This window comes from Burkholderia cenocepacia, assembly GCF_900446215.1.
GTDB classification, from domain to species: domain Bacteria; phylum Pseudomonadota; class Gammaproteobacteria; order Burkholderiales; family Burkholderiaceae; genus Burkholderia; species Burkholderia cenocepacia.
Genome location: NZ_UAQZ01000003.1, coordinates 112,323 through 169,105, shown reverse-complemented (window position 1 = coordinate 169,105; position 56,783 = coordinate 112,323). Strand labels below are relative to the sequence as shown.

The window sequence follows — 56,783 nt, the reverse complement described above, 5'->3', positions numbered from 1 at the left end:
GCGTTCGCCGCATAGATGATCACCGTGCTGATCGAGCCGGGGCCCGTGAGCAGCGGAATCGCCAGCGGCACGACCGCGATGTTGTCCTTCAGCTCGGCTTCGTGGCGCTCCTCCGGCGTCGATCGGGTGTTGCCGATCTGCGCGTTCAGCATGTTGATCGCCATCAGCAGCATGATGATCCCGCCGCCCACTTCGAGCGATCCGACCGAAATGCCGAAGAAGTTGATGATCTGCTGCCCGAGCAGCGCGGTCACCGTCATCACGCAGAACACCGACACCGATGCGATCCGGATCGTGCGCCGCCGCTCGTCGTCCGTCTGCTGCGCCGTCAGGCTCAGGAAGAACGGCACCGCGCCCACCGGATTGATCAGCGCGAGCAGCGAAATGAACGATTTGAGCAGATCCATCGCAAGCCGGCGCCGCGCGCCGAAGCCGTGAGGTTGTCCCGAGCGCAGTCCGTCCGGACGTTCAGAGGCTGCCTTTCGTCGACGGAATCTGCCCCGCCGCCCGCTCGTCGAGCTCCACCGCCGCGCGCAGCGCCCGGCCGAAGGCCTTGAACACCGTCTCGAGCTGGTGGTGCGCGTTGATCCCGCGCAGGTTGTCGATGTGCAGCGTGACGCCCGCGTGGTTCACGAAACCGCGGAAGAACTCGATCGACAGGTCGACGTCGAACGTGCCGATCCGCGCGCGCGTGAACGGCACGTGGAATTCGAGGCCCGGCCGGCCCGAGAAGTCGATCACGACGCGCGACAGCGCCTCGTCGAGCGGCACGTACGAATGGCCGTAGCGACGGATGCCCTTGCGGTCGCCGATCGCCTTCGCGACGGCCTGACCGAGCGTGATGCCGACATCCTCGACCGTGTGGTGATCGTCGATATGCGTGTCGCCATGCGCTTCGACCTCGAGATCGACCAGACCGTGTCGCGCGATCTGGTCGAGCATATGGTCGAGAAACGGCACGCCGGTGGCCAGCTTCTGCTGGCCGGTGCCGTCGAGATCGAGCTTCACACGGATCTGCGTTTCGCTGGTATTGCGAACGACTTCCGCCACACGCATGGCAATTCCTTGATTGAGTCTGATGTAAATGGGGATTGATCGTCGCGCGCCGCCGCGCCCTGGGCTCAACCGGGCAGCGCGAGTTTCAAGGCGGCCAGCAGGCGGGCGTTTTCGTCGGGAGAACCGACGGTCAGCCGCACGCATTCGGCCAGTAATGGATGCATTTTACTCACGTTTTTGACCAGCACCCGCTCGGTGAGCAGCGCATCGAACACGGCAGCCGCGTCCGGCACCCGCACCAGCAGGAAATTGCCGGCGCTCGGGAACACCGTCGCTCCGGGCAGCGCGGCCACCGCCTGCGCGAGGCGCGCGCGCTCCGCACGCAATTCGGCCGCCTGCGCGTCGAGCACGTCGAGGTGATCGAGCAGAAAATCGGCGGTCGCCTGGGTCAGCACGTTGATGTTGTACGGCGGGCGCACCTTGTCGAACTCGTTCAGCCACGCGGGCAAGCCGACGAGATAGCCGAGGCGGATGCCCGCGAGGCCGAGCTTCGACACCGTGCGCATCACGACGACGTTGTCGAACTCGGCGGCGCGCGGCAGCCACGAACGCTCGGCGAACGGCTGGTACGCCTCGTCGATCACGATCAGGCTGTGGCGCGCGGCCGCGACGATCCGTTCGACGTCGGCATCGTCGTACAGCGTGCCGGTCGGGTTGTTCGGGTACGCGAGATAGACGATCGCCGGCCGGTGCTCGGCGATCGCCGCGAGCATCGCGTCGACGTCGAGCGTCAGGTCGGCCTGCAGCGGCACGCCGACGAATTCGAGCTGCGCGAACTTCGCCGACAGTTCGTACATCACGAAGCCCGGCACCGGTGCGAGCACCTTCGCGCCCGGCTGCGCGCACGCGACCGAGATCATGCTGATGATTTCGTCGGAACCGTTGCCGAGCAGCACGTCGCAGCCGGCCGGCACACGCATCGCGTGGCGCAGCTTGTCGAGCAGCGCGGCCGGGCGCGGCGCCGGGTAGCGGTTCAGCGCGACCTGCGCGAGCCGCTCGCCGAGCGCCGCGGCGAGCGGCGCCGGCAGCGGATACGGGTTCTCCATCGCGTCGAGCTTCACGAACCCGCTCGCGTCCGGCACCGGATAGCTGGTCATCGCGAGCACGTCGCGGCGGATGATGTCTTGTGGCGTCGTCATGGTCTCAAGCCGGCGTGCGTCGCGCCGGCGTCAAAGGGTCGGCAGGGCGGCGGCTGCCGCCCTGCACTCGTCTCCTGCCCCGCTCCAAAAATGCGCGGTCAGCCCTTCATCCGGAACTCGGCGCTCCTTGCGTGCGCCTGCAGTCCTTCGCCGTAAGCGAGCTCGGACGCGATCTCGCCGAGCGTCTGCGCGCCTTCCGCGCTGACCTCGATCAGGCTCGAGCGCTTGATGAAGTCGTACACGCCGAGCGGCGACGAGAAGCGCGCGGTGCGCGATGTCGGCAGCACGTGGTTCGGGCCCGCGCAGTAGTCGCCGAGGCTCTCGCTCGTGTAGCGGCCGAGGAAGATCGCGCCCGCGTGGCGGATCTGCTGGCCCCATTGCTGCGGCTCCAGCGCCGAAATTTCGAGGTGTTCCGGCGCGATGTCGTTGGCGATCCGGCACGCCTCGGCCATGTCGCGCACCTTGATCAGCGCGCCGCGGCCCTCGAGCGACGCGCGGATCACGTCCTGGCGCGGCATCGTCGGCAGCAGCTCGTCGATCGCCTTTTCGACGCGATCGAGGAACGCACCGTCCGGGCACAGCAGGATCGACTGCGCGAGTTCGTCGTGCTCGGCCTGCGAGAACAGGTCCATCGCGACCCAGTTCGGATCGGTCGTGCCGTCGCACAGCACGAGGATTTCCGACGGCCCGGCGATCATGTCGATGCCGACCGTGCCGAACACGCGGCGCTTCGCCGACGCGACGTACGCGTTGCCGGGGCCGCAGATCTTGTCGACGGCCGGCACCGTCTCGGTGCCGTATGCGAGCGCGCCGACCGCCTGCGCGCCGCCGATCGTGAACACGCGATCGACGCCGCCGAGCAGCGCTGCGGCCAGCACGAGGTCGTTCTTCACGCCGTCCGGCGTCGGCACGACCATCACGATCTCGCCGACCCCCGCGACGCGCGCGGGAATCGCGTTCATCAGCACCGACGACGGATACGCGGCCTTGCCGCCCGGCACGTACAGGCCGACGCGGTCGAGCGGCGTGACCTTCTGGCCGAGCACCGTGCCGTCGCTTTCCGTGTACTGCCAGCTATGCGTGCCGCACTCGATCTTCTGCTTCTCGTGGTACGCGCGCACCCGCGCCGCGGCCGCTTCCAGCGCCGCGCGCGCCTTCGGCGCGAGGCCGTCGAGCGCCGTCTGCAGCGCGTCCTGCGGCAATTCGAGCGCGGCGACGCTGTTCGCGCTCAGCCGGTCGAAGCGGTTCGTGTACTCGAGCACCGCGGCGTCGCCGCGCGACTTCACGTCGGCGAGGATCTGCGCGACCGATTGCTCGATCGCTTCGTCTTCGCTCGCCTCGAACGCGAGCACGGCGCGCAGCGCGGCGCCGAAGCCTTCGTTCGTCGAATCGAGCTTGCGGATGGTGATGGACATGGGAGTTCCGTTACGGTGATGCGCTCAACCGCCATTCTGCGACGCGCGTTCGAACGCGTCGAGGATCGGCTTGAGCGCCGCGCGCTTCAGCTTCAGCGCGGCCTGGTTCACGACGAGGCGCGACGAGATCGCCATGATCTCCTCGACCTCGACCAGATTGTTCGCCTTCAGCGTGCCGCCCGAGCTGACGAGGTCGACGATCGCGTCGGCCAGCCCGACCAGCGGCGCGAGCTCCATCGAGCCGTACAGCTTGATCAGGTCGACGTGCACGCCCTTCGCGGCAAAGTGTTCGCGCGCCGTTTCGACGTACTTGGTCGCGACCCGCAGGCGCGCGCCCTGGCGCACTGCGTTCGCGTAGTCGAAACCGGCCGGCACGGCCACCGACATCCGGCAGCGCGCAATGTTCAGATCGATCGGCTGGTACAGGCCCGAGCCGCCGTGCTCGACCAGCACGTCCTTGCCGGCCACGCCGAAATCGGCCGCGCCGTATTCGACGTAGGTCGGCACGTCGCTCGCGCGCACGATGATCACGCGCAGGTTCGGATCGGTCGTCGGCAGGATCAGCTTGCGCGACGTTTCCGGGTCCTCGGCCACCTGCACGCCGGCGGCGGCCAGCAGCGGCAGGGTTTCCTCGAAAATCCGGCCCTTCGACAGGGCGAGGGTCAGCGGCGCGGTCATGCTTGGCTCCCGGAGAGGCGGCGCACGTTCGCGCCGACGGCGGTCAGTTTGGCTTCCATGCGGTCGTAGCCGCGGTCCAGGTGATAGATGCGGTCGACGAGCGTTTCGCCGTCGGCGCGCAGCCCGGCGATCACGAGGCTCGCCGACGCACGCAGGTCGGTCGCCATCACGTTCGCGCCCGACAGCTTGTCGACGCCCGTCACGAGCGCCGTGTTGCCGTCGATCGTGATGTTCGCGCCGAGCCGGTTCAGCTCCTGCACATGCATGAAGCGGTTCTCGAAAATGGTCTCGACGACCTGCGCGGTGCCCGTCGCGACCGTATTGAGGGCCATGAACTGCGCCTGCATGTCGGTCGGGAACGCCGGGTATTCCGACGTGCGGATCGTCACCGCCGACGGGCGGCGATCCATCTTCACGCGCAGCCAGCTGTCGCCTTCCTCGATCGACACGCCGGCTTCGCGCAGCTTGTCGATCACCGCGTCGAGGATGTGCGGGCGCACGCCCGTCAGCATCACGTCGCCGCCGGCCGCCGCGACCGCGCACAGGAACGTGCCGGCCTCGATCCGGTCGGGGATCACCGCATGACGCGCGCCGTGCAGCCGCTCGACGCCCTGGATCACGAGGCGATCGGTGCCGATGCCGTCGATTTTCGCGCCCATCGCGACCAGCAAGTGTGCGAGATCGCTCACTTCCGGCTCGCGCGCGGCGTTTTCGATCACCGTCTCGCCGTCGGCGAGCGTCGCGGCCATCAGCAGGTTTTCCGTGCCCGTCACCGTGATCATGTCGGTCACGATGCGCGCGCCCTTCAGGCGCTTCGCGCGCGCCTCGATGAAGCCGTGCTCGATGCTGATCTCGGCGCCCATCGCCTGCAGGCCCTTGATGTGCTGGTCGACCGGTCGCGCGCCGATCGCGCAGCCGCCCGGCAGCGACACCTTCGCCTCGCCGAAACGCGCGAGCAGCGGTCCGAGCACGAGGATCGACGCGCGCATCGTCTTCACGAGCTCGTACGGCGCGACGAGGTTGTCGACGCGCGACGCGTCGAGCTGCACGCGGCAGCCGTCGGTCTCGCTCTTCACGCCCATCTGGTTCAGCACCTTCAGCGTCGTGCGCACGTCCTTCAGGTTCGGCACGTTGTCGAGATCGACCGGGTCGGCGGTGAGCAGACCCGCGCACAGGATCGGCAGCGCGGCGTTCTTCGCGCCCGACACGACGATCTCGCCGGACAGGCGGCGACCGCCTTCGATCGCGAGTTTGTCCATCCCCTGTCCCTGCGATTCCCCGTTGGCGGCCGGGTGTGCCGTGGCGACGCTCTGGACGGCGTCGCGCTCGTTGACGGTGACTTGCACTCAGTGATTTCCGTTTATGCGTTCTGCCATTCGGCGGGCGTCAGCGTCTTCATGCTGAGCGCGTGAATTTCCTGCTTCATGCGATCGCCGAGCGCCGCATAGACGAGCTGGTGCCGCTGGATCGGCCGCTTGCCTTCGAAGGCCGCCGACACGATCGTCGCGAAGAAATGCTGGCCGTCGCCTTCGACTTCCAGATGCGTGCAGGCGAGACCGCCGGCGATGTATTGCTTGACCTGTTCGGGAGTCGGCAACATGGTGTATGGCTCCTGTGGCGCGCGCCGCCCTGGGCGGCCGCGGCCTGACGATATCAATGACGCAGTTTGTAGCCGGTCGCGAGCAGCCGCATCGCGATCAGCGCGAGCAGCACGAAGAAACCGGTGACGATCGCGAGGCTCGCGAACGGGTTGATGTCGGACGCGCCGAAGAACCCGAAACGGAAGCCGTCGATCATGTAGAAAAACGGGTTGAGACGCGACACTTCGCGCCATACGGGCGGCAGCGAGTGCGTCGAATAGAACACGCCGGACAGGAACGTCAGCGGCATGATCAGGAAGTTCTGGAACGCGGCGAGCTGGTCGAACTTCTCGGCCCAGATCCCGGCGATCAGGCCGAGCGTGCCGAGGATCGCCGAGCCGAGCAGCGCGAACGCGATGATGAACAGCGGCGCCGCGAAGTGCATCGGGATAAACCAGATCGTCACGACGAACACGCCGGTGCCGACCGCGAGCCCGCGCACCACGGACGCGAGCACGTACGCGCCGAAGATGTCGCGGTACGACAGCGGCGGCAGCAGCATGAACACGAGGTTGCCGGTGATCTTCGACTGGATCAGCGACGACGAGCTGTTCGCGAACGCGTTCTGCAGCACGCTCATCATCACGAGGCCCGGCACGAGAAAGCTCACGTACTCGACGCCCGGATAGACCTCGACGCGGCCCGACAGCGCGTGGCCGAAGATCGTCAGATACAGCAGCGCAGTGACGATCGGCGCGAGCACCGTCTGGAACGACACCTTCCAGAAACGCAGCAGTTCCTTGTAGAACAGCGTGCGAAACCCGCTGCCCGGCACGCGCCGGGCCGTCCCCTCGGACGTCAGCGAACGCAGTTCGCGTGGGGAGTGTTGATTCATGCCAGCCCCTCGATCACCTCGGCCCCGTTCATCACCTGGACGAACACATCCTCGAGGTCGGCCTTGCGGACCTCGATCTCGTCGAACGTGCAGCCGGCCGCGCGGCATTGCGCGAGGATGCGTTCGACCTCGTCGTAGCTCCCGAGACGCAGCAGGTGCTCGCCCGGCGCGCGCGCGGCCGGATCGGTCTCCAGCCCGCGCAGCTCGGCCGGCAGCGCACCGGTCGCGAACCGCAGATACAGTTGCAGGCCCGCGAACCGGCGCAGCAGCGCGTCGGTGCGGTCGAGCGCGACGACTTCGCCCCGGCGCAGCATCGCGATGCGGTCGCACAGCGACTCGGCTTCCTCGAGGTAATGGGTGGTCAGCACGATCGTGTGACCCTCGCGGTTCAGGCGCGAGATGAATTTCCACAGCGTCTGGCGCAATTCGACGTCGACGCCGGCGGTCGGCTCGTCGAGCACGATCACCGGCGGCCGGTGCACGAGCGCCTGCGCGACGAGCACGCGGCGCTTCATCCCGCCCGACAGCGCGCGCATGTTCGCGTCGGCTTTCTCGGTGAGATCGAGATTGGCCATCACTTCATCGATCCAGTCGTCGTTGCGGCGCAGCCCGAAGTAGCCGGACTGGATCCGCAGCGTCTCGCGGACGGTGAAGAACGGGTCGAAAACGAGTTCCTGCGGCACGACGCCGAGCGCGCGGCGCGCATTGCGGAAGTCCTGGACGACGTCGTGACCGCGCACCGAGATACTGCCTTCGTCGGCCCGGGCGAGCCCGGCGAGGATACTGATGAGCGTGGTCTTGCCTGCGCCGTTGGGGCCGAGCAGACCGAAAAACTCGCCTTCCTCGACCGACAGGCTGACGCCCTTGAGCGCCTGAAGCGACTTGTAGCGCTTCTTGACGTGACGGATTTCTATGGCTGACATGACTGTGCGCGACGCCAGGGCCGCGACGCCTATTCTGTGCTTGCTGCGAAAGAAAATGGGGGCCGGACGCCGATTGGCTGCCCCGCAAAACGCTTGATTATAGGGCAAACCGGCTGGGGGAGCCGGCGCCGAGGGCGCGCGGCCTGAAGCATGCGCGCGCCGGCTGGCGCGGCAGGCTTCGGTCGGACAGGATCAATGTCGCCCGGTGCCTTCGATGAGCGCGTCGACGCCGTAGGCGTGCGCGAGGCTGGCGAGCTTCGGAGGGAGATTGAGGATGTCGAGGGTCGCGCCGCGCGCTTTGGCGGCACGTTGCCATGCGAGCAGCACGGCGAGCGCGGACGAGTCGAACTGCGTCAGCGCCGCGCAATCGACGGCGGTTGCGCCCGCACCGATGCGCGCAAGACCGGCCGCGAGCGCGGACTTCGCGCTCGCGACGGTCAGCGAGGAGCCGGCTTCGAAGCCGCTCACGACGCTTGCTTGCCGGCGGCAAGTTGCTGGTTGCGCTGCGTCAGGAACTGGATCAGCCCTTCCACGCCGCTTTGCTGGATCTTCTCGTTGAACTGCTGCTGGTAGGTCTGGATCAGCCATGCGCCGAGCACGTTCAGGTCATACACCTTCCAGCCGTTCGCCGTCTTGTACAGGCGGTAATCGATCTGGACCGGCTGGCCGTTGTTCATCGCGACCGTCTTGACCACGACGTCGGTATCGGCCGGATCCGCACGGAACGGCGGGTACTGGATCTGCTGGTCCGGCTTCAGCTGCGCGAGCGCGCCCGAATACGTGCGGATCAGCAGCAGCTTGAACTGCTCCTGAACCTGCTGTTGCTGCTCGGCCGTCGCCGTGCGCCAGTTGCGGCCCATCGCGAGCTGCGTGGTGCGGCGGAAATCGGTGTACGGCAGGATGTCCTTGTTGACGATCGAGATGATGCGGTTGGTGTCGCCCTGCTTGATCGTCTGCTGCTTGACTTCGTCGAGCACCTGCTGCGTCGCCGTCTTGATCAGCGCCTGCGGGTTCGACTGGTCGACTTGCGCGTGAGCTGCGCTGCCGAACGAGAACAGCGCCGCGAAAACGGGGATCAGGAACAGTTTTTTCATCATAGTGGCCTGCATGAATGAGTCGATGCGAAGGTTGGAGCAGGTAGCTTACGCGCAAGTTCGCGTACGCTACCGACTGAATCGTTTCCGGCTGTAACGAATGTAAGTCCGTCAGTGCAGCCGGATGCTCGGGAACCGGAACCCGCCCGGCGACGGCGGCGCCACCTGCATCGCCGGCACGTTCGTCTCGCTGGCCGGGTTCGGCGATTCGGCCGTGCCCGACGCCGGCGCAGCAACCGCCGCGCCCGATGCGCCCGCCGGCGCCGCACCGCCCACCGCCGCCGCACCCGCGGTACCGGCCGCGCCGGCTGCCGCCGGTGCCGCGCCGTCTTCCGGCAGGTCGTACTTCGGCAGCGCGTCGTTGTTCGACGTTACGGCGGCCTCGCCGCGGGCGTTGCTGATCAGCGCCTGACGGCGCTGCAGGTACGCGTTGCGCACGAACGAATACTTGTCGAGCGCCGCGGCGTCCAGCACGTCGCCCGCGCCGAGCAGGTTCGCACGCGTGTTGACGAGGTTCACGCCGAACAGGCCCCAGCTCAGGCCATCCGGCTTCACGTAGGTAAGCGGGTTGCCGACGTAGTCGACGCCGAGGCCGGCCGTGTCACGCAGCGTGCTCGGGCCGAGCAGCGGCAGCACGAGATACGGGCCCGACGGCATGCCGTAGCGGCCCATCGTGATCCCGAAGTCGGCCGTGTGCTTCGGCAGCTTCGCGATCGTCGCGACGTCGAACAGACCGCCGACGCCGAACACCGTGTTGATCACGACGCGCATGATGTCGCCGACGCCGTCCGCGATGCGCAGCTGCACGATGTTGTTCGCCGCGATGTAGACGTCGCCGATGTTCGAGAAGAAGTTCGTCACGCTGTCGCGCACCGGCTGCGGCACCACGTACTGGTAGCCCTTCGCGACCGGTTTCAGCGCGTACGTGTCGACCGTGTCGTTGAACTTGTACATCGTCCGGTTGAAGCCTTCGAGCGGATCGCCCTTGGTCGGCGTCTGCACGGTCGCGCAGCCGCTCAACGCGGCGACTGCCGCTACCGCCAGCGCGGCGTGCCTGATGCGGATCGTGTGCATGGTCATTACCCTCTTGTTTTCTCTCGTGTGGTTATTGGCCGGCTGAACCGGACACCGCCGACGCCGGCACCGCCACCGGCGCAGGCGCGGCCGGCGCGGCCGATGCGCCGGCTGCCGGCTTCGCACCGCCCGCATCGGCGGCCTTGCTGTACAGGAACTGGCCGATCAGGTTCTCGAGCACGATCGCCGATTGCGTCATCGTGATCGTATCGCCCGCCTTCAGCATTTCGGTGTCGCCGCCCGGATCGAGGCCGATATATTGCTCGCCGAGCAGGCCCGACGTCAGGATCTTCGCCGACGAATCCTTCGGGAATTGGTACTGGCCGTCGACGTCGATCGTGACGAGCGCCTGGTACGTGTTCGTGTCGAAGCCGATCGACTTCACGCGGCCGACCACGACGCCGGCGCTCTTCACGGCCGCGCGCGGCTTCAGCCCGCCGATATTGTCGAATTTCATTCTCACCGAGTAGGTCGGCTGAAACGACAGCGAGCTCATGTTGCCGACCTTCAGCGCCAGGAACAGCACCGCAAGGAAGCCCACCACCACGAACAGGCCGACCCAGAAGTCGAGAGCAGTCTTTTTCATCGTCATCCCAAAATTTGGCTTGGCTGAGGCTTAGCTGAACATCAGCGCGGTCAGCAGGAAATCGAGGCCGAGTACGGCGAGCGACGCAAACACGACCGTCTTGGTGGTCGCGCGCGACACGCCCTCGGGCGTGGGCTTCGCTTCATACCCCTGGTACAGCGCAATGAAGGTCACGGCGAAGCCGAACACGATGCTCTTGATCACGCCGTTGCCGACGTCGGCCCAGACCTGGACCCCGCCCTGCATCTGCGACCAGAACGCGCCCGGATCGACGCCGATCAGCACGACGCCGACGAAATAACCGCCGAGCACGCCGACCGCGTTGAAGATCGCGGCCAGCAGCGGCATCGCGATGATGCCCGCCCACATGCGCGGCGCGATCACGTTCTTGATCGGGTCGACCGCCATCATTTCGAGCGCGGTGAGCTGCTCGCCGGCCTTCATCAGGCCGATCTCGGCCGTGAGCGACGTGCCCGCGCGGCCCGCGAACAGCAGCGCGGTGACGACCGGCCCGAGCTCGCGCACGAGCGACAGCGCGACCAGCAGGCCGAGCGCCTGCTCGGAACCGTAGCGGTTCAGCGTGTAATAGCCCTGCAGCCCGAGCACGAAGCCGACGAACAGCCCCGACACGGCGATGATCACGAACGAATAGTTGCCGAGGAAGTGGATCTGCTTCGTGACCAGCCGCGGCCGGCGCAGCAGCGGGAAGAATTCCAGCACGAGGCGCACGAACAGGCGCGTGCCGTAGCCCGCGCGCTCGAGGCCGCCGATGACGTAACGTCCGATCGCGCTGATCATGCGCGCCCTCCGCCGAGCCCGAAATCCGCCGCGAGCGGCGGGCTCGTGTAATGAAATTTGAACGGGCCGTCCGGCGCGCCGTCGATGAATTGCCGCACGCTCGGATCGGTCGACGCGCGCAGCTCGTCGGGCGTACCCTGCGCGAGCACGCCGCCATTGGCCAGAAAATACACGTAATCGGCGATCGCGAACGATTCCGGCACGTCGTGCGTGACGAGGATCGACGTCGCGCCGAGCGCCTGGTTCAGCGTGCGGATCAGGTTCGCGGTGATGCCGAGCGAGATCGGATCGAGGCCCGCGAACGGCTCGTCGTACATGATGAGCTGCGGATCGAGCGCGATCGCGCGTGCCAGCGCGATGCGGCGCGCCATCCCGCCCGACACCTCGGACGGCATCAGGTCGCGCGCGCCGCGCAGCCCGACCGCGTTGAGCTTCATCAGCACGAGGTCGCGGATCAGGTCTTCGGGCAGATCGGTATGTTCGCGCAGCGCGAACGCGACGTTCTCGAACACCGACATGTCGGTAAACAACGCGCCGAACTGGAACAGCATGCCCATCTTGCGGCGCAACGCATACAGCCCGTCGCGCGTTTGCGCGCCGACATCGGCGCCGTCGAACAGCACCTGGCCGCGGCGTGCGCGCACGAGGCCGCCGATCAGGCGCAGCACGGTGGTCTTGCCGCAACCCGAGCCGCCCATGACCGCGACGACCTGCCCGCGCCCGAAGCGCAGGTTCAGGTTGGACAGGACGAGGCGGTCGCCGTAGCCAAAGTCGACGTCGCGAAGTTCCAGCAGGGTCTCGGTAGGAGTGGGGCTCACGGAGCTGACAGTCCTTTTACGCAGAACGCCGAATTATAGGGCCTGCATTGGAATGATGTCGTGACGCCGTTCCGGGCCCTCCGGTCAACGATTGTCAAATTGTCCGGCAAAGCACTGCTGCAGTGCAATAAGCGCTGTCCGATAGTCGGCCGCGCCCGTGACCGCGCTGACCACCGCGACGCTGCCGACGCCCGTCGCCAGCACGGCCGGCAGCGCGTCGAGCCCCACCCCGCCGATCGCGACCAGCGGCGCCCGCGCGCCGGCGAAGCGCGCGTAGCGGGCAATCCGCGCCAAACCCTGCGGCGGCGCGGCGACGGCCTTGGTCGCGGTCGCGTACACGGGGCCGAGCGCGAGGTAGCTCGGCCGTTCGTGCAGCGCCCGCAACATCTCGTAATAACCGTGGCTCGACAGTCCGAGCCGCAGGCCCGCGCGCGCGATCGCGGCCAGATCGGCCGTTTCGAGGTCCTCCTGACCGAGATGTACCCCGTACGCCCCCTCTTCTGCGGCGATCTGCCAGTGATCGTTGATGAACACGCGCGCATCGGGATAGCGGCGCCCGGCCGCGACCGCGCGCGCGATTTCTTGACGGAGTGTGTCCGGCGTCGCATCTTTCACGCGCAATTGCACGGTTCGCGCGCCGCCATCGAGCACGCGTTCGACCCATTCGGCGCTCGGCACGACCGGATAGAGGCCGAGTTGCGCGGGGCACGGCGGGAACGCCGGCTCCGGCGCGGGCGGCAGCCCGGCGACGCACGGGAATCGCTCGGCATCGACCGGCCATGCGTCGGCGGCGTGCGTCTCGTCGCCGTCGCGCCACGCCAGCGCGAGAACCAGCGCGTCGACCGGTGCGAAGCCGCAATCGAGGAATGCGGCAAGCGCCGCGATCCAGTCGTCCGCGAGCGGATGCGCGGCGTCCAGCGCGTAGCGCACGCCCGCCGCATGCAGCACGGCGCTGCGCTCGTCGAATTCGATCGCCACCGCATCGGGCGACGCTGGCCGCGACACGGCCGACGCACGCGCCTGCGCGGCGCGATCGCCGGCCGACACGATCAGCACGTCGCCGTCGGCCGGCACGTCGGGCGCCGCCACGCAGAGCCGCCACGGCGCCACGCCGTCCGGCCAGTCGCCGAGCCGCGCGCGAATCCGCTCGGCCGCTTCGGCCAGCTCGTCGGCCGGCGGCCAGAACGCATCGGCGAAGCGCGCGCTCATGCGCCGCCTCCGTCCTGGTGCCAGAACGGCATCCCGACGACCGGCGTGCTCGCGTGCGCGGTTTCGCGCGCATCCATCGGGCCGGCGAGATACGCGGCACGGCCGGCCTCGACGCCCTGCGCAAACGCGCGCGCCATGATCTCCGGGTGCGTCGCCTGCGACACGGCCGTATTCAGCAGCACGCCGTCGAAACCCCACTCCATCACCTGGCACGCGTGCGACGGCACGCCGAGCCCCGCGTCGACGATCAGCGGCACGTCCGGCAGCCGTTCGCGCAGCACGCGCAGGCCGTACGGATTCACGACGCCCTTGCCGGTGCCGATCGGCGCGCCCCACGGCATTAGCGCCTCACAGCCGACGTCGAGCAGGCGCCGGCCGATCACGAGATCCTCGGTGCAGTACGGCAGCACCTTGAACCCGTCCTTGACCAGTTGCGCGGCGGCATCGATCAGCCCGACCGGGTCGGGCTGCAGCGTGTAGTCGTCGCCGATCAGCTCGAGCTTGATCCAGTCGGTGCCGAAGACCTCGCGCGCCATGTGCGCGGTGGTCACGGCTTCGGCGACGGTCTGGCAGCCGGCCGTGTTCGGCAGCAGCGGCACCGCGTGGCGCTTGAGCAGGTCGAAGAAGCCGGCTTCGGCCGTGCCGCCCGTCATCTGGCGGCGCAGCGCGACCGTCACCATCCCGGGGCGCGACGCGGCGATCGAATCGGACAGCGACTGCAGCGACGGATAGCGCGACGTGCCGAGCAGCACGCGGCTTGCGAAGGTTTCGCCGTACAGCGTCAGCGTGTCGGCGGAGGTGGGGGACGTCATGTCGTTTTCCTGGAAGAGCGGGGACGAACCGGCGGCGCTCAGCCGCCCGCGACGGGGTGCACGACGTCGAGCCGGTCGCCCGCCGCGAGCGCGCGCGCCGCATGCTGCGTACGCGCGACGAAATTGCCGTTCAGCGCCACCGCGTACGGCGGACGCGCGCCGTACGCGGCGAGCGCGTCGGCCACCGTCGCGCCGTCGGGCAACGTCAGGGTCTGTTGATTGATCTGGATATCCATGAGGCTGGGTCGAATTCGGTCGGCGGCGCGCGTCAGGCCGGCTGGTGCGCGTCGTTGCGGTGATGGAGAAGCGTCGGCCAGCGCGCGGTGGCGCGCCATGCGGCAAATGCGTCGGGATCGCCGAGCGTGCCGCCGAGCGCGGCCTGCGCGCACGCGACGGCCGCCTGCGCGACTTCCGGCGCGATCATGAAGCCGTGCCGGTACAGGCCGTTGACGGCGAGCGTCGACGCGCCGTCCCAGATCACCGCCGGACGATGATCGGGCAGCGTCGGCCGGCACTGCGCGTTGAGTTCGAGGATGCGCGCCTCGCCGAACGCCGGATGCACGGAGAACGCCGCGCTCAGCAGTTCGAGCGCGGAACGCACGCTCACGGGCGACATGTCCTCGCCCTCCACCTCGGTCGCGCCGATCACATAGAGATCGTCCTGCTTCGGTGCGATGTACAGCGGGTAGCGCGGATGCAGCAGCCGCACGGGCCGCGTGAGCCCGATGCCGGGCGCGTGCACGCGCGCGACTTCGCCGCGGATGCCGCGCAACGCGGGCAGCGCGGGTTTCGCGCCGAGCCCGCGACAATCGATCGTGACATGCGCGGCGGGCAGGTTCGCGTCGTCGACCGCCGCGTGCCAGTGCAGCGCGACGCCGCGTTCGGCGAGGCCCGCGGCGAGCGCGCGCAGCGCCTGGCGGTTGTCGAGCTGGCCTTCGCGCGGCAGCATCAGCCCGCGCGCGAAGCGGCCCGCGAGCGCGGGTTCGGCCGCGTCGACCTGCGCACCGGCCAGCGTCACGAAACCGCCGTCGAACAACTCGGCCGGCGCGTTCGCGCGCACGCGCCGCTCGAACAGCGGCGCCTCCGCGCGGTCCGCGTGATGCCAGACGACGAGCGTGCCGCGATGCTGGAAGAAGACGGGTTCGGGCAGTTCCGCGAGCCACTGCGGCCAGCGCGCGAGCGACGCGGCGCCGAGCTCGGTGATCAGCAGCTCCGCGCTCGCCGCTTCCGCGAGCGGCGCGAGCATCGCGGCCGCGATCCACGCGGCCGACTGCTCGCCGTCCGGCCCGCCGCGCTCGTAGAGCGCGACGCGATGCCCGTCACCCGCGAGCCGCCACGCGATCAGGCGGCCGACGAGGCCGCCGCCGAGTACCGCGAAATCGGGTCGTGCATCCCGGACGTTCATCGCGCGCCCTCCGCGCGGTCACGCGCGACGAGCGTCGACGTGCACGCGCCACCGCATGCGAACGCACGCGACATCGGGCCGGGAGCCATGCAAAAGACTGAAGATTGTGCGGTCATCATTCCTTCCGTAACGCGCAATGCGCGTACCCAAAAGGACGAAACCGGCAGCAAAGGCCGGCCGGGCGGGACTCGGGCGCTGACCATATGGGATGGCGGCCAGCGCGGCCCGGCGGGATCAGAAACTTCCCTCGCCGGTATTACCCGGATCGGGTGCGAAGGGTCTTTCTCAGCCTCGCCGCGCTGCCCGGAACATCTGCCGGCCGCGCCACGAAGCACCCCTGTTTCGTCGTCGGCCATTAGACCATAAAAGCGGAAAGCGCCGCAAACTGTCCCCCTTGCGGCAAATTCGCCGGCGCGCCGCGCCGCTCTGGCACAATGCCCGCAGGCCGGCCGCGCGAGCGGCCGGTTGCCGCGTCACCGCCGGTTTTTAAGTGCCGTTTAAGACGCACGGGCGACCATCCGGACGCCCGCCGTCCGTCGGCGCCGCGCCCCGGCATGCCGTATCGCGGCGCGCGCCCGGTTTCGCCCGGCCCGCGCGCCGGCTCATCATCAGGAAGCACATGACCCAATCGATCGATCCCGTCCGCTCCGCCTCCGACGCGCCGCAGGACGAGCGCCCGGTATCCGCATGGAGCCTCATCAAGCCCTACTGGGTATCGTCCGAATGGAAAATCGCGTGGGGGTTGCTGGTCACGATCATCGCGATCAACCTCTGCGTGGTCTGGATCAACGTCAAGCTGAACAAGTGGAACGCGCAGTTCTACAACGCGCTGCAGTCGAAGGACGTCCACGACTTCCCGAACCTGCTGATGCAGTTCTCCGCGCTCGCGTTCGGCTTCATCATCCTCGCCGTCTACGGCCGCTACCTGCGCCAGATGCTCGGCTTCCGCTGGCGCCAGTGGCTCACCGACCGCTTTCTCGGCCAGTGGCTCGGCGATCGCGCGTTCTACCGGATCGAGCGTGACCGCCTCGCCGACAACCCCGACCAGCGGATCACCGACGACCTCCAGTCGTTCGCGACCACGACGCTCGCGCTGTCGCTCGACCTGCTGTCGACGGTCGTCACGCTCGTGTCGTTCATCACGATCCTGTGGTCGCTCGCCGGCGCGCTGACGTTCACGCTCGGCGCGACGCCGATCGCGATTCCCGGCTACATGGTGTGGGCGGCCGCGCTGTACGCGGTGATCGGCTCGCTGATCATCCAGAAGGTCGGTCATCCGCTCGTGTCGATCAACTACCAGCAGCAGCGCGTCGAGGCCGATTTCCGCTTCGGGCTGATCCGCGTGCGCGAGAACGCCGAGCAGATCGCGTTCTACGACGGCGAGAAGACCGAGGCCGGCAACGCGCAGAGCCTCTTCATGCGCATCCGCGACAACTGGTGGCGCGTGATGAAGTACACGAAGCGGCTCACGTTCGTGCTGAGCTTCTACGGGCAGATCGCGATCATCTTCCCGCTCGTCGTCGCCGCGCCGCGCTACTTTGCCGGTGCGTTCTCGTTCGGCGTGCTGATGCAGATCTCGTCCGCGTTCGGCACCGTCAGCGATTCGTTCTCGTGGTTCATCAACAGCTACTCGACCCTCGTCGAATGGCGCGCCACCGTCAACCGTCTGCGCGAATTCAAGCGCGTGATGGGCACGTCGCACCTGAAGGAAAGCCTGTCGCCCGCGACCGAGCACGGCGGCATCAACCTGCACTACATCGACGCCGCGAAGCTGTCCACGTCGTCGCTCAAGCTCGCGCTGCCGAACGGCAACGCGCTCGCGAACATCGGCGACGTCACGATCGAGCCCGGCTCGCGCTGGCTCGTGGTCGGCAAGTCCGGTTCCGGCAAGAGCACGTTCATGCGCGCGCTCGCGGGGCTGTGGCCGTTCGGCGACGGCGCGATCGACGCGCCGGTCGGTGCGCGGATGATGTTCGTGCCGCAAACCAGCTATTTGCCGATCGGCACGCTGAAGGCCGCGCTCACCTACCCGGCGACGCCCGACACGTTCAGCGACGAAGCATGCCGCGATGCGCTGCGCGCGTGCCGTCTCGAGGATTACGTCGAGCGCCTCGACGAAACCGCGCACTGGACCCGCGTGCTGTCGCCGGGCGAACAGCAGCGTCTGGCCGGCGCGCGCGTGCTGCTGCACAAGCCCGACTTCCTGTTCCTCGACGAGGCGACCAGCGCGCTCGACGCCGACAACGAAGCCCGCCTCTATCACCTGTTCGCCGAACGGCTGCCGAAGGCCGCGATCGTCAGCATCGCGCACCGCGAATCGCTGGCCGCGTTCCACGTCGGCACGATCAACGTCGAGCGCGTGAGCAGCGACGACAAGGTCGCCGCGTGAACGCACGCGCCGCGCACGTCGCCCGGATCGCGCTGATCACCGGCGCGGGGTCGGGGATCGGCGCGGCGCTCGCGCGGCGGCTCGCGGCGCCCGGCGTCGCGCTGGCGCTGCATGCGCGCGGCGCGGACGATGCGGCACGCGCGCGGCTCGCAGCAGTCGCCCAGGCGTGCACGGCGGCCGGCGCGGAATGCGTGACGTTGACCGGCGATCTCGCTGAGCCCGGCGTGGCTGCCACGCTCGTCGATGCCGTCGCCACCCGCTTCGGCGGGCTCGACCAGCTCGTCGCGAACGCCGGCTTCGCCGCGCGGCAATCCTTTTCCGAACTCTCGGCGGATGCGCTCGCGTCCGCGTTCGCGGCGATGCCCGGTGCGTTCTCCGCGCTCGCGGGCCGCGCGCGGCCGCTGCTCGAAGCATCGATCGCGCCGCGGATCGTCGCGGTCAGTTCGTTCGTCGCGCACCGCTACCGCGCCGATGCGCCGTTCGCGGCGACCGCCGCCGCGAAAGCCGCGCTCGAATCGCTGGTGCGTACCGCCGCCGCCGAATTCGCCGCGCGCGGCATCACCGTCAATGCGGTCGCGCCGGGCTTCACGCGCAAGGACCACGGCCCGAGCGCCGGCAACGCCGCGGCCTGGGCGCAGGCCGAACAGGCGACGCCGCTCGGCCGGATCGCCGAACCCGACGACGTCGCCGCGCTGATCGCGTTCCTGCTGTCGGACGCGGCGCGACAGATCACCGGCCAGGTCATCCACGTCGACGGCGGCCTGACGCTCTGATGCGTCGCCCCGTCTGCCTGCCGTTCCGCACGAACCTGCATCCGCCTTTTTGGCGTGCGCGAGCGCGCCCGTAAAATAACCGCGACGCGGCAGCGCGGGACGAGACAAGACGAGAGGGGGCGACAAGCATGCAGGCATTCCAGTGGTTCAACGAATTGTCGACGCGCGAGCGCCGGACGCTGTACGCCGGATTCGGCGGCTATGCGGTCGACGCGTTCGACTTCATGATCTATTCGTTCCTGATTCCGACGCTGATCGCCACCTGGGGCATGACGAAGAGCGAGGCCGGGATGATCGCGACCAGTTCGCTGATCTCGTCGGCGATCGGCGGCTGGGTCGCCGGCATCCTCGCCGACCGCTACGGCCGCGTGCGCATGCTGCAGTGGACGATCGCGACGTTCGCGCTGTTCACGTGCCTGTCCGGCTTCACGCATTCGTTCTGGCAGTTGCTCGCGACGCGCACGCTGCAGGGTTTCGGCTTCGGCGGCGAATGGTCGGTCGTGACGATCATGATGGCCGAGACGATCCGCTCGCCCGAGCATCGCGCGAAGGCCGTCGGCACCGTGCAGAGCAGCTGGTCGTTCGGCTGGGGCGCGGCCGCGATCCTTTACTGGGCGTTCTTCGCGCTGCTGCCCGAGCAGATCGCGTGGCGCGCGTGCTTCTGGATCGGCATCGTGCCCGCCCTGTGGATCCTGTACATCCGCCGCAACGTCAGCGATCCCGACATCTATACGGCCACCCGCCGCGCGCGCGACGAAGGCCGCGTGTCGGGCCACTTCCTCGAGATCTTCTCGCCGCCGCACCTGCGCGCGACGCTGTTCGGCAGCGCGCTGTGCACCGGCATGCTCGGCGGCTACTACGCGATCACGACGTGGCTGCCCACCTATCTGAAAACCGTGCGCCATCTGTCGGTGTTCAACACGAGCGGCTATCTGGTCGTGCTGATCGTCGGTTCGTTCGTCGGCTACGTGGTCGGCGCGATGCTCTCTGACCGGCTCGGCCGCCGCGCGTCGTTCATCCTGTTCGCGGTCGGCTCGTTCTCGCTCGGCATGGCGTACACGATGCTGCCGATCACCGATACCGCGATGCTGCTGCTCGGCTTTCCGCTCGGCATCGTCGTGCAGGGCATCTTCGCGGGCGTCGGCGCGTATCTGTCGGAGCTGTATCCGGGCGCGATCCGCGGCTCGGGCCAGGGCTTCTGCTACAACCTCGGCCGCGGGCTCGGCTCGTTCTTCCCGATCCTCGTCGGCGCGCTGTCGCAATCGATGTCGCTCGTGAAGGCGATCGGCCTCGTCGCGGGCGGCGGCTACCTGCTCGTGATCGTCGCGGCGCTCGTGCTGCCGGAAACGCGCGGCAAGTCGCTCGCCGACGATCCGGCCATCGCGTCGTGAGCCACCGCCCCGTTCCGGACTCCGCATGCACGTGATCGTTCTCGGCGCCGGCGTGATCGGCGTCACCACCGCCTGGCACCTGCGCGAAGCAGGCTGCGACGTCACCGTGATCGAACGCGAGGCCGACGTCGCGCAAGCGACGAGCCTCGGCAACGCGGGCGTGATCGCGCCCGGCTACGTGACGCCGTGGGCCGCGCCCGGGATGCCCGGCAAGATTCTCAAGTACCTGTTCAAGCCTGCGTCGCCGCTGATCTTCCGGCCGACGCTCGACGCCGCGCAGTGGCGCTGGATCGCGCGCTGGCTGCGCGAATGCGAATTCGAGCGGTTCCGCGTGAACAAGCAGCGGATGCAGCGCATCGCGTATTACAGCCGCGCGTGCCTGCATGCGTTTCGCGACCGTTATCCGTTCGACTACGGCGCGAGCCGCGGCTACCTGCAACTGCTGCGCAGCGCGTTCGACGTCGAGATGGTGCAGCCCGCGCTGAAGGTGCTGCGCGATGCCGGCATCGCGTTTCGCGAACTCGACGCGGCCGGCTGCACCGCGATCGAGCCAGGCCTGCGCTGGGCGCGGCAGGCGCCCGTCGGCGGCATCTACCTGCCCGACGACGAAGCGGGCGACTGCGCACGCTTCACGCGAGAACTGCGGGCGCGGTGCGAAGCGAACGGCGTGACGTTCCGGTTCCGCACCGCGATTCGAGCGCTCGATGTCGCGGGCGGCGAGGTGCGCGGCGTGCGGATCGACTCGCTCGACGCGGGCGCCGCCGCCCGACGCGATGCGCTGCTCGCCGCCGATGCGATCGTCGTCGCACTCGGCGTCGACAGCGCGGGCCTGCTGCGACCGCTCGGCATCGACGTGCCGCTGTATCCGGTGAAGGGCTACTCGGCCACGCTCGCGGTCGTCGACGATGAAAAGGCCCCATGCGCCGCGCTGATGGACGAATCGCTGAAGACGGCGATCACGCGCTTCGGCCCGACGCTGCGCGTCGCCGGCACCGCGGAGCTCGGCAACCGCCACGCGGCGCTGCGGCAGCAGGCGCTCGACACGCTGATGAAGGTGCTCGACGACTGGTTCCCGCATGCGGCCGATCGCGCGTCGGCGCGTTTCTGGGTCGGCCGCCGGCCGATGACGCCCGACGGACCGCCACTGCTCGGCGCGAGCGGCATCGACGGCCTCTGGCTCAACGTCGGCCACGGCTCGACGGGCTGGGCCATGTCGATGGGTTCGGGAAAGGTGGTCGCGGATCTCGTCACCGGGCGCGCGCCGGAGATCGATCTGGCGGGCCTGACGCTCGCGCGCTACGACCGCTAGGGCCGCGCCAGGAACAGGCTTGCGGACGCGCCCTACGCGCCGACGCTGTCGTCCGCACGCGCGATCGGCACCGACACGATCGGCCGATGCGACACGCCTTCATGCGACAGCCGGCTTTCGAACAGCGTCAGCGCTTCGACACGCACGTCGACGGGCCGCCCCGGCGCGCCGCCGTGCGCGGGCTGGCCGACCGCATCGTGCGGCAGCCGCGCGAGCGTCACGTGCGGCCGGAACGGCCGGCGGTCGGCCGGCACGCCGAGTTCGCACAGCAGCGCGGCCAGCCCCGCATTCAGCGCGACGCACGCAGCATCGACCGCGAGTTCCGCGACGATCAGCCTCGCGCGCGGCAGGCTCGGCCACCACGCGATCCGCTCGACCGGCATCGGCGGCAACGCATGCGCGGCCGCGAGCGCCGGCAGGTGCGCGGCCAGCGCGTCGCACCGTTCCCGCTCGATTGCGCCGATGAACGCGAGCGTCATGTGCAGCTGCGCGGGCGGCGGGCGCCGCGCGCCACGGGTGACCGGCAACGCGTGCAGCGCGTCGCGCGATGCCGCATCGGGCATCAGCGCGACGAACGCACGGAGCCGGTCGCCGTTCATGACTCGCGCACCGTCACGCGCACTTCGGCCACCGCGTCGGCCGACGGCGGACGCTGCGGCAGCGGGCCGTGCTCGCCCCACACGTCGGCCGGCAGCACGCGCGCGAGTTCGGGGATCGTGTTGCGCGTGAACACCGGATCGGCGACGCCGGCCGCGCGCTGGCGGCGATAGTCGGCCCATGCGGCGTGCGCGTACCTGCCGAGCGCGAGGATCGCGATCAGGTTGATGATCGCCATCAAGCCCATGCTCGTATCGGCCATCGCCCACACGAGCGGCAGTTGCCCGACGCTGCCGAACATCACCATGCCGAGCACGGCGATGCGGAACAGCGGCAGCACGCCGCGCCGCTTCGTGATGAATTCGACGTTGCCTTCCGCATACGCGTAGTTGCCGATCACCGACGAGAACGCGAGGAAGAAGATCGCGACGGCCATGTAGATGCCCCCCCAGTCGCCGACGTGGCTCGAGATCGCGCGCTGCGTGAGCGCCGCGCCCTCCATCCCGGTGCCGAGTTCGTACTGGCCCGACAGCAGGATCACGAATGCGGTCGCGCTGCAGATCACGATCGTGTCGACGAACACGCCGAGCATCTGGATCAGCCCCTGCGTGACGGGGTGGCGCGTGCTCGCGGTCGCGGCCGCGTTCGGCGCGCTGCCCATCCCCGCCTCGTTCGAGAACAGCCCGCGCTTCACGCCGATCGCGATCGCCTGGCTGACCGCGTAGCCGGTCAGGCCGCCGGCCGCCTGCTCGAGGCCGAACGCGCTCTTCACGATCAACGCGATCACGCCGGGCACCAGCGTGATGTGCGTCGCGACCGCGTAGACCGCGAGCGCGAGGTAGCCGATCGCCATCAGCGGCACGATCACCTGCGCGACCGTCGCGATGCGGCGGATGCCGCCGAAGATGATCGGCGCGGACAGCAGCACGAGACCGAGGCCGACCGTCTCGCGACGCCAGCCGAACGACGTATGGAATGCATCGGCGATCGCATTGGCCTGTACCGCGTTGAACACGAAGCCGAACGCGAGGATCAGCGACAGCGAGAACAGCACACCGAAGCCGCGCGAGCGCAGGCCCGTCTGGATGTAGTACGCGGGGCCGCCGCGATAGCTGCCGTCCGGATGCGATACCTTGAAGATCTGCGCGAGCGTCGCCTCGACGAACGCGGACGACATCCCGACCAGCGCGGTCATCCACATCCAGAAGATCGCGCCCGGCCCGCCGACCGTCAGCGCGACCGCGACGCCGGCGATGTTGCCGGTGCCGACGCGGCTCGCGAGCCCGGTCGCGAACGCCTGGAACGACGAGATGCTGCCCGGTTCGCCCTTGCTGCCGACCAGCTTCATGCTGAGGAACAGCGCCTTCAGCTGGATCATCCGGAACCGCAACGTGAACCACGCACCGGCGCCGAGCAGCAGCGCGATCAGCACGTAGTTCCACAACACGCCATTGACGGCGTCGATCAGCCCATGCACGAATGCTTCCATCCAGAGTCCTTGTAAATAGGGTCAGTCATGTGCGGCGACCGCGAACGCGGCCCGAGGGGCGACATGATATGACAGTTTTCAAGGATTATTACAAAACGAAAGGAATTGAGATGACGAAAAATCGAGGCCGAATGTCATCAGGTTAGACGACGCTTCGCGAAAATGCGGGGCGACGATGCGGCGCCGCTGCGGGCCCGGCCGACCGGTTCACGCTCGCCCGGCACCCGCCGGTGAGCGTCAGGGCGCTTCGAATGCTTGCGCCCCGACCATCCGGGCCGACGCCGCGGCAACGACATCGACCGCGCGCAGCCATAAAAAAACCGGGCGCCCTCTCGGACGCCCGGCTTTGGTCGAAACCCGCTCGCGCGATTCAGCTCAGCGCGGCAGTTCCGAATGGCCCATCAGGTACGTATCGACCGAGCGCGCGCACTGGCGGCCTTCGCGGATCGCCCACACCACGAGCGACTGGCCGCGACGCATGTCGCCTGCCGCGAACACCTTGTCGACCGACGTGTAGTACGAACGGTCGCCTTCGGTCGTCGCGCGTGCATTGCCGCGCGCATCCTTCGCGACGCCGAACGCGTCGAGCACCGGCGCGGCCGGCTGCGTGAAGCCCATCGCGAGCAGCACGAGATCGGCCTTCATCTCGAACTCGGAACCCGGCACTTCCTGCATCTTGCCGTCCTTCCACTCGACACGCACCGCGATCAGCTTCTCGACCTTGCCGTTCTTGCCTTCGAGACGCTTCGTCGCGACCGCCCAGTCACGCTCGCAGCCCTCCTCGTGCGACGACGACGTACGCAGCTTGATCGGCCAGTACGGCCACACGAGCGGCTTGTTTTCCTCTTCCGGCGGCTGCGGCAGCAGCTCGAACTGCGTGACCTGCTTCGCGCCGTGACGGTTCGACGTGCCGACGCAGTCCGAACCCGTATCGCCGCCGCCGATCACGATCACGTGCTTGCCCTTCGCGAGCAGCTGGTCGGCGAGCTTGTCGCCCGCGTTCACGCGGTTCTGCTGCGGCAGGAAGTCCATCGCGAAATGGACGCCCGCGAGCTCGCGGCCCGGTACCGGCAGGTCGCGCGGCGTTTCCGAACCGCCGGCGATCACGACCGCGTCGAATTCTTCCTTCAGCGTGTCCGGCGAGATGGTTTCCTTCGCGAGGCTGCCGATCGATTCGGGCAGCGGCTCCTTGCCGATGAACACGCTGGTACGGAACCTCACGCCTTCCGCTTCCATCTGGCGCATGCGGCGATCGATCAGCCACTTCTCGAGCTTGAAGTCGGGAATCCCGTAACGCAGCAGGCCGCCGATGCGGTCGTTCTTCTCGAACACCGTCACGTCGTGGCCCGCACGCGCGAGCTGCTGCGCGGCAGCGAGGCCCGCGGGGCCCGAACCGACGACCGCGACCTTCTTGCCCGTCTTGTGTTCGGCCGGCAGCGGCTTCACCCAGCCTTCCGCCCAGGCCTTGTCGATGATCGCGTGCTCGATCGACTTGATGCCGACCGGATCGTTGTTGATCCCGAGCGTGCAGGCCGCTTCGCACGGCGCCGGGCAGATGCGGCCCGTGAATTCCGGGAAGTTGTTGGTCGAGTGCAGGACTTCGATCGCCTGCTGCCAGTCCTGGCGGTAAACGAGATCGTTGAAGTCCGGGATGATGTTGTTGACCGGGCAGCCGTTGTTGCAGAACGGGATGCCGCAATCCATGCAGCGCGCGCCCTGGACCTTCGCGTCCGCGTCGGTCAGCGCCGCGACGAATTCCTTGTAGTGCTTCACGCGCGTGAGCGGTGCTTCGTACGCCTCGTGGCGGCGTTCGAACTCCAGAAAACCGGTTGCCTTGCCCATAAGGTGCTCTTCTGTTCGGTGTATCGGGTGGGGGAGCCGCGCGCGGCCATCAGGCGCGCGCGGCATTCGCTATGTCGTTCGTCGCTCAGGCGGCCAGCACTTCCTTCGCCGCCTTCTTCGCACCGATCTCGCCCAGCGCGCGCTTGTATTCGTGCGGGAACACCTTCACGAACTGGCGGCGCGCCGCGTCCCAGTTTTCCAGCAGCGACTTCGCGCGCGGCGAACCCGTGAACTGGAAATGACGCTCGACGAGCCCCTTGAGCAGCGCCTCGTCCGTCGTGCCGGCGTGCCAGAGCGCGCGGTCGACCGTGCGCTCCTGCTCGGCCTGCTGCAGCACCGGCTCGAGCGCGACCATCGACTTGTTGCACTTGGCCGCGAACGTGCCTTCCGGATCGTAGATGTACGCGAGGCCGCCCGACATGCCGGCCGCGAAGTTGCGCCCCGTCTCGCCGAGCACGACGACCGTGCCGCCCGTCATGTATTCGCAGCCGTGGTCGCCCGTGCCTTCGACGACCGCCGTCGCGCCCGAGTTGCGCACGCAGAAGCGCTCGCCCGCGACGCCGCGGAAGAACGCTTCGCCTTCGATCGCGCCGTACATCACCGTGTTGCCGCAGATGATGTTTTCCTCGGACTTGCCGCGGAAGTCGTTGGTCGGACGGATGATGATCCGGCCGCCCGACAGGCCCTTGCCGACGTAGTCGTTGCCGTCGCCGACGAGGTCGAGCGTCACGCCCTTCGCGAGGAACGCGCCGAAGCTCTGGCCGGCCGTGCCCTTCAGCTGGATGTGCACCGCGTCGTCGGCCAGGCCGTCGTGGCCGTGCTTCTTCGCGATCACGCCCGACAGCATCGCGCCGACCGTGCGGTTCACGTTGCGCACCGGCTGGATGAACGACACATGCTCGCCGTTCTCGATCGCGGCCTTCGCCTTCTCGATCAGCACGTGGTCGAGCGCGCGCTCGAGGCCGTGATCCTGCACGTCGACGTGACGCGGCGCGACGTCCTCGCACTCTTCCGGCTGGTAGAACACACGCGAGAAGTCGAGGCCCTTCGCCTTCCAGTGCTCGATGCCCTTGCGCGTATCGAGCAGATCGGCGCGGCCGATCAGGTCGTCGAACTTCGCGACGCCGAGCTGCGCCATGATCTCGCGCACTTCCTCGGCGACGAAGAAGAAGTAGTTCACGACGTGCTCGGGCTGGCCCTTGAACTTCGCACGCAGCACCGGATCCTGCGTCGCGACGCCGACCGGGCACGTGTTCAGGTGGCACTTGCGCATCATGATGCAGCCCTCGACGACGAGCGGCGCCGTCGCGAAGCCGAATTCGTCCGCGCCGAGCAGCGCGCCGATCACGACGTCGCGACCCGTCTTCATCTGGCCGTCGGCCTGCACGCGGATGCGGCCGCGCAGGCGGTTCAGCACCAGCGTCTGCTGCGTTTCGGCGAGGCCGAGTTCCCACGGCGTGCCGGCGTGCTTGACCGACGACAGCGGCGACGCGCCCGTGCCGCCGTCGTGGCCGGCGATCACGACGTGATCGGCCTTCGCCTTCGCGACACCGGCCGCGACCGTGCCCACGCCCACTTCCGACACGAGCTTCACGGAGATGCTCGCGCTCGGGTTCACGTTCTTCAGGTCGTGGATCAGCTGCGCCAGATCCTCGATCGAGTAGATGTCGTGGTGCGGCGGCGGCGAGATCAGGCCGACGCCCGGCACCGAATAACGCAGCTTGCCGATGTACTCCGACACCTTGTGACCCGGCAGCTGGCCGCCTTCGCCCGGCTTCGCGCCCTGCGCCATCTTGATCTGGATCTGGTCGGCCGATGCCAGGTACTCGGCGGTGACGCCGAAGCGCCCCGACGCGACCTGCTTGATCTTCGAGCGCAGCGAATCGCCGTCCTTCAGCGCGATGTCGCTGACGATCTCGTCGCCGATCACCGACTTCAGCGTCTCGCCCGACTTGATCGGAATGCCGCGCAGTTCGTTGCGATAGCGCTTCTCGTCCTCGCCGCCTTCACCGGTGTTCGACTTGCCGCCGATCCGGTTCATCGCGATCGCGAGCGTCGCGTGCGCCTCGGTGCTGATCGACCCGAGCGACATCGCGCCGGTCGCGAAGCGCTTGACGATCTCCTTCGCCGGCTCGACGTCGTCGATCGGGATCGCCTTGGTCGGCTCGACCTTGAACTCGAACAGGCCGCGGAACGTCATGTGACGCTTGGTCTGGTCGTTGATCAGGTGCGCGTATTCCTTGTACGTCTGGTACGAGTTGCTGCGCGTCGCGTGCTGCAGCTTCGCGATCGAATCCGGCGTCCACATGTGGTCTTCGCCGCGCACGCGGTACGCGTACTCGCCGCCCGCGTCGAGCATGTCGCGCAGGACCGGGTTGTCGCCGAACGCGTCGCGGTGCAGGCGGATCGCTTCTTCCGCGACCTCGAACAGGCCGATGCCGCCGACCTTCGACGCGGTGCCCTTGAAGTACTTCTCGACGAGGTCGCTCGACAGGCCGAGCGCTTCGAAGATCTGCGCGCCCGTGTACGACATGTACGTCGAGATGCCCATCTTCGACATCACCTTCTGCAGGCCCTTGCCGACCGCCTTCGTGAAGTTGTAGACGGCCTTCTCCGGCGACAGGTCGCCCGGCAGCCCTTCGGCCATCTTCGCGAGCGTTTCCATCGCGAGGTACGGGTGCACGGCTTCCGCGCCGTAGCCCGCGAGCAGCGCGAAGTGGTGCGTCTCACGCGCGGAACCCGTCTCGACGACGAGGCCCGTGCTCGTGCGCAGCCCTTGCTGCACGAGGTGCGTGTGGATCGCCGACGTGGCGAGCAGCGCCGGAATCGCGACGTGCTCGGCGTCCGTCTTGCGGTCCGACACGATCAGGATGTTGTAGCCCGACTTCACCGCGTCGACGGCTTCCGCGCACAGCGACGCGAGGCGCGCCTCGATGCCTTCCTTGCCCCACGCGACCGGATAGCAGATGTTCAGTTCGTACGCGCTGAACTTGCCGCCCGTGTACTGGTCGATCGCGCGGATCTTCGCGATGTCCTTGAAGTCGAGCACCGGCTGCGACACTTCGAGACGCATCGGCGGGTTGATGTTGTTGGTGTCGAGCAGGTTCGGCTTCGGGCCGATGAACGACACGAGCGACATGACCATGTTCTCGCGGATCGGGTCGATCGGCGGGTTCGTGACCTGCGCGAACAGCTGCTTGAAGTAGTGATAGAGCGTCTTGTTCTTGTTCGACATCACCGCGAGCGGCGAATCGTTGCCCATCGAACCGACGGCTTCCTCACCCTGAGCCGCCATCGGCGCCATCAGGAACTTCAGGTCTTCCTGCGTATAGCCGAACGCCTGCTGGCGGTCGAGCAGCGCGGCGCCCTGCGTGCGGCCGGCCGCGACTTCCTCGGCCTTCGGCTCGATCTCGTCGAGCTTGATGCGCACCGCGTCGATCCAGCTCTTGTACGGCTTCGCGTTCGCGAGGTTGTCCTTCAGTTCCTTGTCGTCGATGATGCGGCCGTGTTCCATGTCGATCAGGAACATCTTGCCCGGCTGCAGGCGCCACTTCTTGACGATCTTCGATTCGGGGATCGGCAGCGTGCCGGCTTCCGACGCCATGATGACGAGGTCGTCGTCGGTGACGATGTAGCGCGCCGGGCGCAGGCCGTTACGGTCGAGCGTCGCGCCGATCTGGCGGCCGTCGGTGAACGCGATCGCGGCCGGGCCGTCCCACGGCTCCATCATCGCGGCGTGGTATTCGTAGAACGCGCGGCGGTTCTCGTCCATCAGCGTGTGCTGTTCCCACGCTTCCGGGATCATCATCATCACCGCGTGCACGAGCGGGTAGCCTGCCATCACCAGCAGTTCGAGACAGTTGTCGAACGATGCGGTATCCGACTGGCCCGGGTAGATCAGCGGCCACAGCTTCGGCAGATCGTCGGCGAGCACGTGCGACGCGATCGCGCCGGTACGCGCGTTCAGCCAGTTCACGTTGCCCTTCACGGTGTTGATCTCGCCGTTGTGCGCGATCATCCGGTACGGGTGAGCCAGTTCCCACGCCGGGAACGTGTTGGTCGAGAAGCGCTGGTGCACGAGCGCGAGCGCCGACACGACACGCTCGTCCTGCAGGTCGCGGTAGTACACGCCGACCTGGCCGGCCAGCAGCAGCCCCTTGTAGACGACGGTGCGCGCCGACATCGACGGCACGAAGTATTCCTTGCCGTGCTTGAGCTTCAGCGCCTGGATGCGGTGGCTCGCGGTCTTGCGGATCACGTACAGCTTCCGCTCGAGCGCGTCCGTCACCATGATGTCCTTGCCGCGACCGATGAAGATCTGGCGGATCAGCGGCTCGCTCGCCTTGACCGTCGGCGAGATCGGCATCGCATGGTCGACCGGCACGTCGCGCCAGCCGAGCACGACCTGGCCTTCGGCCTTCACCGTACGCTCGAGCTCCTGCTCGCACGCGAGACGCGACGCGTTCTCCTTCGGCAGGAAGATCATCCCGACCCCATATTCGCCGGCCGGCGGCAGGTTCACGCCCTGCTTCGCCATTTCCTCGCGATAGAACGCGTCCGGAATCTGGATCAGGATGCCCGCGCCGTCGCCCATCAGCGGATCGGCGCCGACCGCGCCGCGGTGATCGAGGTTCTCCAGGATCTTCAGACCCTGCTGGATGATCTCGTGGCTCTTCTTGCCCTTGATGTGAGCGACGAAGCCGACGCCGCAGGCGTCGTGTTCGTTTTGCGGGTCGTACAGACCTTGTGCGGCGGGCACCGCGGCGAGCGGCTGCTGGTGGTCGTTCATGGGGACACCGTCGTAAAGGGGGCCTGGAGGCCGTTGAACCGTTTTCTTGTTGCCGTCGAGCCCGCTCCCGACAGGAGACGGCACGGCCGACAGTGGTTGGGCAGGCTTCGCCCGGGCCACCGGAATTCGGAATATACGCGACGAATCAAGGGAATAGCAACAAAAACCGCTTGATCGAACCCCAATTAAATGAATGCCTCGATCTGGTGCTGTTTTATTGGGGCCGTATCGTTTTGGTGCAAAAAGAAGCGGCGCCCGCCGCGCCGCTTCCGGCCCGCCTTTCCGGCGTTACTGCTGGATCGGCGGCGTGTTTTCGCGCACCTTTCTGGGGCGCCCGCGCGGCAACGGCGAGACGCGCCGGTTCGCGGTGCGCGCCGCCCACTCGCGGTAATTCTCGCCGCCGAGCACCCAGCCCTTCAGCGTGGCCTGCTGCAGCTGATCGGCCTGCCGCTCGTCGAGCGGCTGTTCGCACAGCTCCTTGTACGCCCGCTGGCGGTCGAACGGCGTGTTGCCGAGCGCCCAGTAGAGCGGATGGTCGGTGATCAGGCTGTCGACGGTGAGCCCGACGTGATGCCGGTAGCTCGACCAGCGATAGGCCTCGGGCGTCGCGACGAGCTGCGAGCGGACCGGGCTCATCTCGACCACGCGGCTCGCGAGCAGGAAATAGCGCTCGCCTTCGATCACGGTCGCGCGATAGCGGCCTTCCCACAACGTGCCGCGCCGCGAATAGCGCCGGTTGAAATGCGCGACGTAGCGACGGCCGACGGCCTGCATCGCCTTCGGCAGGCTCGCCTCGTCGCTCGGTGTCACGAGGAGTTGCACCTGGCGCGGCAGCAGCACGTAGGCGTGTACCGCCAGGTGATGATCGCGTGCGGCGGCCTTCAGGCAATCGATGAAGAGTTCGTAGTCCTGGTCGTCGACGAACGCGGGTTGCTGATCCAGGCGGCGCAGTATCACGTGCTGCGGCTGGTCGGGAACGTAGAGTCGTGCTAACCGTGCCATGCTGAATGTCCGTTTAAACGCGTTAGGAAATACCCGGAGGTCCGAAAATGCGCACCTGCGTAGAATGCCTGCCCCAGCGGCGCGCGTAAGCGTACGGTCGTGCGAATCCTAGGGAGAAAACTCTAACTTACGAGCTTGTTTGGTTTTAAACGCAGTCGTCATAATGAGCACGCCTTTGATCGGAGGAGACACAATGAAACGAAAACTGGCCATTACGGGGGCCGCAGCGCTCGCATTCACGTTCGCGGGCGGTACGGCACATGCACAATCCGCAGGTGATTTCTACGTCAGCACCGGCTGGCTGCACCTTGCGCCGCAGGACAGCAGCGACCCGCTGTTCGTCTACGGCGTAGGCGGCACGCCCGTCAATCAGTCGATTCCCAACACCGGCGCCGGCATCAGCGATGCCGACACGCTCGCGCTGGCGACCGGTTACTTCGTGACCGACCATATCGCCACCGAGTTCATCGCCGGCATCCCGCCGAAGTTCGACATCACCGGCAAGGGCCAGTTCTCGAAGTTCGGTACGCTTGGCCGCGCGTACCAGTGGAGCCCTGCGCTCCTCCTCAAGTACTACTTCAACGACGCCAACGCGAAGTTCCGTCCGTATGTCGGCGTCGGCGCGACGTATATCTGGTTCACCGGCGCGAAGATCACGAACAGCACGTTCGAGAACGGCGTGCTCGGCGGCCCGACCAGCGCCACGACCAGCAACCAGTGGGCGCCCGTGTTCAACGCCGGCTTCACGTACAACTTCACGAAGCACTGGTTCGCCGGCTTCTCGATGTCGTACATCCCGGTCAGCGTGACCGCGACCTTCACGACGGCGCGCCGGACCCCGGTCGGTACGCTGACGGAAACGTCGAAGGCCCACATCTCGCTGAACCCGATCGTGACGTACCTGAACGTCGGCTACCGCTTCTAAGCGTAGTCGAATATTTGGGGAATGGTTAATCCTGCTGCAATTTGTAGCGGATTTTTCCTGGCGTAACGTCTCCACGATGCAAAACGCCCCGACGGAAATCCCGTCGGGGCGTCGTTTTTTCGCGTCAGGCACGTTCGGCGCAAGGGTTTTACCGGACGCCGCCGCGGCCGTGGCCGTGGCCGTCAGACGACGTCGATATCGTCCAGCGCGTCGGGCGCGATCAGGTCGATGCGGTCCGTGCAGACCGCGTCGACGCCCCAACGCGCCAGTTCGCGCGCCCGTTCGAGGTCGTTCACCGTGTAAACCAGGATGCGCAACCCGGCCGCCTTGATCGCGCGCACCAGGGATTCGTCGAGCCGAGTGTGGTCTGCATGCAACGATACGCAGTCGAGCGCATCGATGACCTGCGCATGCCAGTCGTCCGGCACGACTTCGTAGAGCATCCCGCGCGGCAGTGCCGGCGCCGTCGCGCGCGCCTGCCGCAGCGCGTCGAACGAGAACGACGACAGCAGCGGCGCCACGGCGGCATCGCGCCAGTACGCGGCCGCATCGGCCGCCACGCGCTGCCCGGTTTCGCGCTCGCGCCCCGGGCACGGCTTGATCTCGACGTTTGCGGCCAGCCCGTGCGCGATGCAGCGCGCCGCCGCCGCCTCGAGCGTCGGCATCCGTTCGCCCGCGAAGCGCGCGTCGCGCCACGCGCCCGCGTCGAGCGCGGCCAGCGCCGCATAACGCATGCCCGCCGCCGCTCCGTGACCGTTCGAGGTCCGGTCGACCGTGTCGTCGTGCAGCAGGAAGGTCACGTCGTCGGCCGACAGCTTCGCGTCGAACTCGACCATCCGGTGACCGCGCCGCGCGCCCTCGTCGAGCGCGGCCAGCGTGTTCTCCGGTGCGAGCGTGCCGCCGCCGCGATGGGCGACGACGCGCGGATAGGGCCAGTCGGTACGGATCGTCATCGTCGGTCTCCCGCAGTCAAACGGTTTCAGCCGGCCCGCTTGCCGGTTTCGGGATCGAAGAAATGCAGCCGGTGCGCGGGCAGCGCCGCCGCCAGCGCCGTGCCGCGCGCCGGGCGGTCCGCGTGCGGCAGGCGCACCGCGACGTCGTGATTGCCCCAGCGGCCGTGCGCGAGATTGTCCGCGCCGAGCAGCTCGCACGAATCGACCGGCAGCGTCGCCTGCGCGACGCCCGGCTGCGGCGTCATGTGTTCGGGACGCACGCCGAGTACCCAGTCGCGCCCGGTAGCGATCTCGCTGCCGATGCCCGGCGCGCCGGCGACCGGCAGCGCGGGGCCGCCGCCCGCGACCGTGAAGGTCGCGCCGTCTTCCGACAGCCGGCCGTGCATCAGGTTCATCGCGGGCGAGCCGATGAAGCCCGCGACGAACACGGTCGCCGGCTTCTCGTACACGTCGACCGGCGCGCCGATCTGCTCCGCGTAGCCGCGGTTCATCACGATCACCCGCTGCGCGAGCGTCATCGCCTCGATCTGGTCGTGCGTCACGTACACACTCGTCGTCGCGAGCCGCGCGTGCAGCCGCTGGATCTCGAGCCGCATCTGCACGCGCAGCTTCGCGTCGAGGTTCGACAACGGCTCGTCGAACAGGAACACCGACGGTTCGCGCACGATCGCGCGCCCCATCGCGACGCGCTGCCGCTGGCCGCCCGACAGTTCGCGCGGCCGCCGCGCGAGCAGCGGTTCGAGCTCGAGGATCTTCGCGGCCGCCGCCACCCGCGCATCGATCGTCGCGCGCTCGATCCCGCGGATCTTCAGCCCGTAGCCCATGTTCTGCGCGACCGTCATGTGCGGATACAGCGCATAGTTCTGGAACACCATCGCGATGTCGCGGTCCTTCGGCTCCAGCGTGTTGACGACCCGGTCGCCGATCGCGATCTCGCCGTCCGTCACGGTCTCGAGACCCGCGATCATCCGCAGCAACGTCGACTTGCCGCAGCCCGACGGGCCGACCAGCACGATGAATTCGCCGTCGGCGATCTCCACGTCGATGCCATGCAGCACGTGCTGCTTGCCGTCGTAGGATTTCCTGACGCCCTTCAAGCTCAGCGCAGCCATACCTGGTCCTTCTCCCGGTTACGTCGGTCGTTCATTTCTCGGAATCGACGAGGCCGCGCACGAACCAGCGCTGCATCGCCAGCACGACGACGAGCGGCGGAATCATCGCCAGCAGCGTCGCCGCCATCACGTATTGCCATTCGGTCGCGGCGTCGCCGCTCGCGATCATCGTCTTGATGCCCACCACCGCCGTCGACAGCGACGCCTCCGTCGTGATCAGGATCGGCCACAGATACTGGTTCCAACCGTAGATGAACGTGATCACGAACAGCGCGGCGATGCTCGTCTTCGACAGCGGCAGCACCACGTCCCAGAAAAAGCGCAGCGGCCCCGCGCCGTCGATGCGCGCCGCGTCCATCAACTCGTCGGGCAGCGTCATGAAGAACTGGCGGAACAGGAACGTCGCGGTCGCCGATGCGATCAGCGGCATCGTGAGCCCCGCGTAGGTGTTCGTCAGGTGCAGCGTCGACACGACCTGCACGGTCGGGAAGATCCGCACTTCCACCGGCAGCATCAGCGTGACGAAGATCAGCCAGAACGCCGTGTTGCGAAACGGGAAGCGGAAGTAGACGATCGCATACGCGGACAGGATCGACACCGCGATCTTGCCGACCGCGATGCCGAGCGCCATCGCGAAGCTGTTCACGAGCAGGCGGCCGAACGGCGCCGTCGTGCCGCCGCTGCCGTGCCCCCAGATGTACGCGATGTTCTCGAACAGGTGCGTGCTCGGCACCAGCGACAGCGGCACCGTGAACACTTCCTGCGCGTTCATCGTCGCCGCGCAGAACGCGACGTAGACGGGGAACACGATCAGCACGACGCCCGCGATCAGCACCGCGTGGCAGAACAGGTCGAAGCCCTTGCGATTCTCGATCATGCGTATTGCACCCTGCGTTCGACGAAGCGGAACTGGATCACCGTAAGCCCCACGACGATGATCATCAGCACGACCGACTGCGCGCCCGAACTGCCGATGTCGAGCCCCTGGAAGCCCTCCGCGAAGATCTTGTAGATCAGCGTCTTGGTGCTCTGCGCCGGGCCGCCGCCGGTGGCCGCGTCGATCACCGGGAACGTGTCGAAGAACGCGTAGACGAGGTTCACGACCAGCAGGAAGAAGCTCGTCGGCGACAGCAGCGGCAGCACGATGTTGAAGAAGCGCCGCACCGGCCCCGCGCCGTCGATCGCCGCCGCCTCGATCAGCGAGCGCGGAATCGCCTGCAGCCCCGCGTAGAAGAACAGGAAGTTGTAGCTCACCTGCTTCCACACCGACGCCAGCACGACGAGGAACATCGCCTGCCCGCCGTTCAGCGCGTGGTTCCACACGATGCCGCCCTTCGCGAGCGCATACGTGATCAGGCCGATGCTCGGGTTGAACAGGAACGCCCACAGCACGGCGGCGATCGTCGGCGCGACCGCGTACGGCCAGATCAGCAGCGTGCGGTACGCGCGCGCGCCGCGGATCACGCGGTCGGCGCACGCGGCGAGCAGCAGCGACACGACGAGCCCGCTCACCGTGACGAGCGAACTGAACACGAGGGTCGTGCGGAACGAATCGAGATACAGCGGATCGGCGAACAGGTGCGTGAAGTTCGCGAAGCCGACGAATTCGCTCGACGTGCCGAACGCGTCCTGCATCTGCGTGGACTGCCACAGCGCGACGCCGGCCGGCCACAGGAAGAACACGGCGGTGATCGCGAGCTGCGGCGCGATCAGCAGGTACGGCACCGGGCTCGTACCGAAACGGGAACGGGATTGCATCGCGGATATCCGGTCAGGCGAAACGGAAAGGAAACCGCACCGCCGGACGGCACGCGCTGGCGCGCGACACCGCCGGCGGCACGCAGCGATGCGCGCTCAGCCGCCCGACTTCTCGAAGCGGCGCAGCAGTTCGTCGCCGCGCGACGCGGCCGAATCGAGCGCGTCCTTCGGCGCCTTCTTCTGCGCCCAGACCTGTTCGAACTCCTCGTCGACGACCGTGCGGATCTGCGGCATGTTGCCCAGGCGCAGCCCCTTCGTGTACGGCAGCGGCGGCTTGTTCAGCATCTGCTTGATCGCGGTTTCGGCGCTCGGGTTCTTCGCATAGAAGCCCTGCTGGCGCGTCAGGTCGTACGCGGCGGTCGTGACCGGCAGGTAGCCGGTGTCCTGATGCCACTTCGCGGCGACGGCGGGCGAAGCCAGGTACGCGAGGAATTTCGCGACGCCCTTGTAGGTCGCCGGATCCTTGCCGGCCAGCACCCACAGGCTCGCGCCGCCGATGATCGCGTTCTGCGGCGCGCCCTTCACGTTCGCGTCGTACGGCATCATCCCCGTGCCGTAGCTGAACTTCGCGAACTTCTGCACGTTCGCGAGCGCGCCGGACGACGTCGTCAGGATCCCGCAGTCGCCGCTGTAGAACTTCGCCGACGCTTCGTCCTTGCGGCCCGCGTACGTGAACGTGCCGTCCTTCGCCATCTGCTGGAGGAACGAGAGGTGCGCGATCTGCTGCGGCTTGTTGAACTCGAGCACGGCGTCGGTGCCATCGAAGCCGTTGTTGCGGCTCGCGAACGGCAGCCCGTGCCACGCGCTGTAGTTTTCGAGCTGGATCCAGCCCTGCCAGCCGGTCGTGAAGCCGCACGCCATCCCCGCCTTGCGCAGCTTCTCGGCATCGGCCTTCACGTCGGCCCACGTCTTCGGCGGCTGGTTCGGATCGAGGCCCGCCTTCTTGAACGCATCCTTGTTGTAGTACAGCACCGGCGTCGAGCTGTTGAACGGCATCGACACGAGGTGGCCCGTCTTCGCATCGCTGTAGTAGCTCGCGATGGTCGGCACGAACGCCTTCTCGTCGAGCGTCACGCCCGCCTGCTTGAACACGTCGTAGACCGGCACGACCGCCTTCTTCGCCTGCATCATCGTCGCCGTGCCGACTTCGTAGACCTGGAGGATCGCCGGCGCGTTGCCGCTGCGATAGGCCGCGATGCCCGCCGCGAGTGCCTGGTCGTAAGTGCCCTTGAAGACCGGCACGATCTTGTAGTCGCTTTGCGACGCGTTGAACTGGTCGGCGATCGCGTTGACCCGCTCGCCGAGCGCAGCCTCCATCGCATGCCAGAACTGAATTTCCGTCGCGGCGAGCGCGACGTGCTGCGCCCCGAACATCAGCGCGCCGCCGAGCGCGATCGAACGAACCAGTGTCCCCGCAGGCTTCTTCTTCATCGACCTCTCCTATGAAAACGTTACCAACAGCGTGTGCAACATTCCCGTCGCCATTGAACCGGCGAAGTCTAGTGATCGTTTATGACAGTCAGTTGTCGCTGATGACGAACAGGCGCTGATATTCCTTCAGCGCGAAGCGGTCGGTCATGCCGGCGATGTAGTGCGCGACGAGACGCGGCTGCTGCGCCGCGTCGTCGGACTGGTACGGCGGCGGCAGCAGGCGCGGATCGTCGATGAACGCGTCGAACAGCCCCGTGACGACGCGTTGCGCCTTGCTCGCCATGCGCATCACTTTGTAATGGCGATACAGGTTCTTGAAGAGGAAGCGCTTGAGCGCGGCGGCCTGCGCGGCGACTGCCGGGCTGTGCGACACGAGCGGCGGCGCGGCGCGCACGTCGTCGAGCGATGCGGGCGCGACGCGGGCGAGATTGCGCGTCGTCTCGTCGATCAGGTCGACGATCAGCGTGTTGATGATGCGGCGCACCGTCTCGTGCACGAGACGGCGGCCTTCGAGGTGCGAGAATTCGGCGAGCGCCGCTTCGTAGTGACGCTGCCACAGCTCGACTTCCGCGAGCTGCTCGATCGTGATCAGGCCGGAGCGCAGGCCGTCGTCGACGTCGTGGTTGTTGTACGCGATTTCATCGGCGATGTTCGCGAGCTGCGCTTCGAGCGACGGCTGGCGGCCCTGCAGGAAGCGCTCGCCGAGCGCGCCGAGCTTGCGCGCATTCTCGCGCGAGCAGTGCTTCAGGATGCCTTCGCGCGTCTCGAAGCACAGGTTCAACCCGTTGAACGCGCCGTAGTGCTCCTCGAGCTCGTCGACCACGGCGAGGCTCTGCAGGTTGTGCTCGAAGCCGCCGTGCTCGCGCATGCACGCATTCAGCGCGTCCTGCCCGGCATGGCCGAACGGCGTATGGCCAAGGTCGTGCGCGAGCGAGATCGCTTCGACGAGATCCTCGTTCAGGCGCAGGTTGCGCGCGACCGAGCGCGCGATCTGCGCGACTTCGAGGCTGTGCGTGAGGCGGGTGCGGAACAGGTCGCCTTCGTGATTGACGAAGACCTGCGTCTTGTATTCGAGCCGGCGAAACGCGGTCGAATGGACGATCCGATCGCGATCGCGCTGGAATTCAGTGCGCGCCGCCGGCGGCGTTTCAGGATGGCGGCGGCCGCGCGACTGCGACGCGTGCGCGGCATACGGAGCAAGATGGGCTTCCAGCGCCGCCAGCGTCGGCGGCTCGGCCACCGGCGCAGCGGATGCGCGGCTGGCTTCGGGCAGTGTGCTGCTGGATGTCTCGCTCACGTCTCCTCCATGTCAGGGGCGCCGGCGCATCCGGGCCGCCGTTAGCGGGTCGTCTGCGCCAGTGTAGCGAATACCGCTTCGTCCGGCGCCTGCGTGATCAGCGTATCGCCGAATCGCTTCAGCAGGATGAACTTGATCGCGCCGGCCTCGGCCTTCTTGTCGACGCGCATCAGGTCCATGTAGCGCGCATCGCCGAGCGCGGGCGCGCGGGTCGGCAGATGTGCGGCCGCGATCACCGCATCGAGGCGCTGCCGCGATGCTTCGTCGAGGAGGCCGAGCCGCACCGACAGGTCGCCCGCCATCACCATCCCGCAGCCGACCGCTTCGCCGTGCAGCCATTCGCCGTAGCCGAGCCCGGCCTCGATCGCATGGCCGAACGTGTGGCCGAAGTTCAGGATCGCGCGCAGGCCGCCTTCGCGTTCGTCGGCCGCGACGACGCTCGCCTTGATCTCGCACGAACGCTTCACTGCATGCGCGAGCGCGGCGGGCTCGCGACGGTTCAGCGCCTCGACGTTCGCCTCGATCCAGTCGAAGAACTCGGCATCGGCGATCGCGCCGGTCTTGATGACTTCGGCGACGCCGGCCGCCAGCTCGCGATCGGGCAGCGTCGTCAGCGCGCCGATGTCCGCGATCACGGCCTGCGGCTGGTAGAACGCGCCGATCATGTTCTTGCCGAGCGGGTGGTTGATGCCCGTCTTGCCGCCGACCGACGAATCGACCTGCGACAGCAGCGTCGTCGGCACCTGGATGAACGGCACGCCGCGCATGTAGCACGCGGCGGCAAAACCGGTCATGTCGCCGACCACGCCGCCGCCGAGCGCGACGAGCGTCGTCTTGCGATCGGCGTGGTCCGTCAGCAGCCCGTCGAAGATCAGGTTCAGCGTTTCCCAGTTCTTGTACGCCTCGCCGTCCGGCAGCACGACCGTCGACACGCGCTTGCCGAGCGGCGCGAGCGCCGCGCGCAGCGCGTCGCCATAGAGCGGATCGACCGTCGTGTTCGTGACGATCGTGACGGACGAACCCTTGATGTGGGGCGCGAACAGCTCGGTGCGGCCGATCAGGCCGGCGCCAATATGAATCGGATAGGCGCGGTCGCCCAGATCGACGTTGACAGTAATCATGCTTGTAGCGGCTTGGCGATGACGCCGGCCAGTTCGAGTTGCATCAGCACCATGTTGACGAGACCGTTGACCGACGGACGGCCGGTCTCGATGACGAAATCCGCGCATTCGCGGTACAGCGGGTCGCGCACTTCGTACAGCGCTTCGAGACGCCCCTTCGGATCGTCCGTCCGCAACAGCGGGCGATTCTTGTCCTTGCGCGTGCGCAGCCACAGATCGTGCGGATTGGCGCGCAGGTAGACGACGATGCCGTTGGTTTTCAGGCTGTCGCGATTTTCCGGGCGCAGCACCGCGCCGCCGCCCGTCGCGAGCACGATGTTCTCGCGCTGCGTGAGATCGGCGATTACCTGCGTTTCGCGGTCGCGAAACCCGGCCTCGCCCTCCAGCTCGAAGATCACCGGGATGCGCGCGCCCGTACGGGCCTCGATTTCGTGGTCGGAGTCGAAGAACGTCCTGTCGAGACGACGCGCGACCGCACGGCCCACGGTGGTCTTACCCGCTCCCATAAGGCCGACGAAAAATACGTTTGCATGTGGGTCCCGCGCTTGCAACGGCTTCCTCTGCTTCAATCTTGCTGGTGTGTGGCGCAGCTTACTGGCAAAGCGGCTGCCTTGTCGAGCCTGCGCCGGCGGCTTCCGGCCCTGTTTTCTCGGCATCCTCGTCGCCCGCGCCGGGTGCGCCGCACCGCGGATCGACGACGGTCGGCGTGATGAAGACGACCAGTTCGTTGCGCTGGTCGCGCTGCGCGCGGTGCCGGAAAAGCGCGCCCAGAATGGGTATTTTGCCCAAGAGCGGCACGCGCGTCACATCGTTCCGGTTCAGTTGTTCATAGATACCGCCGATCGCGACCGTCCCGCCATTCTCGACCTCGACGCGCGTCTGCACATGCTTCGTATGGATGGCGGGGCCGGCCGCGGTCGGCTCGCCGACGCTGTCCTTGGTCACGTCGAGATCGAGCACCACGCGCCCGTCCGGCGTGATCTGCGGCTCGACCTCCAGCTTGAGCGTCGCGCGGCGGAACTGCACGCCGCTCATGCCATTGCCGACCTTCGCCTGGTACGGCAGCTCGGAACCCTGTTCGACGATGGCCTTGACGCGATCGGCCGTCACCACCCGCGGACGCGAAACGATCTGGCCCCGGCCCTGCGCCTCCAGCGCGCTCAGTTCGATGTCGAGTACGCGGCTGAGCGGCGCGGCGAACAGCGTGAAGCCGGCGGTGGCCGCGTCGAAACCGCCGAGCGGCCGCGCGGCAAGGTCGAGCGCGTTGCGCGCGTCCGCCGTGAACGACGTGCCCTCGGCTGACGGCGGCCGCCCCTGCGCACGCAGCGCGACACGTGCGCCGAGGTTGCGCGAGAAACCCTGCTCGCCTTCGACGATGCGGGCCTCGATCCGGACCTGCCGCGACGGCCGGTCGATCGCGTCGATCAGGCCGGCGATCTGCACGATACGCGGTGCGAGATCGGTGACGAACAGCAGGTTGGTACGCGGATCGGCCGCCGCGGCGCCGCGCTTCGACAGCAGGCGCTGGCCGGTCGCGCCGGCCAGCAGCCGTTGTACGTCCTGCGCGCGCGGATAGTGCAGCATGAAGGTACGGCTCGCCAGCGGCTCGAGATCGGCGGCCCGCGCGTGCATGTCGAAGCGCTCGCGTTCGCGCGCAGCCAGCTCGGCTGCCGGCGTGACCCAGATCACGTTGCCGCGCCGGGACATCGCAAGCCCGTGCATGTCGAGCAGCGTGTCGAACGCCTCGCGCCAGCGGACATTGTTCAGACGCAACGTGACCGTGCCGCGCACCTGCTCGCCGACGACGATATTGAGCCCGGTGAACCGCGCGATCGCGTCGAATGCCGCCGCGAGCCCGACGCCCTGCAGATTCAGCGAGATCCGCCGTGCGTCGTCCGCATCGCCCGGTTGGCGGGCCGCGGCGTCGCTCATCCGGGCCGGCGGCGCCAGCGGGATCGGCGGTCCCTCCAGCGCGGGGCCCGGTGCGGCGGTTTCCGTCTGCCGTGCCGCGCGCGCCGCCTGATCGAACGGTGGCGGGCCGGCGTCTTCCGTTGCCGCACTATCCACGCCGTCGGCCACACGCAGCGGCAGACCCGGCACCGACACATCCGTCGACCCGGCGGGCCAGACCGCCGGCAGCGGCGGCAACGACGCGCTTGCGCCGGCCGCCGTCACGCCGGCCCAGAGGGCAAGCACCCAACAACGGTGTTTCGTCATGGCCGACCTCCGTCGTCCAGGACGAGCCGCTGCGAACCGTCCGCCGTCGCAAGCGTCACGGCAGCGCGATCGATGCGCACCACGCGCGCGGCACCCAGTACGTCGCCAGGCGCGACGGCCGTGAACGCGCCGTCGCCGTCGTCGAACAACGCGAGGCCGGCCCGCGCGTCGCGAATCGTGCCGGCGAAGCGGGCTGCGTGCCCCGCCGCTTCGGCCGCGCGGGCGTCGCCGAACGGATCGGCGTCGGGCGCAGCGACGCGAACCGGCGTGTTGCCGTCTGCGGTCGTGGTCGCCGGCAGCGCCGGAAACACGTCGACGGACATGTCGACCCGCGCCGCCGACGTGCCACGCTCGATACGCAGCGCCGACGGTACGGCCAGCACCGGGAACCGCGCCAGGCCGCCAACCATGTGCAGCAGCGCGCGAAAACCACCATCGGCGGCGATGTGCACGGTGCGCCGGCCGTCCGGTGCCGCGCCATCGGCGCGCTGCGGTTCGACCGATACGCCGCTCAGCCCGCTCGACGCGGCGAGATCGGCCAGTTCCAGCATCAGCGCGGCCCATTCCGGCGCATGCGGCAAACGATCGTCGCGCATCAACGCACGATGCCCGTCGCGTCGTTGTCCAGCGGAAGCGAGCACGCGTTGCGCGTCGGCCGCGCGCGCCTGCGCTGCGGCGAGCAACGCGCGACTATGGGCAAGCCCGCTCCAGTCGGCCGCATTCGCCAGATGAATGCCGCCGCCCAGCACGGCCGCGAATGCCAGCACGCAACCCGCGGCATGCGCGGCCGCCGGCGACACGCGCGGCATGCCGCCTGGCCCGACGCCGCCACCCAGCGCCGGCCGATGCACGAGCGTCGTCATGCGCCGCCTCCCGACATCGTCCGCGACGCCATCGGGTCGTGCCAGCGCAACTGCACCGAGAAGCGGAACGGCATCCCGGCCGTGGGAGCCGGCGCATCCGAGGCCGGCTTCAACGTCTCTATATCGATCCGCCAGTCGCGCTGCTCGCGCGCCATCGCGGCGAGCCATCGCGCAGCGGCCCGGTAACTCTCGGCGCGCGCTTCGAGCACCGCGCCGGTCGACGTCATGCGCAGCGCGTCGAGCCGGATACGATCGGCGCGCACCTGCTTCAAGGTCGCCAACAGCCCCGCCATGCGCCGGTAAGGCGCGGCCAGCGCAGCCGCCTGTGCGTCGCGTCGCGCGATGGCGGCGGTGGCATCGACCGCACGCGTCGCAGCCGCCACCTGGGGCTGCAACTGCCGCAGCCGCGTCTCCACGCTGGCGCGCTCGGCATCCACCCGCCACCGCGACAACACGGCGGCGCCCGTCCACAGCCCCGCACCGAGCACGCCGAGCAGCATCGCCACACCGCACTGCGCGACCCGGCGACGCCGCAACGCCTGCGCCAATCGCTCGCGGTACGGCAGCAGGTTGAAGTCGCCGAGTATCGCCTGCTCGGCCGCCGCCGCGCCTTCGCTTGCCGACACGTGAGCGGCCGTCATTCCCACACCCCGCGCAACGCCAGCCCGAATGCGACGGCAAACGCCGGGCCGCCCGGCATGCCGGCGCGCGCGCACGGCTGTCCGTCCCAGCCCGTGCAGTCGAACGGGACCACCGCCGTGCCGAGCACGTCGCCGATCTCGGCGACGGACGTGTCGAAGCGGGCGATACATCGCTCGTCCCCGGCGACGAATACGCAATGCACGGCCCCGAGCGCGCGCCGCCGCAACGCATCGGGCAGTGCTTCCGGCAACGTGCCGGACAGCGTCAGCACCGGGATAGCCGACGAACCCTCGATTCGCCAGCCGCACACGCCCGCGTCGCAGAACCACAGCGCGGCGTAGGCACCCTGCGCGTCGAGTTCGAACTGCGCGGCATAGCGCAGCGCGCGCAGCACGGCGGCCGACTCGCCGTCGATCACGGTCAGGTCGATACCGGCCTGCGCGGCCACGTCGATGCGCCGCTCGAGCAACGCCAGCGGCGCCACCGCCACCGCGATCTCGCCGGATCGCACGCCGCCGTAGTGCCGCCAGTCGAACGCGAGACTGTCCGGCGCCAGCCCCGAGATGCGTTCGGCCGCCTGCCGCGCGGCGTCCGGAATGTCGCCGCGCCCGGCCAGATCGAGCGTCGCGGTGCGCATCTCGTCATCGTGCAGCGCCATCACGCCGCACGCGTCGCACCGCACCTCGGCCGCCGACAGCCGCGACACGGCCGCCGCCAGCGATCGCGCGACCGCCGCCCAGCGTGCGTCTTCCGGCCCGCCCGCCAACCCGACCGGCTCCCGCTCGAGCCCCTCGACGCGCACGTCCGCGTCCCTGCCGCGCCGGCTCAGCACGGCCACCCTCACCTCGTGCGCACCGACGTCGATTCCCGTCGACCGGTGCCTGCCCTGTGCAAACCGCGCCACCCATCGTCCTGCCATCCCAGCCTCCCGAGATCGTCGCGGCCCACGCCGCGTTTCCGAGACCTGATTCTGCAAAGCGACGCGTGCGGCCGACAGTCGGCCAAACGGCCAGCATCCGCTCGCGGCGGCCATGCACGGACTATGCTGACGGCACGCCGACCCGCGGCTTTCCGACGGGCGGCCCCCGCGTCAGGACCGGTCTTACCGGGCAGCTATAATCGCGGGACTGTTTTCCGGTATGCCTATGCAATCCACGACTCCTACGTCCCCGCCTCCCGCCCCGGAGCCGAAGAAGCGGCCCTGGTGGCAAAAAGTCCTGCTCGGCTTCGCCGCGATGTGCGTGGCCCTCGTCGTGGCCGGCGGCCTCGTGCTCGGCTATGCGCTCGTCGTGGCCTGGCCGAACATGCCGTCGCTCGACGCGCTGACCGACTATCGGCCGAAGGTACCGCTGCGCATCTATACGTCCGATCACGTGCTGATCGGCGAATTCGGCGAGGAGCGCCGCGACGTCGTTCATTTCAAGGACGTGCCCGACTCGCTGAAGAAGGCGATCCTCGCGATCGAGGACGCGCGCTTCTACGATCACGGCGGCGTCGACCTCACCGGCATCATCCGCGCCGGCTTCGTCGCGCTGACGAACGGCCACGCGTCGCAGGGCGCGAGCACGATCACGATGCAGGTCGCGCGCAACTTCTTCCTGTCGAGCGAGAAGACCTACACGCGCAAGATCTACGAAATGCTGCTCGCGTACCGGATCGAGCGCGCGCTGACGAAGGATCAGATTCTCGAGGTCTACATGAATCAGATCTATCTCGGCCAGCGTGCGTACGGCTTCGCGAGCGCGGCGCGCGTCTATTTCGGCAAGGATCTGAAGGACATCACGCTCGCGGAAGCCGCGATGCTCGCGGGGCTGCCGAAGGCGCCGTCCGCGTATAACCCGGTCGTGAATCCGAAGCGCGCGAAGGTGCGCCAGGAATACATCCTGCAGCGGATGCTCGAGCTGAACTTCATCACGCGCGAACAGTACGACGAAGCCGCCGCGCAGCCGCTCGTCGTCAAGGGTCCGGGCCGCGATTTCAGCGTGCACGCCGAGTACGTCGCGGAAATGGTCAGACAGATGATGTATGCGCAGTATCGCGAGGAAACCTACACGCGCGGCTTCAACGTCGTCACGACGATCGACTCCGCGGACCAGCAGGTCGCGTACACCGCGCTGCGCAAGGGCATCATGGATTACGAGCGCCGCCACGGCTATCGCGGGCCGGAAGGCTTCATCGAACTGCCGGCCGGCGCCGACGATCGCGAACAGGCGATCGACGACGCGCTGCTCGAGCATCCCGACAACGGCGAGCTGATCGCCGCGGTCGTGACGGCCGCGAGCCCGCGCCAGATCACGGTGGCGTTCATCGACGGCAGCACGGCGACGATCGAGGGCGACAACCTGCGCTTCGCGTCGGGCGCGCTGTCGGCCAACGCGCAGCCGAGCCGGCGCATCCGCCCCGGCGCGATCATCCGGGTCGTGAAGAACGACGCCGGCAAATGGTCGATCACGCAGTTGCCGCAGGTCGAAGGCGCGTTCCTGTCGATCGTCCCGCAGGACGGGGCGATCCGCTCGCTCGTCGGCGGCTTCGACTACAACAAGAACAAGTTCAACCACGTCACGCAGGCGTGGCGGCAGCCCGGTTCGTCGTTCAAGCCGTTCATCTACTCGGCGTCGCTCGACAAGGGCCTCGGGCCCGCCACCGTGATCAACGACGGCCCGCTGTATTTCAGCGCCGCGGAAACCGGCGGCCAGCCGTGGGAGCCGAAGAACTACGGCGGCGGCTTCGAAGGCCCGATGTCGATGCGCACCGCGCTGCAGCGCTCGCGCAACCTCGTGTCGATCCGGATCCTGAATCACATCGGCACGAAATACGCGCAGCAATACATCACGCGCTTCGGCTTCGACGCCGAGCGCCATCCGGCCTACCTGCCGATGGCACTCGGCGCCGGCCAGGTCACGCCGCTGCAGATGGCCGGCGCGTATTCGGTCTTCGCGAACGGCGGCTATCGCGTCAATCCGTACCTGATCGCCGAAGTCACCGATCCGAACGGCGCGGTCGTCGCGCGCGCGCAGCCGCTCGTCGCCGAGCAGAACGCGCCGCGCGCGATCGACGCGCGCAACGCCTACGTGATGAACAGCCTGCTGCAGAGCGTCGCGCAGCGCGGCACGGGCGCGCGGACCAACGTGCTGAAGCGCACCGATCTCGCGGGCAAGACCGGCACGACGAACGACTCGCACGACGCGTGGTTCGCCGGCTACCAGCACACGCTCGCCGCGATCGCATGGATCGGCTATGACAATCCGCGCAGCCTCGGCGATCGCGAAACCGGCGGCGGCCTGTCGCTGCCGGTCTGGATCGACTACATGGGCGCTGCGCTGAAGGGCGTGCCGGAATTCAAGCCGACGGTGCCGGAAGGCGTCGAATCGCTCGGCGGCGAGTTGTACTTCACCGAGTTCACGCCGGGCCACGGCTTCGTGTCGACGGTCGGCGTGCCGCAGGCGCCCGCTGCGCAGAACGTCGACGAGGCCGTGCCGCACGTCGACGAGCAGGAGAAGCAGGACATCATGAACCTGTTCCGCGGCCACTGACCCGCGGCCCGGCCATGAAAAAAGCGCCCCGCGGGGCGCTTTTTCTTTGGGCACGACGCGCGGAGCGCGCTCCCGCCGTTACGCGCTGAACGTGATCGGCAGGCCGGCCTGCTGGGTCGCGTAGTCGGTGAGCGCCGAGAAGAACTCGGTGCCCGTGCGCGTATCGCGCCATTCGCCGTCGATGAAACGGTAGTGGAATCCGCCGGCCTTCGCGGCGATCCACACCTCCTTCATCGGCGGCTGCAGGTTGACGATGATCTTCGAGCCGTTCTCGAACGTCAGCGTCAGCACGCTGCCATTGCGTTCCAGATCGATGTCGTGATCGCCGTCGTTCGCGACGTCCACGGTACGCTCGACGGCCGCCAGCACGGCCTCTGCACGGGCCAGGTATTCAGTATCGGACATGCTAAACTCTATCGGTTAAATTGTTCAGGGACGATCATGCGAGTCGTTTTCCGGATGAGCGCGATTGTAGCGGCTTTGGCGATTCTTGCCGGCTGCGGTCAAAGCGGCGCGCTCTATCTGCCCACCGTGCCTCCGATGCCCAAGCCGATCCAGCCGCAGAATACGCCGCCGTCGGACGTGAAACCGACCGACGAAAACGCGTCGTCCGACGAGTCGCCCGACACGTCCGGCTCGCCGCTCACGCTGTCGCCCGAACTGTCGAGCACATCGACCATGCCCGCCCCGGCATCGGGCCCGGCCGCGACGAAGTAACGACGCACTGCCGCCCGCGCGGCGCACGAAACGAGGCGATGACTTCCCGGTCATCGCCTTTTGTTTTTCAGCGGCGGCGCCGTCACGCGCGCACGCGCCGCCAGCCCCACGTCACCAGCCGCCAGCCGAGCAGCGCGGCGACGATCGCCGCGTAGAGCTTCGGCTGCGCAAGATCGTGCTTGCCCGCCCGCATCCACCAGAAGTGCAGCACGCCGAACAGCGCGATCGCGTAGATTGCGCTGTGCAGCGTCGCCCAGTGGCGACCGAGCCGGCGCACCATCGCGCGCGGCGACGTCGCGGCGAGCGGAATCAGCAGCACGAACGCCGCGAAACCGACCGTGATGAACGGGCGCTTGCCGACATCCTTCAGGATCGCGACGACGTCGAACCACTTGTCGAACCACAGGTAGGTCGTGAAGTGCAGCGTCGCGTAAAAGAACGCGAACAGCCCGATCATCCGACGAAAGCGCAGCAACGGCGCGAAGCCCGTGATGCGCCGCAGCGGCGTGACGGCCAGCGTGATGCACAACAGGACGAGCGTCCACAAACCGGTCGAACGCGTGATGAATTCGATCGGGTTCGCGCCGAGCCGGTCGGTCAGCCCGAACAGCACGATGCGCGCGAGCGGGTAGAGGCCGGCCGCGAACACCAGCACCTTGGCCGGCGCGAGCCAGCGCGGCGCGGCAGGACGGTTCGCCCCGGCACGCGCCGTGCGAGCAGCCTGCCCGGCGCCCGCGGCGCGCGCGGGTGTGAGCGTCGAAGGATGCATGTCGTTTCTCACGGTCGCGCTCAGAAATTCTTTTTCAGGTCCATGCCCTGATACATCGATGCGACCAAGTCGCCGTAGCCGTTGAACATCAGCGTCTTGCGCTTCGGCGTGAAGAAGCCGTCCTCGCCGATGCGCCGCTCGGTCGCCTGGCTCCAGCGCGGATGATCGACGTTCGGGTTCACGTTCGAATAAAAGCCGTACTCGTTCGCCGCGTACGTGTTCCAGCTCGTCTTCGGCTGCTTGTCGACGAAGCGGATCTTCACGAGCGACTTCGCGCTCTTGAACCCGTATTTCCACGGCACGACGATCCGCACCGGCGCACCGTTCTGGTTCGGCAGCACCTGCCCGTAGACGCCCATCGTCAGCAGCGTCAGCGGATTCATCGCCTCGTCCATGCGCAGCCCTTCCGAATACGGCCAGTCGAGCACGGGCGTCGACAGGCCCGGCATCTGCGACGGATCGGCCAGCGTGACGAACTGCACGTATTTCGCGTTGCCAGTCGGCTGCACGCGCTTGATCAGCTCGGACAGCGGCACGCCGATCCACGGGATCACCATCGACCAGCCCTCGACGCAGCGCAGCCGGTACACGCGCTCCTCGAGCGGCGCGAGCTTCAGCAACTCGTCGAGATCGAACACCTTCGGGTGCTGCACCTTGCCTTCGACACTCACGCGCCACGGGCGCGGCCGCAACGTGCCCGCGTTCTGCGCCGGATCGCTCTTGTCGGTGCCGAATTCGTAGAAGTTGTTGTAGGACGTGATGTCCTTGAACGGCGTCACCTTGTCGATGGCGACGAATGTCGGGTTGGTTTTTGCCGCGAGCTTCGCCGCCCGCGCGTCGGGTGACGCATACGCGGCGAGCGCCGCGCCGCTGGTGCCGAACAGGCCACCCGCGGCCGCGAGGCCGGCCGCCTGCAACACGCGCCGCCGATTCTCGAATACCGCGCGCGGCGTGATCTCGCTCGGCGCGATATCCGCGCCGGTCAGTACGTTACGCAAAGGGCGTTTGATCCACATCGTGCAGTTCCTCCCGCATGCGCGACGCGCATGCTTCATCAGCGTTCGACCCGGCCCGTCGCGCGCCGTTCGACGCCCGGTTCGCCCGCCCATTACAAAAGAAAACCGCCGGGCACGCAGTGCACCGGCGGTCTATGGTCGGACGAGCGGCGGAAATCTTACAGCTTGCCGTAGCTGTGCAGCCCGGACAGGAACATGTTGACGCCGAGGAACGCGAACGTCGTGACCAGCAGGCCGGTGAGCGCCCACCAGGCGGCCACCGCGCCGCGCAGGCCCTTCATCAGCCGCATGTGCAGCCACGCCGCGTAGTTCAGCCACACGATCAGCGCCCAGGTTTCCTTCGGGTCCCAGCTCCAGTAGCCGCCCCACGCTTCGGCCGCCCACAGCGCGCCGAGGATCGTCGCGATCGTGAAGAACGCGAAACCGACCGCGATCGACTTGTACATCACGTCGTCGAGCACCTCCAGCGTCGGCAGGCGATCCGCGAGGATCCCGCGCTCCTTCATCAGGTACGCGACCGACACCATCGCCGACAGCGCGAAGCTGCCGTAGCCGATGAAGTTCGCCGGCACGTGGATCTTCATCCACCAGCTTTGCAGCGCCGGCACGAGCGGCTGGATCTGCTGCGCATCGCGCGCGACCGAGTACCACATCAGGAAGCCGACCGCCGCGCTGATGACCAGCAGCACGAACGCGCCGAGCGAACGCGTGCCGTAGTGGCCTTCGTAATACAGATAAAGCAGCGCCGTGATCAGGCTGAACAGGACGAACACTTCATAGAGGTTCGATACGGGGATGTGCCCGACGTCCGCACCGATCAGGTAGGACTCGTACCAGCGCACCATCAGCCCCGTGAAGCCCATCAGCACGGCGACCCACGTGAGCTTCTGGCCGATCGCGGCGCCCGTTTCGGCGCGCGCGAGCAGCCCGATCCAGTAGAAGATCGTCGCGAGCACGAACATCGCGCTCATCCACAGGATCGCCGACTGGCTCGACAGGAAGTACTTGAGGAAGAACGCCGAATCGGCGCGGGCGAGATCGCCCTGGTAGATCTGGATCGACAACAGCGACAGCACGGAGATCGACGCCATCATCAGCCGCGCGGGCTTCCAGCGCCAGCCGAGCGCGACGAGCGCCGGCACGGTGCCGATCATCACCGCCTTGTCGTAGTAATCCATGTGCGCGTTGTAGTGCACGAGCGCATAGCCCGCGCCCGCCACGAGCGCCAGGGCGAACAGCCAGTCGAACAGCGACAGGCGCGCGAGGAACGGACGCTCGTCGAACAACGGCGACGATGCCGGCGCCGGGGCCGACGCCGTACGGGAAGAGGAAACTTGCGTGAGATCCATGATGTTACCGGGTGGAATTCTCGGAATCGGAACCGCCGCCGACAGGCGGGCGGGCCGTCGAAGCCGCACCGGCGGGCGCGGCATCGCGAGGTGCGGCGCGCAAGGCGGCGCCGGCCGCGTCGCGCGTCTGCACGAATTCTTTCTCGAAATCGAAGGTCTTGCGGGCCGTGGACATTGCCATCACCACATCGACGCCCGAACCGGCGTCCTTCAGCCAGAACCAGAGTCGCCGCTCGCGCACGTAGAACATCGAGAAGATGCCGACGACCAGCAGCAGGCTGCCAAGATACACCAGATTCTTGCCGGGTGCGCGCGTCAGCTGAAATACCGAAGCTTGCACCTGCTTGAAGGAATCAAGCTGCAAATAGACCGGCGATCCATACAAGAAGCTGTCGGATAGCGCGTTGATCGCGTTCTGCACGAAGCGGATCGTGTCGGTGCCCTGCTGCGCGGCCGGCTCGCCGGCACGCTCGCGCGCAATCTGCCAGACCTCCCACATCGAGCCCTCGAGCATCCGCAGCAACAGGCTCGCGGCCTTCTCCTGCTCGCCCTTCGGCACCGAGCGGTCGATGAAGGTCGCCACCGCCTGAAAGCCGCCGACCGGCTGGCCATCCGCGCCGCGGCCGACGCTGTCGTCGCTCGCCGCAAACAGGGTCAGCACCTTCGACGCGCTGTCCTGCAGGCGGCCGCGCAGCGACGCGTCGCCCGGCAGCGAGCGCTGCGCGAAGCGCGCGGCGGCTTCGGTGCGCACGGCCGGATCCTCGAGCGCGGCGCGCAGGCGCATCCATTCGCCGATCGAATCCTGGCTGTCGGCCGGGATCCGCATGTAACGGAACGGATCGTTCGGGCTCGCGCGCACGCCGGCGAGGAACACGCGTTCGCCGTTCATGTCGACGGGCAGCATGTAGTTGTTGAATTCGCGCGCCTGGCCGTCCTTGCCGCGAATCTTGTACTGCACCGACGGGCCGATGTTGTGGAGCTGCGTCGGCTTCGACGTCTTCGCGCCCGAGCCGAGCCGCTCGTCGAATACTTCCTTCAGCGAGCTGGTCGTCGCGACGCCGCGCACGTCCGGCTTGCCGTTCGCGTCGGCCATGTTTTCGACGTTGATCGCGCGGAAATCGGAGAACTCGATCGTGTCGCCGTCGGCGCCCGGGACCTGCAGCGGGGCCGAACTGCCGATCGTGCCCTTCACGGGAACGGTCGCCGCATGGCTGCCCGTCATCGGGTAGGCCGTCATCTGCATTTGCGAGCCGCCGTCCTGGAAGCTCGACTGGTAGATCGACACGCCCTTGTACGTGAACGGCTTGTTGACCTCGACCCGCGCCGGAATTTTCCGGCCGGTCTCGCGATCGATCACGACGATGTCGCTCGCGAACAGCTTCGGCATGCCCGTCGTGTAGTAATCGACGATGAACTTGTCGAGCTGGATCGAGAACGGCAGATCCTGGATCAACGAGCCGCTCGGCTGGTTCAGGATCGCGGTCGACACGAACTGGCCCTCCGGCACCCACGCATAGCCGCGGAACGTCGGGTTCGACGCGGACAGGCGATGGTCGGGCGAAATCTCGCTGATCGTCGCGCTCGTGTTGACCGGGCTCTTGCCGAACATCCACATCTGGAATTTGATCGGCAGGTTGCTGTCGAGCAGGCCGCCGATACAGATCACGACGATCGCGAGGTGGGCGGAAATGTAGCCCCACTTGGTCATCGCGCCGCGCTTCGCGGAGATCAGCGTCGCGCCGTCGGTTTCACGCACGACGTGCTTGTAGCCGGCCTTCGTGACGAACGTGGCGAGCGTCGCCGCGACCGTCGCGCGCGTGCCGGACGCCGTGTACTCGGCCTTGTGGTGGAACGCGCGCAGGCTGCCTTCGCGGACCTTGTCCTTCCAGCTCTTCGCATCGGCGAGCATCTTCGGCGCATTGCGGATCACGCACAGCGAGATCGACACGACGAGGAAGATCAGGATCAGCATGAACCACCACGCGCTGTACACGTTGTACAGGCCCAGCGAGCGGAAGATGTCCGCCCAGAACGGCCCGAACTGGTTCACGTAGTTCGGATACGGATCGTCCTGGGTCAGGACCGTGCCGATGATGCTCGCGATCGACAGCACCACCAGCAGCGCGATCGCGAAGCGCATCGAGCTGAGCAGCTCGACCGCGCGTTTCGACGCACCCTGACTCGACTTCGACTGCAACCCCGACGTGGTAACGCTCATTCAAACTCCGACTCAGGGGAAACAGCCCCCACACTCACTATGTTCGCTGCGCCCCAACGGGCGATCGGCACGCTCGGGACGGCCCGGCGAGTGCCAACAAAAAAGGGCAAGGCGACCGCGAACAGCGGCGCCCCACCCTTTTCTTGTTCTGACTCCGGCCGCCCTTCGGGCGGCCGGTCATTCCATGCGCGGTTGACCGCTCAACGCAGACCCGCGATGTAATCGGCGACGGCCTTGATCTCGGTATCCGACAGCCGCGACGCGATCTGATGCATCGCCTCGTTGTTGTTGCGCGCGCCGGCACCCTGCTGGAACGCGGTCAACTGCGCGACCGTGTAATCGGCCCATTGCCCCGACAGACGCGGATACTGGACCGGGATCCCCTGCCCCGTCGGCCCGTGGCAGCTCGCGCAGGCCGGTACGCCCTTCTCCGCGATGCCGCCGCGATAGATCTTCTGGCCGACCGGCACGGTCGCCGCATTGCGTGCGGTACCGAGCTTCGTCGTCTGCGACCCGTAGTACGCGGCGACGTTGCGCATGTCGTCCGCGCTCAACGCGCTCGCGAATCCGACCATCACCGCGTTGTTACGCACCGGCCCCTTCGCGCCCGGCTGCGTCTTGAAGTCGTTCAACTGCTTGACCAGATATTCGGGATGCTGGCCGGCGAGCTTCGGGAAACTGCCCGACGCACTATTGCCGTCGGCGCCGTGACACGACGCGCAGACCTGCCCGGCAATCGCCTTGCCGCGGTCCAGATCCGGCTTCGCCGCATCTGCCGCGTTTGCCTCCGCTACGAAACCTACGAACCCTGCTGCAACCTGAAGCACCATCAGAGACTTGCACAGTCGATTCATTCGCACACCCTGTTTCGTCTTGTGGGAATTTGAGGTTCTGCAAAAAACGACGGCGTTCAGTCTACCGCAGAAGCCACATAAAAGCGCGAGGCAGGCGCCCGTTGGCCTTCGGTAAAACCGCCGTATTGTACAATATCGTGCTGAAAGCTCCCGCGCCTATCGGGGCTACCCCGCCTCCACCAAGCGGCTCGCGCCGCCCGTCCTTCCGGTTCCCATGGCCTTTCTGCTCCATCAAGCCCGCTTCTACACGACCGTCAACCATCTGCGCGACCTGCCGCCGACGGTCCAGCCGGAAATCGCGTTCGCGGGCCGCTCGAATGCCGGCAAGTCGACGGCGATCAACGTGCTGTGCAACCAGAAACGGCTGGCCTTTGCGTCCAAGACGCCCGGCCGCACGCAGCATATCAACTACTTCTCCGTCGGCCCGGCCGCTGAGCCCGTCGCGAACCTCGTCGACCTGCCCGGCTACGGCTACGCGGAAGTGCCCGGTGCCGCGAAGGCGCACTGGGAAATGCTGCTGTCGTCCTATCTCGCGACGCGCTCGCAGCTTTGCGGCCTGATCCTGATGATGGATTCGCGCCGTCCGCTGACCGATCTCGATCGACGCATGATCGAGTGGTTCGCGCCGACCGGCAAGCCGATCCACACGCTGCTGACGAAGTGCGACAAATTGACGCGCCAAGAAAGCATCAATGCGCTGCGCAACACGCAGAAGGGGCTCGACGCGTATCGCGACCAGGGCGTGAAGGGCAAGCTGACGGTCCAGCTGTTCTCGGCGCTGAAGCGTACGGGGCTCGACGAGGCCCATGAACTGATCGAGAGCTGGCTGCGGCCGTCCGTCGCCGACGAAAAAAGCGAGCCTGTAGCACAATGAGCGGGCAACGCGCGGCTGGGATCGGCTGCGCGCACCTGACGGTACCTGCGGATTCGGCCGGCTCATAAAAAAACCCGCCGTTGAACGGCGGGTCAAACAGCCTAATCGAAAAACGACAGGCACCCGCTCAGGGAGGAGAAGCGGGGAGCTGCACGCAACGCGTGCCGCTCGATCGCTATCATATACCAACGATCTCGAAAATGACCTAAGGGTTCCGTAAGGTCTTCTTGCCCTGATTTCTGCCAAATCGCCATGAGCTTCCATCCGCTTCATCGTCCGCGCCGGATGCGCCGCGACGACTTCTCCCGCCGCCTGATGCGCGAAAACCGCCTGACCACCGACGACCTGATCTACCCGGTGTTCGTCGTCGAAGGCACCCAGCAACGCCAGCCCATCCCGTCGATGCCCGGCGTCGAGCGCGTGTCGGTCGACCTGCTGATGCAGGTCGCCGAGCAGTGCGTCGAACTCGGCGTGCCCGTGCTGTCGCTGTTCCCGGCCATCGAGCCATCGCTGAAGACGCCCGACGGCCGCGAGGCGGCCAATCCGGAAGGCCTGATTCCGCGCGCCGTGCGCGAGCTGAAGAAGCGCTTCCCCGAGCTCGGCGTGCTGACCGACGTCGCGCTCGATCCGTACACGAGCCACGGCCAGGACGGCGTGCTCGACGAGAACGGCTACGTGATCAACGACGACACGATCGAGATCCTGATCGAACAGGCGCGCGCGCAGGCGGAAGCCGGCGTCGACATCGTCGCGCCGTCGGACATGATGGACGGCCGCATCGGCGCGATCCGCGAGATGCTGGAAAGCGACGGTCATATCCATACGCGGATCATGGCCTATTCGGCGAAGTTCGCGTCGGCGTTCTACGGCCCGTTCCGCGATGCGGTCGGTTCGGCATCCAATCTGGGCAAGGGCAACAAGATGACCTACCAGATGGATCCGGCGAACAGCGACGAAGCGCTGCGCGAAGTACGCCTCGACATCGACGAAGGCGCCGACATGGTGATGGTCAAGCCAGGCATGCCGTATCTCGACATCGTGCGCCGCGTGAAGGACGAGTTCCGCTTCCCGACCTATGTGTACCAGGTGAGCGGTGAATACGCGATGCTGAAGGCCGCCGCGATGAACGGCTGGCTCGACCACGACAAGGTCGTGCTCGAATCGCTGCTCGCGTTCAAGCGCGCGGGCGCCGACGGCGTGCTCACGTACTTCGCGCTCGATGCCGCGCGTCTGCTGAAAGCGCAGCGCTGATCGCGCACCGGCGCGCATCAGCAAAAACGGCGGGACACTTCGGTGTCCCGCCGTTTTTTGTTTATCGCCGATCGAAGCTGTCAGCCGGCCCGAATCTGCGATTCGCCGGTTCGCCCCGGCAAGCCATCGTCATACCGTCGGCACGGCCGCCCGATCGAGGCTGCGCAGGAACGTGTCGGCCGCCTGATAGCCGACCACCCGGCCGATCTCGTTGCCGTTGCGATCGAAGAAGATGATGCCCGGCGGCCCGAACAGGTTGAAGCGCTTGAGCAGCGCCTGATCGTCCGGGTTGTTCGCGGTGACGTCCGCGCGCACGAGGTGAAGCCGCGCGAGCCGCGCCTGCACGCGCGCGTCGGTGAACGTCAGATGCTCCATCTCCTTGCAGCTCACGCACCAGTCGGCATAGAAGTCGAGCATCACGGGCCGGCCCGACGTCTTCAGCAACGCGTCGAGTTCGCCGCTGGAGCGCACCGGCGCGAACGCGGGGCCGTCCGCGGCAGCCGCACCGGCCGTCGCCGCACCGCCGGACGCCACCGTACGCGCCGCCAGCACGGCCAGCGGCTTGACGGGATCGGTCGAGCCCGCAGCCAGGCCCACGAGCAGCGTCGCGGCCCAAATCGCGAGCGCGGCGCCCACGCCGCGGCCCAGGCGACGCCAGATCGACGCGGCGCCGGCGTTCGGCGTGAACAGGCCGAGCGCCGCCGCCGCGATCAGCAGCCACAACGCCGCGAGCACCATCTTCAGCCCGCCGGCCAGCACCGGCCACACGATCCACAGCGCGGCCGCGAGCAGCACGATGCCGAAGAACACCTTCACGCCG

At 67.6% G+C, this 56,783-nt stretch carries 52 protein-coding genes and 1 riboswitch (2 of these 53 cut by a window edge); of the genes, 9 read left to right on the top strand and 43 right to left on the bottom strand.

Annotated features, from left to right (window positions below):
• The 19 genes from DTA15_RS11500 to DTA15_RS11410 all read right to left on the bottom strand — a co-directional run.
• Positions 1 to 407 carry the 5' portion of a YchE family NAAT transporter gene (locus DTA15_RS11500; RefSeq protein WP_006485349.1) on the bottom strand. The gene continues 214 nt to the left of window position 1, outside the view, so 407 of the gene's 621 nt are visible here — the first part of the coding sequence; its start codon is at positions 405 to 407; the stop codon falls past the left edge of the window.
• Between the two features lie 61 nt (positions 408 to 468).
• Complete coding sequence (hisB, locus tag DTA15_RS11495; protein WP_006477126.1) at positions 469 to 1,056, bottom strand: imidazoleglycerol-phosphate dehydratase HisB; 588 nt, start codon at positions 1,054 to 1,056, stop codon at positions 469 to 471.
• 65 nt (positions 1,057 to 1,121) lie between these two features.
• On the bottom strand, positions 1,122 to 2,195 hold the full coding sequence (hisC, locus tag DTA15_RS11490) for a histidinol-phosphate transaminase (RefSeq protein WP_006485351.1): 1,074 nt from the start codon (positions 2,193 to 2,195) through the stop codon (positions 1,122 to 1,124).
• A 98-nt stretch (positions 2,196 to 2,293) separates the two neighbouring features.
• A complete protein-coding gene (gene hisD, locus DTA15_RS11485) occupies positions 2,294 to 3,610 on the bottom strand; it encodes a histidinol dehydrogenase (RefSeq protein WP_006485330.1) in 1,317 nt (438 codons plus the stop codon).
• A 24-nt stretch (positions 3,611 to 3,634) separates the two neighbouring features.
• Positions 3,635 to 4,288 carry an ATP phosphoribosyltransferase gene (hisG, locus tag DTA15_RS11480; protein ID WP_006477129.1) on the bottom strand — a complete coding sequence of 218 codons (654 nt, stop codon included), beginning with the start codon at positions 4,286 to 4,288 and terminating at the stop codon, positions 3,635 to 3,637.
• Complete coding sequence (murA, locus tag DTA15_RS11475) at positions 4,285 to 5,547, bottom strand: UDP-N-acetylglucosamine 1-carboxyvinyltransferase (RefSeq protein WP_206532705.1); 1,263 nt, start codon at positions 5,545 to 5,547, stop codon at positions 4,285 to 4,287. The genes hisG and murA overlap by 4 nt, the downstream gene beginning before the upstream one ends.
• A 101-nt stretch (positions 5,548 to 5,648) precedes the next feature.
• A complete protein-coding gene (locus tag DTA15_RS11470; RefSeq protein ID WP_006477131.1) occupies positions 5,649 to 5,888 on the bottom strand; it encodes a BolA family protein in 240 nt (79 codons plus the stop codon).
• Between the two features lie 53 nt (positions 5,889 to 5,941).
• On the bottom strand, positions 5,942 to 6,763 hold the full coding sequence (locus tag DTA15_RS11465) for an ABC transporter permease (RefSeq protein WP_006485346.1): 822 nt from the start codon (positions 6,761 to 6,763) through the stop codon (positions 5,942 to 5,944).
• Entirely contained in the window at positions 6,760 to 7,686 is a 927-nt protein-coding gene (locus tag DTA15_RS11460) for an ABC transporter ATP-binding protein (protein ID WP_006485348.1), read from the bottom strand. The genes DTA15_RS11465 and DTA15_RS11460 overlap by 4 nt, the downstream gene beginning before the upstream one ends.
• 192 nt (positions 7,687 to 7,878) lie before the next feature.
• Positions 7,879 to 8,154, bottom strand: a complete 276-nt coding sequence (locus DTA15_RS11455; protein WP_006485329.1) for an STAS domain-containing protein — start codon at positions 8,152 to 8,154, stop codon at positions 7,879 to 7,881.
• Complete coding sequence (locus DTA15_RS11450; RefSeq protein ID WP_012492305.1) at positions 8,151 to 8,780, bottom strand: MlaC/ttg2D family ABC transporter substrate-binding protein; 630 nt, start codon at positions 8,778 to 8,780, stop codon at positions 8,151 to 8,153. Before DTA15_RS11450 ends, DTA15_RS11455 begins: the two co-directional genes overlap by 4 nt.
• A gap of 111 nt (positions 8,781 to 8,891) precedes the next feature.
• Positions 8,892 to 9,854: an MlaA family lipoprotein gene (locus tag DTA15_RS11445; protein WP_020979879.1), complete on the bottom strand. Its 963-nt coding sequence runs from the start codon at positions 9,852 to 9,854 to the stop codon at positions 8,892 to 8,894.
• A gap of 31 nt (positions 9,855 to 9,885) precedes the next feature.
• Complete coding sequence (gene mlaD / locus DTA15_RS11440; protein ID WP_006486221.1) at positions 9,886 to 10,446, bottom strand: outer membrane lipid asymmetry maintenance protein MlaD; 561 nt, start codon at positions 10,444 to 10,446, stop codon at positions 9,886 to 9,888.
• Between the two features lie 24 nt (positions 10,447 to 10,470).
• Positions 10,471 to 11,238 carry a lipid asymmetry maintenance ABC transporter permease subunit MlaE gene (gene mlaE, locus DTA15_RS11435; protein WP_006486220.1) on the bottom strand — a complete coding sequence of 256 codons (768 nt, stop codon included), beginning with the start codon at positions 11,236 to 11,238 and terminating at the stop codon, positions 10,471 to 10,473.
• Complete coding sequence (locus DTA15_RS11430) at positions 11,235 to 12,056, bottom strand: ABC transporter ATP-binding protein (RefSeq protein WP_006477138.1); 822 nt, start codon at positions 12,054 to 12,056, stop codon at positions 11,235 to 11,237. The genes mlaE and DTA15_RS11430 overlap by 4 nt, the downstream gene beginning before the upstream one ends.
• An 84-nt stretch (positions 12,057 to 12,140) precedes the next feature.
• Complete coding sequence (gene thiE, locus DTA15_RS11425) at positions 12,141 to 13,265, bottom strand: thiamine phosphate synthase (protein ID WP_012492304.1); 1,125 nt, start codon at positions 13,263 to 13,265, stop codon at positions 12,141 to 12,143.
• On the bottom strand, positions 13,262 to 14,077 hold the full coding sequence (locus DTA15_RS11420; protein WP_006488530.1) for a thiazole synthase: 816 nt from the start codon (positions 14,075 to 14,077) through the stop codon (positions 13,262 to 13,264). Before DTA15_RS11420 ends, thiE begins: the two co-directional genes overlap by 4 nt.
• A 38-nt stretch (positions 14,078 to 14,115) precedes the next feature.
• Positions 14,116 to 14,313 (bottom strand): sulfur carrier protein ThiS, encoded by a 198-nt coding sequence (gene thiS / locus DTA15_RS11415; protein WP_006488534.1) that lies wholly within the window; start codon positions 14,311 to 14,313, stop codon positions 14,116 to 14,118.
• A 32-nt stretch (positions 14,314 to 14,345) separates the two neighbouring features.
• Positions 14,346 to 15,482 (bottom strand): FAD-dependent oxidoreductase, encoded by a 1,137-nt coding sequence (locus tag DTA15_RS11410; protein WP_006488532.1) that lies wholly within the window; start codon positions 15,480 to 15,482, stop codon positions 14,346 to 14,348.
• Positions 15,483 to 15,707: 225 nt separating this feature from the next.
• A riboswitch (TPP riboswitch) is annotated at positions 15,708 to 15,831 on the bottom strand.
• 270 nt (positions 15,832 to 16,101) lie between these two features.
• On the opposite strand from DTA15_RS11410, the gene DTA15_RS11405 reads away from it, so the two are divergent.
• The 4 genes from DTA15_RS11405 to DTA15_RS11390 all read left to right on the top strand — a co-directional run bounded on the left by DTA15_RS11405 (position 16,102) and on the right by DTA15_RS11390 (position 21,344).
• Positions 16,102 to 17,871, top strand: a complete 1,770-nt coding sequence (locus tag DTA15_RS11405) for an ABC transporter ATP-binding protein/permease (RefSeq protein ID WP_006488528.1) — start codon at positions 16,102 to 16,104, stop codon at positions 17,869 to 17,871.
• Positions 17,868 to 18,644: an SDR family oxidoreductase gene (locus DTA15_RS11400; protein WP_012492303.1), complete on the top strand. Its 777-nt coding sequence runs from the start codon at positions 17,868 to 17,870 to the stop codon at positions 18,642 to 18,644. Before DTA15_RS11405 ends, DTA15_RS11400 begins: the two co-directional genes overlap by 4 nt.
• A gap of 128 nt (positions 18,645 to 18,772) precedes the next feature.
• The gene (locus tag DTA15_RS11395; RefSeq protein WP_006482644.1) at positions 18,773 to 20,035 is read left to right on the top strand and encodes an MFS transporter; all 1,263 of its coding nucleotides are present in this window, start codon (positions 18,773 to 18,775) and stop codon (positions 20,033 to 20,035) included.
• A 25-nt stretch (positions 20,036 to 20,060) separates the two neighbouring features.
• On the top strand, positions 20,061 to 21,344 hold the full coding sequence (locus DTA15_RS11390; protein ID WP_006482643.1) for a D-amino acid dehydrogenase: 1,284 nt from the start codon (positions 20,061 to 20,063) through the stop codon (positions 21,342 to 21,344).
• A 32-nt stretch (positions 21,345 to 21,376) separates the two neighbouring features.
• Here the strand turns inward: DTA15_RS11390 and thpR are convergent, their stop codons facing one another.
• The 5 genes from thpR to DTA15_RS11360 all read right to left on the bottom strand — a co-directional run bounded on the left by thpR (position 21,377) and on the right by DTA15_RS11360 (position 31,063).
• Positions 21,377 to 21,943 (bottom strand): RNA 2',3'-cyclic phosphodiesterase, encoded by a 567-nt coding sequence (gene thpR, locus DTA15_RS11385; RefSeq protein WP_012492302.1) that lies wholly within the window; start codon positions 21,941 to 21,943, stop codon positions 21,377 to 21,379.
• Positions 21,940 to 23,430 carry an alanine/glycine:cation symporter family protein gene (locus tag DTA15_RS11380; RefSeq protein ID WP_006490627.1) on the bottom strand — a complete coding sequence of 497 codons (1,491 nt, stop codon included), beginning with the start codon at positions 23,428 to 23,430 and terminating at the stop codon, positions 21,940 to 21,942. The genes thpR and DTA15_RS11380 overlap by 4 nt, the downstream gene beginning before the upstream one ends.
• 375 nt (positions 23,431 to 23,805) lie before the next feature.
• The gene (locus DTA15_RS11375) at positions 23,806 to 25,272 is read right to left on the bottom strand and encodes a glutamate synthase subunit beta (RefSeq protein ID WP_006490625.1); all 1,467 of its coding nucleotides are present in this window, start codon (positions 25,270 to 25,272) and stop codon (positions 23,806 to 23,808) included.
• Positions 25,273 to 25,357: 85 nt separating this feature from the next.
• Complete coding sequence (locus tag DTA15_RS11370) at positions 25,358 to 30,061, bottom strand: glutamate synthase-related protein (protein WP_006490631.1); 4,704 nt, start codon at positions 30,059 to 30,061, stop codon at positions 25,358 to 25,360.
• Positions 30,062 to 30,349: 288 nt separating this feature from the next.
• A complete protein-coding gene (locus tag DTA15_RS11360; RefSeq protein WP_006490629.1) occupies positions 30,350 to 31,063 on the bottom strand; it encodes a transposase in 714 nt (237 codons plus the stop codon).
• A 193-nt stretch (positions 31,064 to 31,256) separates the two neighbouring features.
• Between DTA15_RS11360 and DTA15_RS11355 the strand changes: the two genes are divergently transcribed.
• Positions 31,257 to 31,988 carry an OmpW/AlkL family protein gene (locus DTA15_RS11355; RefSeq protein ID WP_006490624.1) on the top strand — a complete coding sequence of 244 codons (732 nt, stop codon included), beginning with the start codon at positions 31,257 to 31,259 and terminating at the stop codon, positions 31,986 to 31,988.
• Between the two features lie 182 nt (positions 31,989 to 32,170).
• On the opposite strand, the gene ugpQ is transcribed toward DTA15_RS11355, so the two are convergent.
• From ugpQ to DTA15_RS11295, 12 genes are all read right to left on the bottom strand, one after another.
• Positions 32,171 to 32,941 carry a glycerophosphodiester phosphodiesterase gene (gene ugpQ, locus DTA15_RS11350; protein WP_006491785.1) on the bottom strand — a complete coding sequence of 257 codons (771 nt, stop codon included), beginning with the start codon at positions 32,939 to 32,941 and terminating at the stop codon, positions 32,171 to 32,173.
• A 26-nt stretch (positions 32,942 to 32,967) separates the two neighbouring features.
• Entirely contained in the window at positions 32,968 to 34,053 is a 1,086-nt protein-coding gene (locus tag DTA15_RS11345; RefSeq protein ID WP_006481861.1) for a sn-glycerol-3-phosphate import ATP-binding protein UgpC, read from the bottom strand.
• A 31-nt stretch (positions 34,054 to 34,084) separates the two neighbouring features.
• Positions 34,085 to 34,930: a sn-glycerol-3-phosphate ABC transporter permease UgpE gene (gene ugpE / locus DTA15_RS11340; RefSeq protein WP_006481859.1), complete on the bottom strand. Its 846-nt coding sequence runs from the start codon at positions 34,928 to 34,930 to the stop codon at positions 34,085 to 34,087.
• Positions 34,927 to 35,811 carry a sn-glycerol-3-phosphate ABC transporter permease UgpA gene (ugpA, locus tag DTA15_RS11335; protein ID WP_006481867.1) on the bottom strand — a complete coding sequence of 295 codons (885 nt, stop codon included), beginning with the start codon at positions 35,809 to 35,811 and terminating at the stop codon, positions 34,927 to 34,929. The genes ugpE and ugpA overlap by 4 nt, the downstream gene beginning before the upstream one ends.
• Positions 35,812 to 35,907: 96 nt before the next feature.
• Positions 35,908 to 37,242 (bottom strand): sn-glycerol-3-phosphate ABC transporter substrate-binding protein UgpB, encoded by a 1,335-nt coding sequence (gene ugpB, locus DTA15_RS11330; RefSeq protein ID WP_006481865.1) that lies wholly within the window; start codon positions 37,240 to 37,242, stop codon positions 35,908 to 35,910.
• An 88-nt stretch (positions 37,243 to 37,330) separates the two neighbouring features.
• On the bottom strand, positions 37,331 to 38,539 hold the full coding sequence (locus tag DTA15_RS11325) for a deoxyguanosinetriphosphate triphosphohydrolase (protein WP_006481866.1): 1,209 nt from the start codon (positions 38,537 to 38,539) through the stop codon (positions 37,331 to 37,333).
• A gap of 41 nt (positions 38,540 to 38,580) precedes the next feature.
• A complete protein-coding gene (gene aroB / locus DTA15_RS11320; protein WP_006481864.1) occupies positions 38,581 to 39,660 on the bottom strand; it encodes a 3-dehydroquinate synthase in 1,080 nt (359 codons plus the stop codon).
• Positions 39,657 to 40,211 (bottom strand): shikimate kinase, encoded by a 555-nt coding sequence (locus tag DTA15_RS11315; protein WP_012492299.1) that lies wholly within the window; start codon positions 40,209 to 40,211, stop codon positions 39,657 to 39,659. The genes aroB and DTA15_RS11315 overlap by 4 nt, the downstream gene beginning before the upstream one ends.
• A 40-nt stretch (positions 40,212 to 40,251) precedes the next feature.
• Complete coding sequence (locus tag DTA15_RS11310) at positions 40,252 to 41,877, bottom strand: type IV pilus secretin PilQ (protein WP_006481863.1); 1,626 nt, start codon at positions 41,875 to 41,877, stop codon at positions 40,252 to 40,254.
• On the bottom strand, positions 41,874 to 42,740 hold the full coding sequence (locus DTA15_RS11305; RefSeq protein WP_006491792.1) for a hypothetical protein: 867 nt from the start codon (positions 42,738 to 42,740) through the stop codon (positions 41,874 to 41,876). Before DTA15_RS11305 ends, DTA15_RS11310 begins: the two co-directional genes overlap by 4 nt.
• Positions 42,737 to 43,381: a PilN family protein gene (locus DTA15_RS11300; RefSeq protein ID WP_012492298.1), complete on the bottom strand. Its 645-nt coding sequence runs from the start codon at positions 43,379 to 43,381 to the stop codon at positions 42,737 to 42,739. Before DTA15_RS11300 ends, DTA15_RS11305 begins: the two co-directional genes overlap by 4 nt.
• The gene (locus tag DTA15_RS11295; RefSeq protein WP_012492297.1) at positions 43,378 to 44,301 is read right to left on the bottom strand and encodes a type IV pilus biogenesis protein PilM; all 924 of its coding nucleotides are present in this window, start codon (positions 44,299 to 44,301) and stop codon (positions 43,378 to 43,380) included. Before DTA15_RS11295 ends, DTA15_RS11300 begins: the two co-directional genes overlap by 4 nt.
• A 226-nt stretch (positions 44,302 to 44,527) precedes the next feature.
• Here DTA15_RS11295 and DTA15_RS11290 point away from each other — a divergent pair, with 226 nt between their 5' ends.
• Positions 44,528 to 46,915 (top strand): penicillin-binding protein 1A, encoded by a 2,388-nt coding sequence (locus DTA15_RS11290; protein WP_012492296.1) that lies wholly within the window; start codon positions 44,528 to 44,530, stop codon positions 46,913 to 46,915.
• Positions 46,916 to 46,993: 78 nt separating this feature from the next.
• On the opposite strand, the gene cyaY is transcribed toward DTA15_RS11290, so the two are convergent.
• Complete coding sequence (cyaY, locus tag DTA15_RS11285) at positions 46,994 to 47,320, bottom strand: iron donor protein CyaY (RefSeq protein WP_006482891.1); 327 nt, start codon at positions 47,318 to 47,320, stop codon at positions 46,994 to 46,996.
• Between the two features lie 36 nt (positions 47,321 to 47,356).
• On the opposite strand from cyaY, the gene lptM reads away from it, so the two are divergent.
• Positions 47,357 to 47,632, top strand: a complete 276-nt coding sequence (gene lptM / locus DTA15_RS11280; RefSeq protein ID WP_006491729.1) for an LPS translocon maturation chaperone LptM — start codon at positions 47,357 to 47,359, stop codon at positions 47,630 to 47,632.
• Positions 47,633 to 47,714: 82 nt separating this feature from the next.
• On the opposite strand, the gene msrQ is transcribed toward lptM, so the two are convergent.
• The 5 genes from msrQ to DTA15_RS11250 all read right to left on the bottom strand — a co-directional run bounded on the left by msrQ (position 47,715) and on the right by DTA15_RS11250 (position 53,838).
• Positions 47,715 to 48,401, bottom strand: coding sequence for a protein-methionine-sulfoxide reductase heme-binding subunit MsrQ (msrQ, locus tag DTA15_RS11275; RefSeq protein ID WP_006482924.1), 687 nt, complete (start codon positions 48,399 to 48,401; stop codon positions 47,715 to 47,717).
• Between the two features lie 20 nt (positions 48,402 to 48,421).
• Entirely contained in the window at positions 48,422 to 49,417 is a 996-nt protein-coding gene (gene msrP / locus DTA15_RS11270) for a protein-methionine-sulfoxide reductase catalytic subunit MsrP (RefSeq protein ID WP_006482919.1), read from the bottom strand.
• Positions 49,418 to 49,575: 158 nt separating this feature from the next.
• Positions 49,576 to 50,766 carry a c-type cytochrome biogenesis protein CcsB gene (gene ccsB, locus DTA15_RS11265; protein ID WP_006482903.1) on the bottom strand — a complete coding sequence of 397 codons (1,191 nt, stop codon included), beginning with the start codon at positions 50,764 to 50,766 and terminating at the stop codon, positions 49,576 to 49,578.
• A gap of 4 nt (positions 50,767 to 50,770) precedes the next feature.
• A complete protein-coding gene (locus DTA15_RS11260; protein WP_006482902.1) occupies positions 50,771 to 52,984 on the bottom strand; it encodes a cytochrome c biogenesis protein ResB in 2,214 nt (737 codons plus the stop codon).
• Positions 52,985 to 53,184: 200 nt separating this feature from the next.
• Positions 53,185 to 53,838, bottom strand: coding sequence for a c-type cytochrome (locus tag DTA15_RS11250; protein ID WP_012492295.1), 654 nt, complete (start codon positions 53,836 to 53,838; stop codon positions 53,185 to 53,187).
• A gap of 214 nt (positions 53,839 to 54,052) precedes the next feature.
• Here DTA15_RS11250 and yihA point away from each other — a divergent pair, with 214 nt between their 5' ends.
• Positions 54,053 to 54,712, top strand: a complete 660-nt coding sequence (yihA, locus tag DTA15_RS11245) for a ribosome biogenesis GTP-binding protein YihA/YsxC (RefSeq protein WP_006477171.1) — start codon at positions 54,053 to 54,055, stop codon at positions 54,710 to 54,712.
• Positions 54,713 to 54,964: 252 nt separating this feature from the next.
• Positions 54,965 to 55,963 (top strand): porphobilinogen synthase, encoded by a 999-nt coding sequence (hemB, locus tag DTA15_RS11240; protein ID WP_006482872.1) that lies wholly within the window; start codon positions 54,965 to 54,967, stop codon positions 55,961 to 55,963.
• A 129-nt stretch (positions 55,964 to 56,092) separates the two neighbouring features.
• On the opposite strand, the gene dsbD is transcribed toward hemB, so the two are convergent.
• Positions 56,093 to 56,783, bottom strand: the end of a protein-coding gene (gene dsbD / locus DTA15_RS11235) for a protein-disulfide reductase DsbD (protein ID WP_012492294.1). 1,154 nt of this gene lie beyond the right edge of the window; the window shows 691 of its 1,845 coding nt (coding positions 1,155-1,845); its start codon lies beyond the right edge, outside the window; the stop codon is at positions 56,093 to 56,095.

Coding starts and splice junctions, on each gene's coding strand:
- DTA15_RS11355 (WP_006490624.1), top strand. CDS start 31,257: ATGAAACGAAAACTGGCCATTACGGGGGCCGCAGCGCTCGCATTCACG.
- DTA15_RS11420 (WP_006488530.1), bottom strand. CDS start 14,077: ATGACGTCCCCCACCTCCGCCGACACGCTGACGCTGTACGGCGAAACC.
- DTA15_RS11370 (WP_006490631.1), bottom strand. CDS start 30,061: ATGAACGACCACCAGCAGCCGCTCGCCGCGGTGCCCGCCGCACAAGGT.
- DTA15_RS11375 (WP_006490625.1), bottom strand. CDS start 25,272: ATGGGCAAGGCAACCGGTTTTCTGGAGTTCGAACGCCGCCACGAGGCG.
- thiS (WP_006488534.1), bottom strand. CDS start 14,313: ATGGATATCCAGATCAATCAACAGACCCTGACGTTGCCCGACGGCGCG.
- DTA15_RS11345 (WP_006481861.1), bottom strand. CDS start 34,053: ATGGCTGCGCTGAGCTTGAAGGGCGTCAGGAAATCCTACGACGGCAAG.
- hemB (WP_006482872.1), top strand. CDS start 54,965: ATGAGCTTCCATCCGCTTCATCGTCCGCGCCGGATGCGCCGCGACGAC.
- DTA15_RS11395 (WP_006482644.1), top strand. CDS start 18,773: ATGCAGGCATTCCAGTGGTTCAACGAATTGTCGACGCGCGAGCGCCGG.
- DTA15_RS11380 (WP_006490627.1), bottom strand. CDS start 23,430: ATGGAAGCATTCGTGCATGGGCTGATCGACGCCGTCAATGGCGTGTTG.
- ugpE (WP_006481859.1), bottom strand. CDS start 34,930: ATGATCGAGAATCGCAAGGGCTTCGACCTGTTCTGCCACGCGGTGCTG.
- hisC (WP_006485351.1), bottom strand. CDS start 2,195: ATGACGACGCCACAAGACATCATCCGCCGCGACGTGCTCGCGATGACC.
- hisG (WP_006477129.1), bottom strand. CDS start 4,288: ATGACCGCGCCGCTGACCCTCGCCCTGTCGAAGGGCCGGATTTTCGAG.
- aroB (WP_006481864.1), bottom strand. CDS start 39,660: ATGATTACTGTCAACGTCGATCTGGGCGACCGCGCCTATCCGATTCAT.
- lptM (WP_006491729.1), top strand. CDS start 47,357: ATGCGAGTCGTTTTCCGGATGAGCGCGATTGTAGCGGCTTTGGCGATT.
- thpR (WP_012492302.1), bottom strand. CDS start 21,943: ATGAACGGCGACCGGCTCCGTGCGTTCGTCGCGCTGATGCCCGATGCG.
- DTA15_RS11405 (WP_006488528.1), top strand. CDS start 16,102: ATGACCCAATCGATCGATCCCGTCCGCTCCGCCTCCGACGCGCCGCAG.
- DTA15_RS11465 (WP_006485346.1), bottom strand. CDS start 6,763: ATGAATCAACACTCCCCACGCGAACTGCGTTCGCTGACGTCCGAGGGG.
- murA (WP_206532705.1), bottom strand. CDS start 5,547: ATGGACAAACTCGCGATCGAAGGCGGTCGCCGCCTGTCCGGCGAGATC.
- DTA15_RS11260 (WP_006482902.1), bottom strand. CDS start 52,984: ATGAGCGTTACCACGTCGGGGTTGCAGTCGAAGTCGAGTCAGGGTGCG.
- DTA15_RS11300 (WP_012492298.1), bottom strand. CDS start 43,381: ATGACGGCCGCTCACGTGTCGGCAAGCGAAGGCGCGGCGGCGGCCGAG.
- DTA15_RS11410 (WP_006488532.1), bottom strand. CDS start 15,482: ATGAACGTCCGGGATGCACGACCCGATTTCGCGGTACTCGGCGGCGGC.
- ugpQ (WP_006491785.1), bottom strand. CDS start 32,941: ATGACGATCCGTACCGACTGGCCCTATCCGCGCGTCGTCGCCCATCGC.
- DTA15_RS11360 (WP_006490629.1), bottom strand. CDS start 31,063: ATGGCACGGTTAGCACGACTCTACGTTCCCGACCAGCCGCAGCACGTG.
- mlaD (WP_006486221.1), bottom strand. CDS start 10,446: ATGACGATGAAAAAGACTGCTCTCGACTTCTGGGTCGGCCTGTTCGTG.
- ugpB (WP_006481865.1), bottom strand. CDS start 37,242: ATGAAGAAGAAGCCTGCGGGGACACTGGTTCGTTCGATCGCGCTCGGC.
- mlaE (WP_006486220.1), bottom strand. CDS start 11,238: ATGATCAGCGCGATCGGACGTTACGTCATCGGCGGCCTCGAGCGCGCG.
- hisD (WP_006485330.1), bottom strand. CDS start 3,610: ATGTCCATCACCATCCGCAAGCTCGATTCGACGAACGAAGGCTTCGGC.
- DTA15_RS11290 (WP_012492296.1), top strand. CDS start 44,528: ATGCAATCCACGACTCCTACGTCCCCGCCTCCCGCCCCGGAGCCGAAG.
- DTA15_RS11450 (WP_012492305.1), bottom strand. CDS start 8,780: ATGAAAAAACTGTTCCTGATCCCCGTTTTCGCGGCGCTGTTCTCGTTC.
- msrP (WP_006482919.1), bottom strand. CDS start 49,417: ATGTGGATCAAACGCCCTTTGCGTAACGTACTGACCGGCGCGGATATC.
- DTA15_RS11470 (WP_006477131.1), bottom strand. CDS start 5,888: ATGTTGCCGACTCCCGAACAGGTCAAGCAATACATCGCCGGCGGTCTC.
- DTA15_RS11390 (WP_006482643.1), top strand. CDS start 20,061: ATGCACGTGATCGTTCTCGGCGCCGGCGTGATCGGCGTCACCACCGCC.
- DTA15_RS11460 (WP_006485348.1), bottom strand. CDS start 7,686: ATGTCAGCCATAGAAATCCGTCACGTCAAGAAGCGCTACAAGTCGCTT.
- DTA15_RS11445 (WP_020979879.1), bottom strand. CDS start 9,854: ATGCACACGATCCGCATCAGGCACGCCGCGCTGGCGGTAGCGGCAGTC.
- yihA (WP_006477171.1), top strand. CDS start 54,053: ATGGCCTTTCTGCTCCATCAAGCCCGCTTCTACACGACCGTCAACCAT.
- DTA15_RS11310 (WP_006481863.1), bottom strand. CDS start 41,877: ATGACGAAACACCGTTGTTGGGTGCTTGCCCTCTGGGCCGGCGTGACG.
- hisB (WP_006477126.1), bottom strand. CDS start 1,056: ATGCGTGTGGCGGAAGTCGTTCGCAATACCAGCGAAACGCAGATCCGT.
- DTA15_RS11295 (WP_012492297.1), bottom strand. CDS start 44,301: ATGGCAGGACGATGGGTGGCGCGGTTTGCACAGGGCAGGCACCGGTCG.
- cyaY (WP_006482891.1), bottom strand. CDS start 47,320: ATGTCCGATACTGAATACCTGGCCCGTGCAGAGGCCGTGCTGGCGGCC.
- thiE (WP_012492304.1), bottom strand. CDS start 13,265: ATGAGCGCGCGCTTCGCCGATGCGTTCTGGCCGCCGGCCGACGAGCTG.
- DTA15_RS11250 (WP_012492295.1), bottom strand. CDS start 53,838: ATGAATCGACTGTGCAAGTCTCTGATGGTGCTTCAGGTTGCAGCAGGG.
- DTA15_RS11305 (WP_006491792.1), bottom strand. CDS start 42,740: ATGACGACGCTCGTGCATCGGCCGGCGCTGGGTGGCGGCGTCGGGCCA.
- ugpA (WP_006481867.1), bottom strand. CDS start 35,811: ATGCAATCCCGTTCCCGTTTCGGTACGAGCCCGGTGCCGTACCTGCTG.
- msrQ (WP_006482924.1), bottom strand. CDS start 48,401: ATGCATCCTTCGACGCTCACACCCGCGCGCGCCGCGGGCGCCGGGCAG.
- ccsB (WP_006482903.1), bottom strand. CDS start 50,766: ATGGATCTCACGCAAGTTTCCTCTTCCCGTACGGCGTCGGCCCCGGCG.